General features: G+C 46.9%; 58 protein-coding genes and 1 other annotated feature (1 of these 59 running past the window's edge). Of the genes, 50 read left to right on the top strand and 8 right to left on the bottom strand.

Annotated elements, in window-relative coordinates; all coding sequences use genetic code 11:
- From M3079_RS07810 to M3079_RS07660, 32 genes are all read left to right on the top strand, one after another.
- Positions 1 to 248 carry the 3' portion of a PHP domain-containing protein gene (locus M3079_RS07810; protein ID WP_249078498.1) on the top strand. The gene continues 523 nt to the left of window position 1, outside the view, so only the last 248 of its 771 coding nucleotides appear in the window; its start codon lies beyond the left edge, outside the window; the stop codon is at positions 246 to 248.
- A 117-nt stretch (positions 249 to 365) separates the two neighbouring features.
- Positions 366 to 863, top strand: a complete 498-nt coding sequence (gene nuoE / locus M3079_RS07805) for an NADH-quinone oxidoreductase subunit NuoE (protein ID WP_021715436.1) — start codon at positions 366 to 368, stop codon at positions 861 to 863.
- A 2-nt stretch (positions 864 to 865) separates the two neighbouring features.
- The gene (locus tag M3079_RS07800; protein WP_021715437.1) at positions 866 to 1,420 is read left to right on the top strand and encodes an ATP-binding protein; all 555 of its coding nucleotides are present in this window, start codon (positions 866 to 868) and stop codon (positions 1,418 to 1,420) included.
- A 1-nt stretch (position 1,421) separates the two neighbouring features.
- Positions 1,422 to 1,790 carry a (2Fe-2S) ferredoxin domain-containing protein gene (locus tag M3079_RS07795; protein WP_021715438.1) on the top strand — a complete coding sequence of 123 codons (369 nt, stop codon included), beginning with the start codon at positions 1,422 to 1,424 and terminating at the stop codon, positions 1,788 to 1,790.
- Between the two features lie 18 nt (positions 1,791 to 1,808).
- Entirely contained in the window at positions 1,809 to 3,599 is a 1,791-nt protein-coding gene (gene nuoF, locus M3079_RS07790) for an NADH-quinone oxidoreductase subunit NuoF (RefSeq protein WP_249078496.1), read from the top strand.
- A 12-nt stretch (positions 3,600 to 3,611) separates the two neighbouring features.
- Complete coding sequence (locus M3079_RS07785; protein ID WP_249078494.1) at positions 3,612 to 5,336, top strand: NADH-dependent [FeFe] hydrogenase, group A6; 1,725 nt, start codon at positions 3,612 to 3,614, stop codon at positions 5,334 to 5,336.
- A gap of 324 nt (positions 5,337 to 5,660) precedes the next feature.
- The gene (locus tag M3079_RS07780; RefSeq protein ID WP_044896651.1) at positions 5,661 to 5,948 is read left to right on the top strand and encodes a hypothetical protein; all 288 of its coding nucleotides are present in this window, start codon (positions 5,661 to 5,663) and stop codon (positions 5,946 to 5,948) included.
- A complete protein-coding gene (locus M3079_RS07775; protein WP_249078492.1) occupies positions 5,945 to 7,465 on the top strand; it encodes a succinate CoA transferase in 1,521 nt (506 codons plus the stop codon). The genes M3079_RS07780 and M3079_RS07775 overlap by 4 nt, the downstream gene beginning before the upstream one ends.
- Before the next feature lie 179 nt (positions 7,466 to 7,644).
- Positions 7,645 to 9,291, top strand: coding sequence for a methylmalonyl-CoA mutase family protein (locus M3079_RS07770; protein WP_249078491.1), 1,647 nt, complete (start codon positions 7,645 to 7,647; stop codon positions 9,289 to 9,291).
- A gap of 37 nt (positions 9,292 to 9,328) precedes the next feature.
- Positions 9,329 to 9,718: a cobalamin B12-binding domain-containing protein gene (locus M3079_RS07765; protein WP_021715443.1), complete on the top strand. Its 390-nt coding sequence runs from the start codon at positions 9,329 to 9,331 to the stop codon at positions 9,716 to 9,718.
- 82 nt (positions 9,719 to 9,800) lie between these two features.
- Positions 9,801 to 10,739 carry a methylmalonyl Co-A mutase-associated GTPase MeaB gene (gene meaB, locus M3079_RS07760; RefSeq protein ID WP_021715444.1) on the top strand — a complete coding sequence of 313 codons (939 nt, stop codon included), beginning with the start codon at positions 9,801 to 9,803 and terminating at the stop codon, positions 10,737 to 10,739.
- Between the two features lie 35 nt (positions 10,740 to 10,774).
- Positions 10,775 to 11,191 (top strand): methylmalonyl-CoA epimerase, encoded by a 417-nt coding sequence (gene mce / locus M3079_RS07755; RefSeq protein ID WP_021715445.1) that lies wholly within the window; start codon positions 10,775 to 10,777, stop codon positions 11,189 to 11,191.
- Positions 11,192 to 11,348: 157 nt separating this feature from the next.
- Entirely contained in the window at positions 11,349 to 12,848 is a 1,500-nt protein-coding gene (locus M3079_RS07750; protein ID WP_249078549.1) for a carboxyl transferase domain-containing protein, read from the top strand.
- A 22-nt stretch (positions 12,849 to 12,870) separates the two neighbouring features.
- Positions 12,871 to 13,176, top strand: a complete 306-nt coding sequence (locus M3079_RS07745; RefSeq protein WP_021715447.1) for a hypothetical protein — start codon at positions 12,871 to 12,873, stop codon at positions 13,174 to 13,176.
- Positions 13,177 to 13,259: 83 nt separating this feature from the next.
- Positions 13,260 to 13,676, top strand: a complete 417-nt coding sequence (locus tag M3079_RS07740) for a biotin/lipoyl-containing protein (protein WP_249078489.1) — start codon at positions 13,260 to 13,262, stop codon at positions 13,674 to 13,676.
- A gap of 102 nt (positions 13,677 to 13,778) precedes the next feature.
- Positions 13,779 to 14,939: a sodium ion-translocating decarboxylase subunit beta gene (locus tag M3079_RS07735; RefSeq protein WP_249078487.1), complete on the top strand. Its 1,161-nt coding sequence runs from the start codon at positions 13,779 to 13,781 to the stop codon at positions 14,937 to 14,939.
- 62 nt (positions 14,940 to 15,001) lie between these two features.
- Positions 15,002 to 15,127, top strand: coding sequence for a hypothetical protein (locus M3079_RS09425; protein ID WP_283162465.1), 126 nt, complete (start codon positions 15,002 to 15,004; stop codon positions 15,125 to 15,127).
- 160 nt (positions 15,128 to 15,287) lie between these two features.
- Positions 15,288 to 16,634 carry an SLC13 family permease gene (locus M3079_RS07730; protein ID WP_249078485.1) on the top strand — a complete coding sequence of 449 codons (1,347 nt, stop codon included), beginning with the start codon at positions 15,288 to 15,290 and terminating at the stop codon, positions 16,632 to 16,634.
- Between the two features lie 137 nt (positions 16,635 to 16,771).
- On the top strand, positions 16,772 to 18,118 hold the full coding sequence (locus M3079_RS07725) for an SLC13 family permease (RefSeq protein WP_249078483.1): 1,347 nt from the start codon (positions 16,772 to 16,774) through the stop codon (positions 18,116 to 18,118).
- 131 nt (positions 18,119 to 18,249) lie between these two features.
- Positions 18,250 to 19,596, top strand: a complete 1,347-nt coding sequence (locus M3079_RS07720; RefSeq protein ID WP_249078481.1) for an SLC13 family permease — start codon at positions 18,250 to 18,252, stop codon at positions 19,594 to 19,596.
- A 252-nt stretch (positions 19,597 to 19,848) separates the two neighbouring features.
- Positions 19,849 to 21,030, top strand: coding sequence for a CaiB/BaiF CoA-transferase family protein (locus M3079_RS07715; RefSeq protein ID WP_021715611.1), 1,182 nt, complete (start codon positions 19,849 to 19,851; stop codon positions 21,028 to 21,030).
- Between the two features lie 176 nt (positions 21,031 to 21,206).
- On the top strand, positions 21,207 to 21,911 hold the full coding sequence (locus M3079_RS07710) for a hypothetical protein (RefSeq protein ID WP_021715610.1): 705 nt from the start codon (positions 21,207 to 21,209) through the stop codon (positions 21,909 to 21,911).
- 14 nt (positions 21,912 to 21,925) lie between these two features.
- Positions 21,926 to 22,345 (top strand): zinc ribbon domain-containing protein, encoded by a 420-nt coding sequence (locus tag M3079_RS07705; protein WP_021715609.1) that lies wholly within the window; start codon positions 21,926 to 21,928, stop codon positions 22,343 to 22,345.
- Positions 22,346 to 22,558: 213 nt separating this feature from the next.
- Positions 22,559 to 23,236, top strand: coding sequence for a DNA repair protein RadC (gene radC / locus M3079_RS07700; protein WP_249078479.1), 678 nt, complete (start codon positions 22,559 to 22,561; stop codon positions 23,234 to 23,236).
- Positions 23,237 to 23,246: 10 nt separating this feature from the next.
- On the top strand, positions 23,247 to 24,281 hold the full coding sequence (locus M3079_RS07695; protein ID WP_249078477.1) for a rod shape-determining protein: 1,035 nt from the start codon (positions 23,247 to 23,249) through the stop codon (positions 24,279 to 24,281).
- Positions 24,282 to 24,292: 11 nt separating this feature from the next.
- Positions 24,293 to 25,126 (top strand): rod shape-determining protein MreC, encoded by an 834-nt coding sequence (gene mreC / locus M3079_RS07690; RefSeq protein WP_249078476.1) that lies wholly within the window; start codon positions 24,293 to 24,295, stop codon positions 25,124 to 25,126.
- A complete protein-coding gene (gene mreD, locus M3079_RS07685; RefSeq protein ID WP_249078474.1) occupies positions 25,123 to 25,608 on the top strand; it encodes a rod shape-determining protein MreD in 486 nt (161 codons plus the stop codon). The genes mreC and mreD overlap by 4 nt, the downstream gene beginning before the upstream one ends.
- 24 nt (positions 25,609 to 25,632) lie before the next feature.
- Positions 25,633 to 27,447: a penicillin-binding protein 2 gene (gene mrdA / locus M3079_RS07680; RefSeq protein ID WP_249078471.1), complete on the top strand. Its 1,815-nt coding sequence runs from the start codon at positions 25,633 to 25,635 to the stop codon at positions 27,445 to 27,447.
- 12 nt (positions 27,448 to 27,459) lie between these two features.
- Complete coding sequence (gene rodA, locus M3079_RS07675) at positions 27,460 to 28,560, top strand: rod shape-determining protein RodA (protein WP_249078469.1); 1,101 nt, start codon at positions 27,460 to 27,462, stop codon at positions 28,558 to 28,560.
- An 11-nt stretch (positions 28,561 to 28,571) separates the two neighbouring features.
- Complete coding sequence (locus M3079_RS07670; protein WP_249078467.1) at positions 28,572 to 30,419, top strand: TIGR03960 family B12-binding radical SAM protein; 1,848 nt, start codon at positions 28,572 to 28,574, stop codon at positions 30,417 to 30,419.
- Positions 30,420 to 30,423: 4 nt separating this feature from the next.
- Positions 30,424 to 31,131, top strand: coding sequence for a TIGR03936 family radical SAM-associated protein (locus M3079_RS07665; protein WP_249078466.1), 708 nt, complete (start codon positions 30,424 to 30,426; stop codon positions 31,129 to 31,131).
- Positions 31,132 to 31,307: 176 nt separating this feature from the next.
- Positions 31,308 to 31,952 (top strand): flavin reductase, encoded by a 645-nt coding sequence (locus M3079_RS07660; protein WP_249078464.1) that lies wholly within the window; start codon positions 31,308 to 31,310, stop codon positions 31,950 to 31,952.
- Between the two features lie 83 nt (positions 31,953 to 32,035).
- On the opposite strand, the gene M3079_RS07655 is transcribed toward M3079_RS07660, so the two are convergent.
- A complete protein-coding gene (locus M3079_RS07655) occupies positions 32,036 to 32,293 on the bottom strand; it encodes a hypothetical protein (RefSeq protein WP_249078462.1) in 258 nt (85 codons plus the stop codon).
- A gap of 93 nt (positions 32,294 to 32,386) precedes the next feature.
- On the opposite strand from M3079_RS07655, the gene M3079_RS07650 reads away from it, so the two are divergent.
- The 8 genes from M3079_RS07650 (at position 32,387) to M3079_RS07615 (ending at position 40,624) form a co-directional block, all read left to right on the top strand.
- Entirely contained in the window at positions 32,387 to 33,235 is an 849-nt protein-coding gene (locus M3079_RS07650) for a competence protein CoiA family protein (RefSeq protein WP_249078460.1), read from the top strand.
- A 210-nt stretch (positions 33,236 to 33,445) separates the two neighbouring features.
- The gene (gene cas10, locus M3079_RS07645; RefSeq protein WP_249078458.1) at positions 33,446 to 35,941 is read left to right on the top strand and encodes a type III-A CRISPR-associated protein Cas10/Csm1; all 2,496 of its coding nucleotides are present in this window, start codon (positions 33,446 to 33,448) and stop codon (positions 35,939 to 35,941) included.
- Positions 35,941 to 36,333, top strand: coding sequence for a type III-A CRISPR-associated protein Csm2 (gene csm2 / locus M3079_RS07640; protein WP_249078456.1), 393 nt, complete (start codon positions 35,941 to 35,943; stop codon positions 36,331 to 36,333). The genes cas10 and csm2 overlap by 1 nt, the downstream gene beginning before the upstream one ends.
- Positions 36,333 to 37,031 (top strand): type III-A CRISPR-associated RAMP protein Csm3, encoded by a 699-nt coding sequence (gene csm3 / locus M3079_RS07635; protein WP_249078454.1) that lies wholly within the window; start codon positions 36,333 to 36,335, stop codon positions 37,029 to 37,031. Before csm2 ends, csm3 begins: the two co-directional genes overlap by 1 nt.
- Positions 37,028 to 38,026, top strand: a complete 999-nt coding sequence (csm4, locus tag M3079_RS07630) for a type III-A CRISPR-associated RAMP protein Csm4 (RefSeq protein ID WP_249078452.1) — start codon at positions 37,028 to 37,030, stop codon at positions 38,024 to 38,026. Before csm3 ends, csm4 begins: the two co-directional genes overlap by 4 nt.
- Complete coding sequence (gene csm5, locus M3079_RS07625; RefSeq protein ID WP_249078451.1) at positions 38,023 to 39,213, top strand: type III-A CRISPR-associated RAMP protein Csm5; 1,191 nt, start codon at positions 38,023 to 38,025, stop codon at positions 39,211 to 39,213. The genes csm4 and csm5 overlap by 4 nt, the downstream gene beginning before the upstream one ends.
- 2 nt (positions 39,214 to 39,215) lie before the next feature.
- Positions 39,216 to 39,971, top strand: a complete 756-nt coding sequence (gene cas6 / locus M3079_RS07620) for a CRISPR system precrRNA processing endoribonuclease RAMP protein Cas6 (protein WP_249078450.1) — start codon at positions 39,216 to 39,218, stop codon at positions 39,969 to 39,971.
- Positions 39,972 to 40,141: 170 nt separating this feature from the next.
- Positions 40,142 to 40,624: an N-acetyltransferase gene (locus M3079_RS07615; protein ID WP_349293363.1), complete on the top strand. Its 483-nt coding sequence runs from the start codon at positions 40,142 to 40,144 to the stop codon at positions 40,622 to 40,624.
- A 73-nt stretch (positions 40,625 to 40,697) separates the two neighbouring features.
- On the opposite strand, the gene rbsB is transcribed toward M3079_RS07615, so the two are convergent.
- The 5 genes from rbsB to rbsK are packed head-to-tail and all read right to left on the bottom strand — an operon-like array spanning position 40,698 to position 45,352.
- Positions 40,698 to 41,618, bottom strand: coding sequence for a ribose ABC transporter substrate-binding protein RbsB (rbsB, locus tag M3079_RS07610; protein WP_249078445.1), 921 nt, complete (start codon positions 41,616 to 41,618; stop codon positions 40,698 to 40,700).
- Between the two features lie 15 nt (positions 41,619 to 41,633).
- Complete coding sequence (gene rbsC, locus M3079_RS07605) at positions 41,634 to 42,563, bottom strand: ribose ABC transporter permease (RefSeq protein WP_021715424.1); 930 nt, start codon at positions 42,561 to 42,563, stop codon at positions 41,634 to 41,636.
- A gap of 3 nt (positions 42,564 to 42,566) precedes the next feature.
- Positions 42,567 to 44,048 (bottom strand): sugar ABC transporter ATP-binding protein, encoded by a 1,482-nt coding sequence (locus tag M3079_RS07600; protein WP_021715423.1) that lies wholly within the window; start codon positions 44,046 to 44,048, stop codon positions 42,567 to 42,569.
- Between the two features lie 21 nt (positions 44,049 to 44,069).
- Entirely contained in the window at positions 44,070 to 44,465 is a 396-nt protein-coding gene (rbsD, locus tag M3079_RS07595; RefSeq protein ID WP_249078443.1) for a D-ribose pyranase, read from the bottom strand.
- Positions 44,453 to 45,352 carry a ribokinase gene (rbsK, locus tag M3079_RS07590; protein ID WP_249078441.1) on the bottom strand — a complete coding sequence of 300 codons (900 nt, stop codon included), beginning with the start codon at positions 45,350 to 45,352 and terminating at the stop codon, positions 44,453 to 44,455. Before rbsK ends, rbsD begins: the two co-directional genes overlap by 13 nt.
- A 365-nt stretch (positions 45,353 to 45,717) precedes the next feature.
- Between rbsK and lepB the strand changes: the two genes are divergently transcribed.
- From lepB to nth, 8 genes are all read left to right on the top strand, one after another.
- On the top strand, positions 45,718 to 46,266 hold the full coding sequence (gene lepB / locus M3079_RS07585; protein WP_021715420.1) for a signal peptidase I: 549 nt from the start codon (positions 45,718 to 45,720) through the stop codon (positions 46,264 to 46,266).
- 17 nt (positions 46,267 to 46,283) lie between these two features.
- The gene (ylqF, locus tag M3079_RS07580) at positions 46,284 to 47,141 is read left to right on the top strand and encodes a ribosome biogenesis GTPase YlqF (protein WP_249078440.1); all 858 of its coding nucleotides are present in this window, start codon (positions 46,284 to 46,286) and stop codon (positions 47,139 to 47,141) included.
- Positions 47,142 to 47,193: 52 nt separating this feature from the next.
- Positions 47,194 to 48,009 (top strand): ribonuclease HII, encoded by an 816-nt coding sequence (locus M3079_RS07575; protein WP_249078438.1) that lies wholly within the window; start codon positions 47,194 to 47,196, stop codon positions 48,007 to 48,009.
- The gene (locus tag M3079_RS07570) at positions 48,002 to 48,358 is read left to right on the top strand and encodes a YraN family protein (protein WP_249078436.1); all 357 of its coding nucleotides are present in this window, start codon (positions 48,002 to 48,004) and stop codon (positions 48,356 to 48,358) included. Before M3079_RS07575 ends, M3079_RS07570 begins: the two co-directional genes overlap by 8 nt.
- A gap of 10 nt (positions 48,359 to 48,368) precedes the next feature.
- A complete protein-coding gene (locus M3079_RS07565; RefSeq protein ID WP_249078435.1) occupies positions 48,369 to 49,889 on the top strand; it encodes a YifB family Mg chelatase-like AAA ATPase in 1,521 nt (506 codons plus the stop codon).
- A 94-nt stretch (positions 49,890 to 49,983) separates the two neighbouring features.
- On the top strand, positions 49,984 to 50,253 hold the full coding sequence (locus tag M3079_RS07560) for an ACT domain-containing protein (RefSeq protein ID WP_249078433.1): 270 nt from the start codon (positions 49,984 to 49,986) through the stop codon (positions 50,251 to 50,253).
- A 10-nt stretch (positions 50,254 to 50,263) separates the two neighbouring features.
- Positions 50,264 to 51,622, top strand: a complete 1,359-nt coding sequence (locus tag M3079_RS07555) for a PFL family protein (protein WP_249078431.1) — start codon at positions 50,264 to 50,266, stop codon at positions 51,620 to 51,622.
- Positions 51,622 to 52,260, top strand: a complete 639-nt coding sequence (nth, locus tag M3079_RS07550) for an endonuclease III (RefSeq protein ID WP_249078429.1) — start codon at positions 51,622 to 51,624, stop codon at positions 52,258 to 52,260. The genes M3079_RS07555 and nth overlap by 1 nt, the downstream gene beginning before the upstream one ends.
- Positions 52,261 to 52,314: 54 nt before the next feature.
- Here nth and M3079_RS07545 read toward each other — a convergent pair whose 3' ends face one another.
- Positions 52,315 to 53,907 carry a DUF4127 family protein gene (locus tag M3079_RS07545; RefSeq protein ID WP_249078428.1) on the bottom strand — a complete coding sequence of 531 codons (1,593 nt, stop codon included), beginning with the start codon at positions 53,905 to 53,907 and terminating at the stop codon, positions 52,315 to 52,317.
- A gap of 142 nt (positions 53,908 to 54,049) precedes the next feature.
- Positions 54,050 to 54,261, top strand: a binding site (T-box leader).
- Between the two features lie 41 nt (positions 54,262 to 54,302).
- On the opposite strand from M3079_RS07545, the gene thrS reads away from it, so the two are divergent.
- On the top strand, positions 54,303 to 56,207 hold the full coding sequence (gene thrS, locus M3079_RS07540) for a threonine--tRNA ligase (protein ID WP_021715411.1): 1,905 nt from the start codon (positions 54,303 to 54,305) through the stop codon (positions 56,205 to 56,207).
- Between the two features lie 86 nt (positions 56,208 to 56,293).
- Here thrS and M3079_RS07535 read toward each other — a convergent pair whose 3' ends face one another.
- Positions 56,294 to 56,965 carry a sigma-70 family RNA polymerase sigma factor gene (locus M3079_RS07535; RefSeq protein WP_249078425.1) on the bottom strand — a complete coding sequence of 224 codons (672 nt, stop codon included), beginning with the start codon at positions 56,963 to 56,965 and terminating at the stop codon, positions 56,294 to 56,296.
- A gap of 382 nt (positions 56,966 to 57,347) precedes the next feature.
- Here M3079_RS07535 and M3079_RS07530 point away from each other — a divergent pair.
- Positions 57,348 to 57,671, top strand: a 324-nt coding sequence (locus M3079_RS07530) for a hypothetical protein (RefSeq protein ID WP_249078424.1), incomplete at its 3' end; no start/stop codon positions are given.

Genomic DNA, 57,671 nt, shown 5'->3' with positions numbered 1-57,671 from the left:
GGCTGGCAGCGGCTGAAATAAGCCCTGCCGGCATTAGAGAATTAAAAGAACAGAAGCTGAAACTGGCGCTTGGCGGCTTAAACTATGTTACCGACAGCGACGCACACATGATGGACAGCTTTATTAACGGCCCTAAAAATTTAATTACGGTTAAAAGTTTAACGGTGGCAGAGCTGAAACTTGCGCTTGCGGCAGAGGACGGACGCAGCTGGCAGCCGGGCTGTTTTTTGGAGAACCGTGATTATTAAAAATGATATAGTGTACACTAATTAAAGTATACATGTTAATTAGTGTTGCATATAAGCCGGTGTTTTGTTATAGTAATATATGTACATTTAAATTTAACAGTAAGGAGAGAATGTACTATGAGCTTTGTGGAGAGAACATGCAGCTGCTGCGGCGGCGAAAATCCGGAAAAGACCCGCATTGACGCAATCCTTGCCAAATATGAAGGCGTTAAGGGCGCACTGATTCCGATTTTACAGGAAGTACAATCCTTGTATAATTATCTGCCTAAAGACGCGCTGGAATATGTTGCCGCACAAACCGGCACCCCCATTGCGCAGATTTACGGCGTTGTAACTTTTTATTCGCAGTTCCATCTTAATCCGCGCGGGCGCAATATTATCCGCGTATGCCAGGGCACTGCCTGCCACGTACGCGGCGGTAAAACTATTCTGCAGGCGCTGGAAAAAGAACTTGACATTAAAGCTGGCCATACAACTGACGACCTGCGCTTTACGCTGGAAACGGTTGCCTGCATCGGCGCATGCGGCCTGGCCCCTGTTATGCAGGTTAACGAAGATACCCACGGCAGGCTGACGCCGGATAAATTAAAGGCTATTTTGGCAAAATACCAGTAATTATGAGAGAACTTTCACTGCATATACTTGATTTGGCGCAAAACTCGGTTGAGGCCGGTGCCCGTAATCTGCAAATTGACATTGATGAAAACGAAAACGGATATTTTACTTTTTCCATCAGTGACGACGGGCGCGGCATGACGGAAGAAATGGTTAAAAAAGTGCGCGACCCGTTTGTTACTACACGCCTTACACGCAAAGTAGGCATGGGCATACCTTTTATGGATATGGTAACAAGCCAGTGCGGCGGTTATTTTGATATTAAATCGCAGCCGGGAGAGGGCACAGTTGTTAAAGCCGCTTTTAAGGCAGATAACATTGACCGTCCGCCCTTGGGCGATATTGCAGGCAGCATTGCCGTTTTGCTGGCAGGCGCGCCTGAGCTTAACCTTGTTTTTAACTATAAAGCGGCAAACGGCGCTTTTTGCTTTGACACTCGCCAAGTGCGTGAGGTTTTGGGGCAAGACACCGATTTTGCGCATCCGGAAATTTACCGCTGGACTGAAGAATATCTGAGGCAGCAGCTTGGCGCGCTGCATGCCGGGCAGGAGGAATAAAATGAAAACTTTGGAGGATTTGAAGGCTTTAAGGGAAAAGCTGAAAAACGATATTAAAGTCCGTCAGAACAGCACTACCAAAATTATTATCGGCATGGGCACCTGCGGCATTGCTGCCGGTGCGCGCGAAGTAATGAAAGCCGTGCTTGACGAACTGGCTGTACGCCATCTGACGGATGTGCAGGTGCAGCAGACCGGCTGCATCGGCATGTGCGAAAAAGAAGTGCTGGTGGATGTTGTGCGGCCCGGAGAACCGCGCATTACCTACGGCAAAGTAAAACCGGCAGATGTAAAAAAAATTATTGCCGAACACGTAGTTAACGGCAGAGTAGTGCAGGAGCTTGTTGTAGGCAAGATAGAACAGGAATAAAATCGGGGAGGGTTTTTTATGCAGCATATAAGAGCACATGTCCTTGTCTGCGGCGGTACCGGCTGTAAATCTGCGGGCAGCAAAGAAGTGCAGCTGGAGTTTGCCAAACAGCTTGAACAAAAAGGGCTGAGCGACGAGGTTATGATTGTAGAAACCGGCTGCCACGGCTTTTGCGAGCATGGCCCGCTGGTAATTATTTACCCGGAAGGTACTTTTTACTGCCGCGTAAAACCGGAAGATGTGGAAGAAATTGTAGAAAGCCATTTGTTTAAAGGGCGCATTGTTGAGCGTCTTTTATACCACGAACCGCTTACGCATGAACAGATTCCTTTCTATTCGGAAATTAATTTTTATAAAAAGCAAAAACGCCTGGTGCTTGAACACTGCGGCGCCATTAACCCGGAACAGATAGAAGAATATATTGCGGTAGGCGGCTATGAGGCGCTTGCCAAAGCCGTTACCACCATGACTCCGCAGGAGGTTATTGACGAAGTTAAAAAATCCGGCCTGCGCGGACGCGGCGGCGGCGGTTTCCCCACCGGTATGAAATGGCAGTTTGCCGCTAATTCCGTAAACGATAAAAAATATGTTATCTGTAACGCCGACGAGGGCGACCCCGGTGCTTTTATGGACCGCAGCGTGCTTGAAGGCGACCCGCATAAAGTGCTTGAAGGTATGGCAATCTGCGGTTATGCCATCGGTGCCGACGAAGGCTATATTTATGTGCGTGCGGAATATCCGCTGGCTATCAAGCGCCTGCGCATAGCTATTGACCAGGCCGAACAAATGGGCCTTTTGGGCAAGAGTATTTTCGGCAGCAAATTCAGTTTTAAAATTCATATAAAAGAAGGCGCCGGTGCCTTTGTATGCGGCGAAGAAACCGCGCTTATGGCATCTATCGAAGGACGCCGCGGCATGCCGCGCCCGCGCCCGCCGTTCCCGGCAGTATCGGGCCTGTGGGGCAAGCCTACCAATATTAACAACGTAGAAACTTTCGCAAACGTAGCTTCCATTATTACCAACGGCGCAGATTGGTACTGCGGCTTCGGCACGGAAAAATCCAAAGGCACCAAAGTATTTGCCCTTACCGGCAAAATCAACAACACAGGCCTTGCCGAAGTGCCGATGGGCATTACCATGCGCGAGATTATTTTTGATATCGGCGGCGGCATTACCAATGGCAAAAAATTCAAAGCCGTACAGATTGGCGGCCCGTCCGGCGGCTGCCTGCCGGAATCCATGCTCGACCTTTCCGTTGATTACGATTCGCTGATTTCCGTCGGCGCAATGATGGGCAGCGGCGGCCTTGTAGTTATGGACGAAGATACCTGCATGGTTGATGTTGCCAAATTCTTCCTTAACTTTACGCAGTCCGAATCCTGCGGCAAATGCACACCCTGCCGCGAAGGCACCAAACGTATGCTGGAAATTTTAACCCGCATTACGGAAGGGCAGGGGCGCGAAGGCGATATTGAACTTTTGGAGGAACTGGCCGGCAATATTAAAGAAACTGCACTCTGCGGCCTTGGGCAGACAGCGCCTAACCCCGTACTCAGTACGCTTAAATATTTCCGCGACGAATACGAAGCACATATTAAAGAAAAACGCTGTCCGGCAGGAGTATGTGAAAAACTTGCCAACTATCAGATTACGGATAAATGCAAAGGCTGCGGCCTCTGCGCGCGCCAATGCCCGGTTCAGGCCATCAGCGGCCAGCCGCGCAGCCAGCACGTTATTGATACCACTAAATGCATTAAATGCGGCGCCTGCATGGCAGCCTGCCCGTTTAAGGCAATAGTTAAGGGATAAGGGGGCAGAACAATGGAAATGGTTACCTTAACAATTAATGGGCAAACTGTACAGGCCCCTAAAAATGCAACAATTTTGGAAGCGGCACGCAGTGCCGGAATTTATATACCAACTCTGTGCTACCATCCGGAGCTTGCGCCGGAAGGCGCCTGCCGCCTGTGCGTGGTGGAAGCAAGCGGGGCAAGAAGCCTTGTCGCTTCCTGCGTATATCCGGTAGCGGAAGGCATGGTAGTTAAAACCAACACGCCTAAAGTAAGGGCAGCGCGCAAAATGGTTGTTGAACTGCTTTTGGCGAACCACCCCAAAGACTGCCTGTCCTGCCAGAAAAGCGGGGACTGCGAACTGCAAAAAATTGCCGCAGACCTTGGCCTGCGCAAAATCCGCTTTGAAGGCGGCGCACGCAAAGCCCATACCATTGACGGCAGCAACCCCTGCCTTGTGCGCGACCAGGAAAAATGTATTCTCTGCGGGCGCTGTATACGCGTTTGCCGCGATGTGCAGGGCATGAATGTTTACAGCTTTGCCAACCGCGGGTTTGATACCATCGTTTCAACTGCGTTTGAACAGGACCTCGGCAATGTGGCGTGCAGCTACTGCGGCCAGTGCGCCAGCGTTTGCCCGACCGGCGCCATTGTTGAACGCGACGACACCGAGAAAGTTTGGGACGCCATTAACGACCCCGATAAAATCGTTATTGTGCAGACTGCTCCTTCCGTGCGCGTTGCCATTGGCGAAGAACTGGGCATGGAACCCGGCAGCATTGTAACAGGCAAAATGGTTGCAGCACTGCGCCATCTGGGTTTTGATAAAGTTTTTGATACTGATTTTTCTGCCGACCTTACCATTATGGAAGAAGGTTATGAATTTTTAGACCGCCTGCAAAACGGCGGGCTGCTGCCAATGATTACTTCGTGCAGCCCGGGCTGGGTTAATATGATTGAACTGAAATATCCTGAGCTCTTGGACCATCTTTCCACGGCCAAATCGCCGCAGCAGATGTTCGGTGCAATCGCCAAAACCTATTATCCGGAAAAAGCCGGCATTGACCCTGCCAAAATAGTCAGTGTATCTGTTATGCCGTGCACGGCCAAAAAGGCGGAAGCCGCAAGGCCTGAAATGTGCGATTCCGGTTACCGCGACGTTGATATAGTAATTACCACGCGCGAACTTGGGCGCATGATACGCGAAGCAGGCATTGATTTTAAAAACCTGCCGGAAGAAAACTTTGATTCTCCGCTTGGCACGGGCAGCGGCGCGGGCGTAATTTTCGGCACAACCGGCGGCGTTATGGAAGCGGCGCTGAGAACAGTTGCCGATGTGCTTGCCGGTGAAAACCTGCCGCACGTTGATTATGAAGAAGTGCGCGGCATGGAACATACCCGCGAGGCGGAGCTTGAAATTGCCGGCAAAAAAATAAAAATTGCCGTTGTACATACTCTTAAATCGGCAATGGAAATGCTGGAAAGAGTTAAAAACGGCACTGCCGATTATCAGTTCATTGAAGTAATGGCATGCCCGGGCGGATGTATCGGCGGCGGCGGGCAGCCTGTTCCGGTTAATGCCGAAATCAGGAAACTGCGCAGAAAGGGACTCTTTGATTGTGACAGAGCCAATGAGTTACGAAAATCGCACGAAAATCCTGAAATAATTGAACTTTATGATACTTGGCTGGGCAAACCGCTTGGAGAAAAAGCACACAATCTCCTGCACACGCACTATCACCGGCAAATACGTTAAATATACTAATAAAATGCTATAAAATACCCTTCGGACTTTTGAGTCTGAAGGGTATTTCTTTAAAAAATGTAAACAAAAGGCTTGCCATGTTACAATTTTACTGCTATTATATTGTAAGGGTCAGAAAAGGGCCTGAGCTTGTTAAAAATTCAGAAAATATCCTGACAAGTTATGTGCTATAATATCGTTAGATGAAAATCTGAATATTTAACGGCAATTTCATAAAAAATTTCAAAAAAATATCACAAATAGAGCTTCGGCAGAAGGAATTTTGCAGGTGGTGTCGAAGTATATAAAGAAACCAAAAGAAGGTATGTTCAGGCGTTGGCAGACAACAGGGTAGCGGAACCCTTACGGAAGCCTTACGCCGGCGGCTTGCAGTCCGGGCGTGCCCGCTCCGGAAAATGCGTGAGCTGGCACTTGGCGTTATTGAGTTTAATTATTAAATTTCGGGATAACACTAAAGTGCTCCTTTTTTATGTTATGGGTTTGCCTTATTTGGCGGACGGTATAGACAAACGCCTGGCGTTTGCAGAGTATTTTTCGCCGGATAAGTTAAGTGCCGAAAGGCAGAAACCATATATATTTAATTTCAAGGAGGAAGGAACATGATCGATATTAAAGATCGTATTTGCGATGCGGTTGCTGGCAAAGTAATGAGCGCAGAAGCCGCAACCGACTTTATTCACAATGGTGACAACTTGGGTGTCAGCGGCTTTACTCCGTCTGGCTATCCGAAAGCTGTACCTCTTGCCCTGTCTGAAAGATACAAAGGCACCGATTTCAAAGTTAACGTTTGGACCGGCGCTTCTGTAGGCCCTGAAATTGACCAGGCAATGGTAGAAGCTGGCATTATGGACCGCCGCCTGCCTTATCAGACCAACGGCACCCTCCGCAAAGCTATCAACGAAGGTAAAGTAAAATATGCTGACATTCACCTCAGCCACATGGCACAGATGGTTCGCTATGGCTTCATGGCTAACCGCAAAGGCGTAGACGTAGCAATCGTTGAAGTATGCAAAATCAACGACCTCGGCGACGGCAAAGTAGGCCTTATCCCGACCACTTCCATGGGCAACAGCTCCTCTTATGTAGCAGGCGCTAAAAAAGTTATCGTAGAAGTTAACACCAGCCAACCGGTAGGTTTGGAAGGCATGCATGACTCCTATGTACCTCTTGATCCTCCGTACCGTAAACCGATTCCTATCGAAAGACCGGAAGACCGCATTGGTACTCCGTACATTCCTTGCGAACTCGACAAAATCGTTGCTGTTGTTCCTTGCGACATCACCGATAAAGTTCGTCCGCTCGGCGAAATCGACGAAGACGCTAAACACATGGGCGAAAACCTCGTAGCATTCTTCAAAAAAGAAGTTGCTGAAGGCCGCCTGCCGAAAAACCTGCTTCCGCTGCAGTCCGGCGTAGGCTCCGTTGCTAACGCTGTTATCAACGGCCTTGTTAACTCCGACTTCGAAGACCTCACCGTTTACACCGAAGTTATCCAAGACGGTATGTTCGACCTCATCGATGCCGGCAAACTCCGTGTTGCTTCCGGTACCGCTCTGACTCCGTCTCCGGAATGCCAGAAAAAATTCTATGAAAACCTTGACCATTACAAACCTTACCTGATTCTCCGTCCGCAGGAAATCTCCAACAGCCCTGAAGTTGCACGCCGCATTGGCGTTATCGCAATGAACACCGCTATTGAAGTTGATATTTACGGCAACGTAAACTCCACTCATATCTGCGGCACCAAATTGATGAACGGCGTTGGCGGTTCCGGCGACTTTGCCCGTAACGGTTACCTCACCGTATTCTTCGCCAACTCCCTGGCAAAAGGCGGCAAAATCAGCTCCGTTGTTCCGTTCTGCAGCCATATCGACCATGCAACCCTCGACGTTGACGTTATCGTTTCCGAACGCGGCGTTGCTGACCTCCGTGGCCTGACTCCGAAAGAAAAAGCTCCGATCATCATTGATCAGATTGCTAACCCGAAATATCAGCCGATGCTGCTGGATTACTTCCACAGAGCTTGCGAAGCTTGCGGCAACAGCCAGACTCCGCATCTGCTTGAAGAAGCTTTCGATTTCCATAACCGCTTCAACAAAACCGGCACCATGGAAAAATAATCCCAGTTTAATTGGGGCTTAAGCCTGTGCCGGCGGTAGCGAGTCCTCCGGCACAGCTTAAATAAATATGTTGACGAAGCCGAAAGGCTTTGCCATAGACCGTCTTTGACGGACACTCTCACCGTACCCGGGAAGTCCAACCCGAGTATGAAAACAAAAATTTTAAGGAGGATTTGAGAATGTCAAATGAAACTCTGAAAGCTGGCTTAGCTAAATACCATGAAGAAGTAGAAGCTAAACTGGTTAAATTCCCTGAACGCGCAAACCTGGAGCCTAACAGACTCTACACCCCGCTTGACATCGAAGGTTTCGATTATGAAAGAGACCTCGGTTTCCCTGGTGAATATCCTTTCACCCGTGGTGTACAACCTACCATGTACCGCGGCCGTTTCTGGACCATGCGTATGTATGCTGGTTTCTCCACTGCTGAAGAATCCAACAAACGTTATAAATACCTGCTGGCTAACGGCGGCAGCGGCCTGTCTTGCGCATTCGACCTCCCGACCCAGATCGGTTATGATTCCACCGACCCGATGTCCGAAGGCGAAGTTGGTAAAGTAGGCGTAGCTATCGACTCCCTGGCAGATATGGAAATCCTGTTCGACGGTATTCCTCTGGACAAAGTTTCCACTTCTATGACCATCAACGCTCCTGCATCCGTACTGCTCTGCATGTACATCGCAGTTGCTGAAAAACAAGGCGTTTCCGCTGATAAACTCCGCGGCACCATTCAGAACGATATCCTGAAAGAATATGCTGCTCGCGGCACTTATATCTTCCCGCCTAAACCCTCCATGCGTTTGATCACCAACATTTTTGAATATTGCTCCAAAAATGTTCCGCTGTGGAACACCATCTCCATTTCCGGTTACCATATCCGTGAAGCTGGTTCCACCGCTGCTCAGGAAATCGCATTCACCATCGCTGACGGCATTGCTTATGTAGAAGCTGCTATCAAAGCTGGCATGGACGTTGATGCTTTCGCTGGCCGTCTGTCCTTCTTCTGGAATGCTCACAACAACGTACTCGAAGAAGTTGCTAAATTCCGCGCTTCCCGTCGTGTATGGGCTAAAGTTATGAAAGAAAGATTCGGCGCTAAGAAAGCTAAATCCATGATGCTCCGCGTACATACCCAAACCGCTGGTTCCATGCTGACCGCTCAGCAGCCGAACAACAACATCGTTCGTGTTGCTCTGCAAACCGCAGCTGCAGTAATGGGTGGTACCCAGTCCCTGCACACCAACTCCAAAGACGAAGCTTTGGCTCTGCCGACCACTGAATCCGTAACCATCGCTCTGCGTACTCAGCAAATCGTTGCTTACGAATCCGGCCTGGCTGACACCATTGACCCGTTGGGCGGTTCCTACTATGTAGAAGCTTTGACCAATAAGATCGAAGCTGAATGCTGGGATTACATTAAGAAAATTGATGAACTCGGCGGCGCTCCGGAAGCTATCGCTAAAGGCTACATCCAGAAAGAAATTCAGGATTCCGCTTACAAATGGCAGATGGACGTTGAAAAAGGCAACCGTATTATCGTTGGCGTTAACAAATTCCAGCAGGAAGAAGAACCCCCGAAAAACCTGCTGCGCGTAGACGGCTCTGTTGGCAAACTGCAGGCTGAAAAAATTGCTGCATTGAAAGCTCGCCGTGACAACGCTAAAGTTGAAGAAACCCTTGCTGCTCTTAAAGCAGGCTGCGCTGATGAAAGCGTTAACCTGATGCCTTTGATCCTCGAAGCTGTTAAAGCTTATGCAACCGAAGGCGAAATCTGCGGCGTAATGAGAGAAGTATTCGGCGAATACCAGGCTCATACCCAGCTGTAATTAACTTAGCCAACAATAATAGGGAGGTAAGTAGATAATGTCTAATATCAGAGTTTTAGTAGCAAAACCGGGTCTTGATGGACACGACCGCGGTGCTAAAGTTGTAGCTCGTGCATTGCGCGACGCTGGTTTTGAAGTAATTTATACCGGTATCCGTCTGACCCCGGAACAAATCGCTGAAGCTGCTCTGCAGGACGACGTTAAAGTTGTTGCTCTGAGCCTGCTCTCCGGCGCTCATAACACCCTTTTCCCGAAAGTTGTAGAACTTTTGAAAGAAAAAGGTCTGAACGATGTTCTGGTTATCGGCGGCGGCGTTATTCCTGACGCTGACATCCCGGGCCTGAAAGCTGCTGGCATTGCCGAAGTATTCACTCCTGGCACCCCGACCAGCGCTATCGTTGACTTCATCAACGCAAACGTAAAATAATTAGGTCTTAAAAATTTGCAAGGCGGTTTGTCCGCCTTGCAACCTAAAATTTTTATCAGACCTCAACAAGGCGGTGTGAAATTTGAACATTGTTGAAGGCGTATTAAACCACAACCGTTTGGCACTGGCCAAAGCAATTACGGCCGTTGAAAACGAGTATGACAATGCTGTTGAAATTATGACAGCTTTATATCCCCACACCGGCAATGCTTATGTCATTGGTATAACCGGACCTCCGGGTGCTGGCAAAAGTACTTTGACCGATAAACTTGCCAAAGAATTCCGTAAACGCGGTAAAACTGTTGGCATTATTGCAGTAGACCCCACCAGTCCGTTCTCCGGCGGCGCTATCTTGGGCGACCGTATCAGAATGTTGGATTTGTCTTCGGATGAAGGCATTTTTGTCCGTTCTATGGCTACCAGAGGCAGCTTGGGCGGCTTATCGCAAAAAGCAGGCGATGCAGTCAAATTGATGGATGCTTTTGGCTTTGACATCATTATCATTGAAACCGTAGGCGTAGGGCAATCTGAAGTTGATATCGTAAAAACTGCCGATACCACCATGGTTGTTGTAATCCCGGGCATGGGTGATGATATTCAGGCTATTAAAGCAGGTATACTTGAGATCGGTGATTTGTTCACGATTAACAAAGCTGATCGTGAAGGCACAGACAAGCTCAACATAGAGATTGAAATGATGTTGGAATTAAATCCCGAACATGTTGGCTGGCGTCCGCCGATCAACCGGACCATTGCCAGCAAGGGTGAAGGCATAGAAGCAGTTGTAGACTCCATTGAGGAGCACCAGAAATATCTGAATGATAGCGGTGAAATCGTTAAAATCCGCAAAGCCCGCATTAAAAACGAGGTTACTGCGATGCTTAACGATAAAGTAAACCGTTACATTGATAAAAATGTAGTAGCTACCGATGAATTTGATTCCTTGGTAGAAAAACTGCAGGGCCGCGAAATTGAACCGTACTCTGTAGTTGATGACATTGTTGGTAAAGTTTTGAAATAAAACCACCAAATTAATTCTTTAAGGAGGAATTAAAAATGTTCAAAGTAATTTGTGTTGACCATGTAGGTATTGCCTGCAAAGATTTGGATGTATCCAAAAAATTCTACACCGAAGTTCTCGGTCTGGAATGCACTGGTGAAGAACCGGTTCCCGAACAGGGCGTAAAAACCGTATTCATTCCTTGCGGCGAAACTCTGCTTGAGCTTCTTGTTGATATTACCGAAAACAATGATGGCCCGATCGGCAAATACATTGCTAAAAACGGCCAGGGCATCCAGCACATTGCTCTCCGTGTTGACGACATCGAAGCTGCTATCGCCGGCGTACAGGAAAAAGGCGGCATCATGATTGACAAAGCACCTCGCGGTGGTGCAGGCGGAATGGACATTGCTTTCGTTCATCCGAAATCTGTTGGCATTTTGCTCGAACTCTGCGCTCCTGCAAAAAAATAATTTCTGCCTGAACAGAAATTAAGCTGCTTGTGCAGCAATCAAAAATCAGATACATAACAGACGGGCGCCTGATACTACGCCCGCCTGCATGTATAAATAAGTTCTCCCCAATTATATGGAGGTGTAAGATTTGTCTACTCAAGAAAGAATTGAGAAAATGCTCAAACTCTCCGAACACATTATCGCAGCTGGCGGCGAAAAGAAAGTTGCTAAACAACATGCTAGCGGTAAACTGACTGCTCGTGAGAGAATCGCATTATTACTTGACGAAGGTAGCTTCGTTGAATTGGATCGTTTCGTAAGCCATCGTTGCACCAACTTCGGCCAGGACAAAAAAGAACTCCCGGGCGAAGGTGTAACCACCGGTTACGGCACTGTTGACGGCCGTCTGGTTTATGTATTCGCTCAGGACTTCACCGTTGAAGGCGGCTCCCTCGGCGAAATGCATGCTAACAAAATCGTTAAAGTACAGCGCCTTGCTCTCAAAATGGGTGCTCCGTGCGTTGGCCTGAACGATTCCGGCGGTGCTCGTATCCAAGAAGCTGTTGACGCTCTGGGCGGCTATGGCAAGATCTTCTTCGAAAACACCAGCGCATCCGGTGTTATTCCTCAGATCTCTGCTATCATGGGTCCTTCCGCAGGCGGCGCTGTATACAGCCCGGCTCTGACCGACTTCATCTACATGGTAAAGAACACTTCCAAAATGTTCATTACCGGCCCTGCAGTTGTTAAATCCGTTACCGGCGAAGAAGTTACCCAAGAAGAACTGGGCGGCGCTATGACCCACAACCAGACTTCCGGTGTAGCTCACTTTGCAGCTGAAAATGACGAAGACTGCATTAAACAAATCCGTTATCTGCTCAGCTTCCTTCCGTCCAACAACATGGAAGGCGCACCGATTATCGAAACCGGTGACTCCCCGACCAGAACCGACGAAGCACTGAACAGCATTATTCCTGATAATTCCAATCATCCTTATGATATGAAAGACATTATCAAGAGCATTGTTGATAACGGTGAATTCTATGAATCTCAGCAATACTACGCTCAGAACATCATTACCTGCTTCGCACGTATGGATGGCCAGACCGTAGGTATTATTGCTAACCAGCCGAAAGTTATGGCAGGTTGCCTTGATATCAATGCATCTGACAAATCTTCCCGCTTCATTCGCTTCTGCGACGCTTTCAACATTCCTCTGTTGAACCTGGTAGACGTTCCGGGCTTCCTGCCTGGCACCAACCAAGAATATGGCGGCATTATCCGTCATGGCGCTAAGATGCTCTATGCATACTCTGAAGCAACCGTACCTAAAATTACTTTGATTACCCGTAAAGCATACGGCGGTTCTTACCTCGCAATGTGCTCTCAGGAACTTGGTGCTGACCAGGTTATCGCTTGGCCGACTGCTGAAATCGCAGTTATGGGCCCTGCTGGTGCAGCTAACATCATCTTCCGTAAAGATCCTGATGTTGAAGCTAAAACTGCTGAATACATTGACAACTTTGCAACCCCGTATCAGGCTGCAAAACGTGGCATGGTTGATATCGTAATTCAACCGAAAGATTCCCGCCCGACCATTATCAATGCATTGCAAATGCTGGATTCCAAACGTGAAAGCCGTCCGGCTAAGAAACACGGTAACATTCCGCTTTAATGCATAGAAAGGGGAAATCGTAATGGGATTTTTTGGATTATTTGGCGGCAGCAAAAAGAAAAAAGAAGCTCCTAAAGCTGCAGCCCCGGCTCCGGTAGCAGCAGCTCCGGCTCCTGCGGTTCCCGCCGGCACTCCCCCCGAAGTAATTGCAGCTATCAGCGGTGCAATCAGCATGGTTATGAATGACGATGAAATGATTGCAGCAATGGCAGCAGCTATCCAGCATGCTGGCGGCGGCGTAGCTGTAGTACGTATTAAAAAACCGAGTACGCTTTGGGCTCAGACTGGCCGCTTGTCTTTGATGAACAAAAGACAAGAGTGCTACTAATTTTTAGTTTTGACTGCAGCAGATACCAGTTATCTGCTGCACGAAAATAAAATTTTTTAAAAAGTGAAATGGAGGAATTTCAAATGAGAAAATTCAAAGTTAACGTTAATGGTGTAGCTTACACCGTTGAAGTTGCAGAAGAAGGCGTTGTAGCAGCAGCTCCGGTAGCAGCAGCTCCGGTTGCAGCTCCCGCTCCGGCTCCGGTAGCAGCTCCTGCTCCGGCAGCAGCTCCGGCTCCCGCTCCGGCTCCGGCAGCAGCTCCGGCTCCGGCAGCAGTAGCAGCTGGCGACACCCCGCTTACCGCTCCGATGCCTGGTAAAGTAAGCAAAATCGTAGCTAAAGCTGGCGACGCTGTTAAAAAAGGCGACGTAGTTCTTATGCTCGAAGCTATGAAAATGCAGAACGAAATTGCTGCACCTGTTGACGGCACCGTTAAATCCATCAACGTAGACGTTAACGAAAACGTAAAACCTGGCCAGATCATGGCAGTTATCGGCTAATTTCCTTCAATTCTTCAAACATAATAGCGTGCCGGCAGTTAGCTACCGGCACTGCTATCAGATGAATTTATAGGAAAGCAATTGAATATTGGAGGTTTAAGAATGGATTCTTTACTCGTACAATACCCTTACCTTGAAGAACTCCTGAAGGGTATTATTGGTCTTAGCTATACTCATATTATTATGTGGATTATCGGCGGCATCCTGATTTGGCTCGCTGTTAAATATGACTACGAACCTGCTCTGCTGCTTCCGATTGGCTTCGGTGCTATCCTGGCTAACATTCCTCATTCTTCTGCAGTATCCACCGAACCTGGTGCTGAAGGCTTCTTGATTACCCTGTACAATGCAGGTATCGCAAACGAACTGTTCCCTGTACTTATCTTCGTTGCTATCGGCGCAATGTGCGACTTCGCTCCGTTGATTCGCCGTCCGTCCGTAATGCTGTTCGCAGCAGCTGCTCAGTTCGGTATCTTCGCTACCGCTATCGGCGCTACTTTCCTGGGCTTCTCCTTCCCGCATGCTTCTTCTATCGGTATCATCGGTGCAGCTGACGGCCCGACCACCATTTATGTAGCAAGCCGTTATGCAGTAGAACTGCTTGGACCTCTGTCCGTAGCTGCTTACTGCTACATGTCTTTGGTTCCGGTTATCCAACCGCCTGTTATCAAAGCTGTTACCACTCAGAACGAACGCAAAATCCGTATGGGCTTTGAAAACGAAGAACCTGTATCTGACACCACTAAATTCTTGTTCCCGATCATGATCGTTATCGTAGCAGGCGTTGTATCTCCTCTGTCTGTTGCTCTTATCGGTGCTCTTATGTTCGGTAACGTTCTTAAAGAATCCGGTGTTGTTGATAACCTGTCCAACTGCGCTCAGAACGAACTGTCCAACCTGGTAACCCTCGTACTTGGTATTACCATCGGCGGTACCATGACTGCTGAACGTTTCCTGAATGTTCAGGTACTTCTCATCATGTGCCTCGGCGCTGTTGCATTCGTATTCGATACCGTTGGCGGCGTTATCTTCGCTAAACTTCTCAACATGTTCAGCGCTAAGAAAATCAACCCGATGATCGGTGCTTGCGGCATTTCCGCATTCCCGATGTCCGGCCGTGTAATCGCTAAAATGGCTTTGAAAGAAGACCCGACTAACTTCATCATCCAACATGCTATCGGCGTAAACGTTGCTGGTCAGGTTGCATCCGTAGTAGCAGGTGGTCTGGTTCTTGCTATGATTCCTGCTCTGGAAAAAATGTAATCTGTAATTTGTAACTTTCCTTATAGCGTGCTTTCCACTGGAATATTTTTGGAGGTGTAAAAATGGGAGCAACTGAAAAAGCTGTTATTATGATGGCTGTAGCTCTGCCGACCATGTTTATCGTTATTGGACTTTTCGTTGGTTTAACGAAATTGCTCCATAAATCTTTCCCGGCAGAAGAAGATTAATTTTAAACTTAGCTGAATAAATAGCTAACAAAATGTTTACTTGCGGTTTAAACGGGCGGTTATGCCGCCCGCGTACCGCATAAGCCGTCAAGCCAGAAACTTAACGGCATTATTATGTTTAGCTCATCTGAGCTAATTTATGAAGATTGGAGTGACGAAATTGGATATTTCACTTCCTGCTTTAATGTCCATCCTCGCGTTGGTTATTCTTGTAGGTATTTCCTGCGTTAATGAGGATTTAAACGTAGGCTTCCTCGGTATTGCGTTCGGTATTATCGTAGGCGGCGTCTTTGGCGGCACCCCTGCAAGTAAGATTATGAATGCTTTCCCGCTTAGCCTGTTTATGATTCTGGTTGGTGTTACATTCCTTTTCGGTATGGCACAAACCAACGGCACCATGGAAAAACTCACTGCTTATTCCATTCGTGTCTGCAAAGGCAACACTGCTTTAATTCCTATCATTATTTTCTTACTTTCCGACTTCTTGACCACTATCGGCCCTGGCAACATCGCAGGCTGCGCACTTATGGCTCCGGTAGCTATGGCTATCGCCGGCCGTGTTAAAATGCCTGCATTCCTGATGACCCTGCTCGTAGTAGGTGCCTGCAACGCCGCTGCATTCTCTCCGTTTGCACCGACCGGCATCATCTCCAACGGCATCATCGCTAAAGTTGCTCCTGATCTCGGAATCCCTGCTGATCAACTCGATGCTATTGCATGGATGGTATACTTCAAATCCACTCTTGCACAAGGCTTCGTAACTGTAGTAGGCTTTATGGTAATGGGCGGCGCTAAATGGCTGAAAGAACAGCGCGGTGCTTCTCTGGATATCGATGAACTGGCTCCGAAACCGGAACCGTTCAACGCTGCACAGACCACCACTTTGCTGATGGTTGCACTCCTCGTTCTTTTGGTAGTAGTTCCTGGGCTGCCTGGTATTAAAGGCACTCTGCCGAAAATGCTCACCAATATGCTTTCTAACGTAGGTTCTATTTCCTTCGTACTTTCTATTGTACTCATGCTCACTGGTTACGGCGATTCCAAAGCTGCTGTTAAAGTAATGCCTTGGTCCGTAATCATGATGGTTTGCGGCGTATCCGTATTGATCGACGTTATGGATAAATCCGGTGGCCTGAACTTCCTTGTTCAGATTATGTCCTCCGTAGCTGGCCCGACCACTATCTGCTTCTGGGCATCCTTCGTACCGGCTGTTCTGTCTGCATACTCCAGCTCCTCTGGTGTAATTATGCCGATGTTCCTGCCGATGACTCCTGGTTTGGTAGAATTAACTGGTGGCGATGCTATTTCCATCATTTCCGCTATCAACGTAGGTTCCCACCTTGTAGATACTTCTCCGCTTTCCACTCTGGGCGCACTCTGCATTGCAGCTGCTCCTGAGTACGAAGATAAAGGCGTACTGTTCCGTAAACTTTTGATTTGGGGCCTCTCCATGTCCATTGTTTCCGGTATTGTTTGCTTCGTATTCTTCGGTGTACTTGGTCTGTAAGAAGAACAAGAGTAATCAAGCGAACGTTTGCTAACGCAATCTAAAATTAGTTCGCTATTTTTAGAATGGTATTTTGCAAAGTGCGAATATCTGATTTCCAGTTCCATCTTAATCTAACAAATAGGAGGAACTAAATTATGGATATTTCGCTTCCTGCATTAGTGTCCATTCTCGCACTGGTAATCCTCGTAGGCATCAGCTGCGTTAATGAAGATTTGAACGTAGGCTTCCTCGGTATCGCATTCGGTATTATCGTAGGCGGCGTTTTCGCAGGTACTCCTGCATCTAAAGTTATGAACGCTTTCCCGTTAAGCCTGTTCATGATTCTGGTCGGCGTAACCTTCCTCTTTGGTATGGCTCAGACCAACGGCACTATGGAAAAACTTACTGCTTATTCTATTCGTGCTTGCAAAGGCAACACTGCCCTTGTACCTATCATTATTTACATCCTTGCTACTTTTATCACCACCATCGGACCTGGCAACATCGCTGGCTGCGCATTGATGGCTCCGGTTGCAATGGCTATTGCTTCCAAAGTTAAAATGCCTGCTTTCCTGATGACCCTGCTCGTAGTTGGTGCCTGCAACGGTGCAGCATTCTCTCCGTTTGCTCCTACCGGTATTATTTCTAACGGCATCATCGCTAAATGTGCTCCGGAACTCGGCATTCCTGCTGATTACCTCAACACTTTGGCTTGGAAAATTCACTTCAACTCCACCATTGCACAAGGCTTCGTTAACATCGGCGGCTTCTTTGTAATGGGCGGTTTGAAATGGATCCGCGAACAGAAAGGCGCTGCTCTTGATATTGATGAACTGGCTCCGAAACCGGAACCGTTCAACGCTGCACAGACAACCACTCTGCTGCTCGTTGCTATCCTCATTATCCTGGTAGTTGTTCCTGGTCTGCCTGGCGTTAAAGGTACCCTTCCGAAAACTATCACCAATATGCTTTCCAACGTAGGCTCTATCTCCTTCGTACTTTCAATCGTACTCATGCTTACCGGTTATGGCGATTCTAAAGCTGCTGTTAAAGTAATGCCTTGGTCCGTTATCATGATGGTTTGCGGCGTATCCGTATTGATCGACGTTATGGATAAAGCTGGCGGCTTGAACTTCCTCGTTGAAGTAATGGCTTCCGTAGCTGGTCCGACCACTATCTGCTTCTGGACAGCATTTGTACCGGCTGTAATTTCTGCTTACTCCTCCAGCTCTGGTGTAGTAATGCCGATGTTCCTGCCGATGACTCCTGGTCTGGTAGAATTGACTGGCGGCGACCCGATTGCTATTATTTCCGCAATCGACGTTGGCTCTCACCTTGTAGATACTTCTCCGCTCTCCACTTTGGGCGCACTGTGCATTGCTTCTGCCGGTGAAGAAGAAGACAAAGGCGTACTGTTCCGTAAACTTTTGATTTGGGGCCTCTCCATGTCCATCGTTTCCGGTATCGTTTGCTACGTATTCTTTGGTCTGCTTGGTTTCTAAGCAAAGAATAGTTAGGCTAAGTTACTAACGCAATCTAAAATAGTTTACTATTTTTAGAATGGTATTTTGCGTTGTGCTAATATCCGGTTTCTGCATTCCGTCTTACTTTGCGTAAATAGGAGGAAACAATTATGGATATTTCACTTCCTGCATTAGTGTCCATTCTCGCACTGGTAATCCTCGTAGGCATCAGCTGCGTAAACGAAGATTTAAACGTAGGCTTCCTGGGTATTGCGTTCGGTATTATCGTAGGCGGTATATTCTCCAATATCACTGCAGCGAAAATCATGAACGCATTCCCGCTTAGCCTTTTCATGATTCTGGTTGGTGTAACCTTCCTCTTTGGTATGGCTCAGACCAACGGCACTATGGAAAAACTTACGGCTTATTCCGTACGTGCCTGCAAAGGCAACACTGCCCTTGTACCGTTAATCATTTATATTCTCTGTACTTTCGTAACCACTATCGGCCCTGGCAATATCGCAGGCTGCGCACTTATGGCTCCTGTATCCATGGCTATTGCTTCTAAAGTTAAAATGCCTGCATTTTTGATGACATTGCTTGTTGTTGGTGCCTGCAACGGTGCAGCATTCTCTCCGTTTGCTCCTACCGGCATCATTTCCAACGGCCTTATCGCAAAAATGGCTGGTGAACTCGGACTTTCTCCGGACTATCTGAATACTTTAGCATGGAAAATTCATTTCAACTCCGAACTTGCACAAGGCTTCGTTAATATCGGCGGCTTCTTTGTAATGGGCGGTTTGAAATGGTTAAGAGAACAGAAAGGCGCTGCTCTTGATATTGATGAACTGGCTCCGAAACCGGAACCGTTCAACGCTGCACAGAAAACCACTTTGCTCATGGTAGCAATCCTGATTATCTTAGTAGTTGTTCCTGGCCTGCCTGGTATGAAAGGCGTATTCCCGAAAGCTATTACCAACATGCTCTCCAACGTAGGTTCTATTTCCTTCGTACTTTCAATCGTACTCATGCTTACCGGTTATGGCGATTCCAAAGCTGCTGTTAAAGTAATGCCTTGGTCCGTAATCATGATGGTTTGCGGCGTATCCGTATTGATTGACGTTATGGATAAGGCTGGCGGCCTGAACTTCCTCGTAGAAGTAATGGCGTCCGTTGCCGGCCCGACCACTATCTGCTTCTGGACAGCATTTGTACCGGCTGTAATCTCTGCATACTCCAGCTCCTCTGGTGTAGTAATGCCGATGTTCCTGCCGATGACTCCTGGTCTGGTAGAATTGACTGGCGGCGATCCTGTTTCCATCATTTCCGCTATCGACGTAGGTTCCCATCTGGTAGATACCTCTCCGCTTTCCACTTTGGGCGCACTGTGCATTGCATCTGCCGGTGAAGAAGAAGACAAAGGCGTACTGTTCCGTAAACTTTTGATTTGGGGTCTTTCCATGTCCATCGTTTCCGGTATCGTTTGCTACGTATTCTTTGGTATCCTTGGCTTCTAATTAATTAGAGTTAAGATTCGGACTTATGCAGGTACGGTTCATCCGTACCTGCATAATATTTTATTCTTATCAGTAAATTTAACTAAAAAGATTTGCAATTTTAACAATAATTTGTTAAGATAAGGTTGTTAATATTTGATCTGTGCGGCTCTCACAGAATAAATATTGTTTGGCTGATGGGCAATAAATAAGGAGAAATCCGGATGTATTGCTTGAATCAGAGAGTTTTTTACAAACAGGAGGAAAATGATAATGAAACCGTTGGAAAATGTAGTTGTACTGGACCTCACTCGTGTATTGTCCGGCCCTTATGCTGCTATGATGCTTGCTGATATGGGTGCAAATGTAATCCACATCGAGCAGCCGAAAATTGGCGACGACAGCCGTGCTTACGGACCTTTTATCGGGAAAGAAAGCGCGTATTTCATGAGCTTGAACCGCAACAAACGTTCCATGACTATGAACTTCAAGTCTGAAGAAGCTAAAGCCGTTTTCAAAGAAATGGTTAAAAAAGCTGACGTTGTTGTTGAGAACTTTAAACCGGGCACCATGAAAAAATTCGGCCTGGACTATTCCGTATTGAAAGAAATCAACCCGAAAATTATTTACGCATCCTGCTCCGGCTTCGGCCAGACCGGACCTTACACCATGAAACCTGCCTATGACGTTGTTGTACAGGCAATGGGCGGCATCATGAGCATCACCGGCCCGGATAAAGATACTTTCTGCCGTGTTGGCGCTTCCGTAGGCGATATTATTGCAGGTATCTTCCTTGCAACCGGTATCACCACTGCTCTTTATAAACGCGAAGTAAGCGGCATTGGCCAGGAAATTGACGTATCTATGCTTGACTGCCAGGTTGCAATTCTGGAAAACGCAGTAAGCCGTTACTTTGTAAATGGCGTAAACCCGACTCCGCTTGGAAACCGCCATCCTTCCATCACTCCGTTCGAATCCTTTACGGCAAGCGACGGCCTGTTGATTGTTGGCGCAGGCAACGACAGACTTTGGAAGAAGCTCTGTGATTTGATCAATAAACCGGAACTCATTGAAGATCCGCGCTTTATTACCAATGCTGACAGAACTAACAACGAACCTGCACTGAAAGAAATTCTGGATGCAGTATTTGTAACCGATACCATTGAACATTGGCTGGAAAAACTGGAAGCAGCAGCTATTCCGTGCGCACCTATCAATACCATTGATAAGGTTGTAAACGACCCGCAGGTTAACTTCCGTGAGATGATTGTAGAAGTTGAACATCCGACTGCCGGCAAGATGAAAATCCCCGGTGTACCTATTAAATTCTCCGAAACTCCTTGCGGCGTAGAAAAAGCAGCTCCGGTACTTGGCCAGCATACTGACGAAGTTCTGAAAGAATTTGGCTTTGACGATGCTGAAATTGCAAAACTGCATGAAGTAGCAGCAGTTTAATTCTTATATTTCTCAATCTAATCCAACTTAAAATTTTAATTGATATCAGGATGGGTACTTGTGCCCATCCTTTTTTACTGCGAATTTTAATATGCTGTCTATCTTTTCCTTTACCGTTATGCTTTTTTGTTATATAATAATAACGTTAATTATAATTAAATTTAGGAGGCTGTTTAATGAGTTTAGCTGTTGATACAACCAAACGCAGTAAAAAATATGTTATTACTTACACTGTAGTAGGCATAGCATGCTTTGTTATGTTTATTGTATCTATTTTACGTTATGTATACCTTAATGTGCTGGAACCAGTGCCAATTTTCTTTTATGCAATGCTGGTATGGATTTTGCTCCTGCGCTGCAAACCTACTTACGATATCAGCGTGGAACGCAAATATTTAAGAATCGTTAAGCACACTATCTGGGGTAAAACCAAGGTTTACGAAATCCCGTACCGTGAAATTGCTGCTATTTTCAGCTATCAGCCCAAGCTGATGCGCACCGTAAAATTCCGTTATTCTTACAGATTAAATTCCGCACTGGATGCGCGTACTTTATGGACTTTGGCATGGCGCAGAAGATTTGATGACGGCAGCGAAGCCAACGTACGTATTTATTTTAAAGCGTCCAAGCAGGTTATGGATGCACTGGCTGAGAAAATGCCGAACCGTGTTAACGTACCTGAAGAACTGGCAGATTTTAACATGCTTGTTAAAGAGGGCGTAATTGTAAATAACGAAAGAAAACTGAGAGAAGCTGAAGCTGAAATTTTGGATAAAAGCGTAGAACAGCTTGATGCCGAAGAAAAAATTGCCAAGGAAATGGTTGCCGAACAGGAAGCTAAAGAAGACGCAGCTAAATCTAAAAAGCAGGATAAGAAATAAAGAGGTGTAGGATTATGTATTGCAGATATTGTGGACAGCAGCTGCCGGACGATTCTGCATTTTGCAGCAAGTGCGGCAAAAAAGTGCAGCATGATGGCAACATAGCTGCCGAACCTGTAAAACAGGCTGCACCGCCGGCTGAAAAGGTTGAACATTGCCGCCTCGAACTTGTTGAAATAGACAGCCCCTGGTCGCTTTTCGGCAACACCCGCAACAAATTTCAGGCTGTTACCGATGACGGACAGGTAATTTATCAGTCCGAAAAGTTTAAAGTAAGCGGCTTTAGCTATGACGGGCCGGAAGAAGTAAGCAAAAAATACCGTGACCTTGTTGAAAAAGCTGTTTTAACCCTTGCCGTAGATGGCTGGAAAAAATTGCCCGGCTGCCGCCGCAGATGGTTTGAGCTTGATTTTGAAAGAAAAATAAAAGATTAAAATTAAATATGCTTTAATGAATTATACTGCCTGTTTAATCAGCAGGCAGTTTTTTATTTTATTTGTGAATTTTTTTACAGATATTTTTTTGTCTATACACATATACGGAAAAATTTGATATAATTAATTGGAATGTTTATAAGTACGGGCCTGTTGGCGTTTACTGTTACTTGTAAGATGTTTTGAAAGGGTGATTAATTTTTGAGCCAGCAGATGAAGCTTTTACCGGCGGATGACAGGCCCAGAGAAAAGCTGATAGAACATGGCCCGGATATATTGAGTAATTCGGAATTATTGGCAATTTTAATCAGAACAGGCACGCCGCAGCGTTCGGCACTGGATATAGCAAGGGAACTGACTGACGATGACGGTTTTTACAGCAATATCGCCAAAGCGCGCAGTGTGGCTGATTTATCAAAAATAAAAGGGCTTGGCCCGGCAAAAGCCGCCACGATACTGGCCGCAGTAGAGTTAGGCAGGCGCGTGGCCGGGGCACAGCCGCAGAAGAAAATAAGGTTTTCTTCGCCTGAGGCGTGCGTTAATTTTTTAATGCCGCGCCTGCGCTATGAAGGAAATGAAAAATTTGTGGTAATGCTGCTGGACAGCAAAAACCAGCTGATAAAAATGCAGCAGGTTTCCGAAGGTTCGCTTAATGCTTCGGTGGTGCATCCGCGCGAGGTATTTGCCCCGGCTGTTCTGCACAGGGCTGCGTGCGTTCTGGCGGCACATAACCATCCTTCCGGCGACCCGGCGCCAAGCCGTGAGGACAGGCGTTTGACTTCTGCATTGAAGGAAACAGGTATTGTGATGGGCATACCGCTTTTAGACCATATTATTATTGGCGACGGCAGGTATTTCAGTTTTAGAGAAAATGGTTATCTTGATGAATGAGGTGTAAGTAATGTTTGGTTTTTTTAATAAATTTTCGCATGATATGGGCATTGACCTTGGCACAGCCAATACGCTGGTGCATGTAAAGGGCAAGGGCATTATTATCCGTGAGCCTTCGGTAGTTGCGGTTGACAAAGCCAACAACGAAGTACTGGCCATAGGCGCTGAAGCAAAGCAGATGATTGGCCGTACCCCGGGGCATATTATTGCCATCCGTCCGATGAAAGACGGCGTTATTGCTGATTTTGACATTACACAGTCGATGCTGAAATTTTTTATCAAAAAGGCAATCGGCAAAAATTCGCTTGTGCGCCCGCGTATCGTTGTAGGCGTGCCTTCCGGCGTTACCGAAGTTGAAAAACGTGCGGTAATTGACGCTACGGTGCAGGCCGGTGCGCGCGAAGCATATCTGATTGAAGAACCTATGGCTGCGGCTATCGGTGCAGGGCTGCCCGTGCAGGAAGCTACCGGCAGCATGGTTGTCGATATCGGCGGCGGTACTTGCGAAGTTGCCGTTATTTCCCTCGGCGGCATTGTTGTAAGTAAATCCATCCGCACTGGCGGCGATGCTATGGATGACGCTATTGTGCGTTATATCCGCAAAACTTTCAGCCTGCTTATTGGCGAGCGTACGGCTGAAGAAGTAAAAATTAATATCGGCACGGCTATGCCGCTGGAAAATCCTGAAGAAATGGATATCCGCGGACGCGACCTTGTAAGCGGCCTACCGAAAAACATTACCATTAATTCCAATCAGGTTTGTGAAGCACTTAACGAACCTGTTACCAATATTCTTGATGCTGTAAGAAACACTCTGGAACGTACTCCGCCTGAACTTGCGGCAGATATTATGGACAGAGGCGTTGTTATGACGGGCGGTTCTTCGCTTTTGCGCAACCTTGACCGCATTATGAGCAGGGATACCGGCATGCCGGTATATGTTTCGGATGACGCTCTGAGCTGTGTTGCTTTGGGTACCGGCCTTGCAGTAGAAAATGTTGACGTTTACAAGAAAGGCTTTATGGCCTCCAATAGTACGAACTGAAGGAATGAAGCGTGAATAAGAAGTATTTAAGCCTTGGGCTGGCAGCAGCGGTGCTTGTGGCTTTGTTTGCCATGGCGCTGCACGACCCGCTGAGGTTTCCTGTAATAAACAGGGTGGTAACTGCCGTTATTACGCCTTTTGCGGCGGCAAGTTCTGCCGTTGGCGGCTGGGTTGATGATACCGGCGAGGCTATGACGACTGTTAAAACCTTGCAGCAGCAGAACGAAAGTTTACAAAGCGAAATTAACGAACTGCGTTACGCCAACCTTGCCATGGCAGAAATTTATGCAGAAAATCAGCGCCTGCGTGAAATGCTGAATTATAAAAATGCGCATCCGGAACAAAGGCTTGTAGTTTCTAAGGTTTTGGGGCGTACGCCCGGCGAGTTAAGCGACAGCCTGTATATTGACAAAGGCACGGATGACGGCGTGCAGCAGGACATGGCGGTAGCAACCGTTAACGGTCTGGTAGGGCTGGTGGATGAAGCATATCCTTCGTCGGCACGTGTAACCCTGGTTACAAGCACTCGCTGTAATGTAGGTGCGCGCATTCTGCGTGCCAATTCGCGTGCGGTAGGTATTGTTACAGGCCGCGGCGGCAATAATGTGCCGCTTTTAATGGAGCATTTGCAGCGTGAGGCTGATGTATTGCCCGGCGACGTTGTTGTAACAAGCGGTTACAGCCAGAACCATCCTGCCGGTATTGTAATAGGCACGGTAAAAGAAAGCAGCCTTGATGCGGCAGGCCTTTTGCGCAACGCAACCGTTGAGCCTGCGGCAGTAAGAGAAGGGCTGGAAGAAGTTTTTGTAGTAGTATGGCATCAGCAGGACGGTAATGTAAAATGAGAAAACTGCTGTTCTTTGTTGTTTATTTGATATTTTTTGGCATTCAGGTAACAGTGCCGCAGCCTGCATGGCTGAAATTTGACCTGGTGCTGCTGTTTGTTTACGCAATGGCAATGCTGTATGGCCCGCAAACAGGGGCGCTTACAGGTGCCGCAGCCGGGTTAATGTATGATTTTCTGAGCGGAGCGGTGTTTGGCTTTCATACAATAACGCGCTGTATGGTAGGCTTTGTTGCCGGGTTTATTAAAGGGCAGGTGTTTAAGGAACATTTTGCTTACCATATTGTGGCAGCATTGGTAATAACAGCAGGCATACGCATGCTGTTTTTCTTTGTGGCGCTGTTTTTAACGCCTGCGGCAGATTTAACCTTTGTGGGCGGGTATTTGCAGCAGTCGCTTGCATATTGCCTGGGAAATATTTTATTTATAGTTCCCGTTTATAAATTATGTTATTTTATCAGCCATTGGCATAAAGATGAGTAGGTTTGTTTTAAAGGAGTTTAGGCAATGCTGAACAAAAGATATGCTAACAGATTACAGGCGATGCTTGTTGCCGCTATCTGCATATTGCTGGTATTGCTGGGGCGTATGGCGTATATGCAGCTGTGGCGCGGCGATTTTTACGGCGACCAGGCTGACGGCAACCGTTTGCGCAGAACAAAAGTTGTGGCTCCGCGCGGAATTTTTTATGACCGTGACGGCGAAGAACTGGTTAATAACCTGCCTGGCTATGTAGTTGCCCTGCGCAGGCAGAACAGCCCTTATGATGCGGAAATTCTGAACCTGCTTTCAGAAATAATTGAAATGCCTGTGGCAGAAATGCAGAAGAAAATAGAAGCCAACAGCGACAGTTATGAACCGACGCGTTTAAAAACAAATATTACTCCGGAAATGCTTACCAAACTGGAAGAAAAAAAGAACGAGCTGCCGGGTGTAATGATTGAAATTCAGCCGGTGCGCAACTATTTATATAAAGAGCTTGCGGTACATGCCATTGGCTATGTTGGCGAAGTAAGCAATTACGATATTACAGAAGGCTCTTACAAAAATATGCCGGTTGGCAGCGTGGTTGGCAAGTTTGGGCTGGAAAAAACTTACGACCGTTATGTGCGCGGCCAGGACGGCAGTTATGACGAAGAAGTTGACGTTGGAGGCAATGTAGTTAAGCAGCTTGGGCAGATAGACCCTGTGCCCGGCAAAAGCCTTAAACTTACAATAGATAAAGATTTGCAGCTGTGCATGGAAAAAGCCGTGGATGAGCATCTGGCTTATCTGCGTTCTTCCGGGGTGGCACCGGGGGCAAGGGCGGCGGCAATTATTGCTATCGACCCTAAAACAGGCGCTGTGCGTGCCATGGTAAGCCGCCCTGCTTTCAACCCGAACCTTTTTGTGCACGGTATCAGTGAAAAAGACTGGAATATCATTAATAATGACCCTAACTATCCTATGGGCAATAAAGTTATCGGCGGTGAATATCCGCCGGGTTCGCCGTTTAAAATTGTTACCGGCTCTGCAGCGCTGGAGCTTGGCAAGGTAACGCCCGAAGAAAAGATTTTTGACAGCGGCAAGCACTGGCTTGTGCCGATGGGCAACGCCGGCGGCGAGGCACTGGGGTGGATTGACTTTCATGAAGCTCTGCGTAAATCTGATAACGTTTACTTTTATGAAATGGGCAACCGCCTTGGCATAAACAATATTGTGGAATTTGCCAAAAAGTTCGGGCTCGGTTCTCCGACAGGCATAGAGCTTGAAGGAGAACTTTCCGGGCTTTTGCCGACACCGGAAAACAAGAAGAAAATCTTCCCCGGCGAAAGCTGGATGCTTGGCGATACCTTTAATGCTTCTATCGGGCAGGGCATAGATTTGGCAACGCCGATACAGCTGGCTATGCTGATGAGCTGCGTGGCGGCAGACGGCGTTTACCATCCGCCGTATCTGGTAGAAAGCCTGCTGAATAATGACGGCAGCGTATACCAGATGGCAGAACACGCTCCGGCAAGAAATATCGGCATATCCATGCATACGCTGAGGCTTATCCAGAACGCATTGGAGGGCGTAGCTGAAGAAGGCGGTACGGCATCGTATTTTGCCAGCCTGCCAAAGCAAATTGCAGCTAAAACAGGCACGGCAGAAAACCCGCACGGGCGCGACCACGGCCTTTTTGTTGCCTACGGACCGGCAGAAAACCCGGAACTTGTTGTAGCCTGCATTGTAGAGCAGGGCGGTTTCGGTACTTCGGCCGCAGGCCCTATTGTATATAAAGTTTTTGAAGAATGGTTCAGGCAGGAGGGTTTTATAACCGATACCCCTGCCGCTAAATAACGGAGGCAGTAAATGCAGAGATATTTGCGTAACATAGACTGGTGGCTGGTAGGTGCGGTGTGCGCGCTTGTTGGCATTGGGCTGATGCTGATTGCCAGCGCTACGCATTCGTATGCCGTTGCCAGGGGGGAAGCGTGGTTTGTAGAACGCCAGGGCATATTTTTTGGCATTAACGTGCTGCTGGTGATTTTTTGCCTGCGCTTTGATTACCGTCTTTTGCAGCAGATAGCAAAGCCTTTGTATATTTTTAACCTGGTGCTGCTTTTGGCGGTAATGTTTGTGGGGCATTCGGCGTTGGGCGCACAAAGGTGGATTCAGATAGGACCGGTTACAATACAGCCTTCGGAATTTGCCAAGGCGATAATTATCATCTGCCTGGCGGCGTTTTTGGCAAAAAGGGCAGAGCTTTATACTGATTTTACAGATTATCTGCCTGCCGTTGCCTATGTGTTTGTGCCGTTTGTGCTGGTAATGCGCCAGCCGGATTTAGGTACTTCACTTGTTTTTGCCGTTATAACACTGGGCATGCTAATTATAAGCGGGTTTAAAATGCGCTGGCTGGCAATGTTAAGCGGCGCTTTCGTGGTGCTTTTGCCTGCCTTCTGGATGATTTTAAAGGAATATCAGAAAAACCGTATCCGCGTGTTTTTAGACCCGGAGCTTGACCCTTTCGGTGCAGGCTACCATGTAATACAATCGAAAATCGCCATTGGCAGCGGGCTGTTAACCGGCAAAGGCTGGTTTTCGGGCACGCAGAGCCAGCTGAACTTTTTGCCGGAAAACCATACGGACTTTGTATTTGCCGTTGCCGGCGAAGAATTCGGGTTTATCGGCGTGTGCGTAATATTATTTTTATACGGCATTATTATCTGGCGCGGGCTTACCATTGCCCTTAATGCCGAAGATGACTTCGGAACATTGCTGGCAGTGGGCATAACTTTTATGTTTACTTTCCATATGTTTGTAAACATTGGCATGACGGCCGGCATAATGCCTGTAACCGGCATACCGCTGCCGTTTTTAAGCTACGGCGTAAGCTCGCTTACCACCAATATGTTTTTGGTGGGGCTTTTGCTTAACATACGCCTGCGCAAGCAGCAGCTGCAATTTTGAGGAGGAAGAACGTGAACAAAGAACTGACGATAGATATTTTAAGCAGTGTTGCCAAACCTGCACGCTATACCGGCGATGAGTTCGGCAGCATTGTAAAAACGCCGGAAGAAACCGAAGTAAGCATTGCCCTGGCGTTTCCGGATGTGTACGAAATTGGCATGAGCTATTTGGGCTTTAAAATTTTGTACCATATTGTAAATAAAGAAAGCGGGCTGGCGGCAGAACGCGTATGCGCGCCGTGGACCGATATGGAAGCAAAAATGCGTGAACACGGCATACCTTTGCGCAGCCTGGAAACCAATAAAGTGCTGAAGGATTTTGACTTTGTTGGTTTTACCCTGCAGTATGAACTTTCGTACAGCAATATTTTAAACATGCTCGATTTGGGGCAGGTGCCTGTTTTAGCGGCAGAACGCAGCGAAGCCGACCCGTTTGTTGTTGTTGGCGGGCCGTGCGTATATAACCCGGAGCCTTTGGCGGATGTGTTTGACATGGCCGTTATCGGCGAAGGTGAAGAAGTTTTGGTAGAGCTTTTAAACGCTTACCGCGAATGGAAGAAACAAGGCCGCTCTGGCGGACGCAGAGGCTTTTTAGAGCGTGCCGTAAAAATTAAAGGCATTTATGTACCAGGTTTTTATAAAACCGAATACAACGAAGATAACACCGTAAAAGCAGTGGTGCCTATTTATGAAGGTGCGCCTGCCGTTATTGAAAAACGCGTTATAAAAGATTTGAACGATGTTGATTTCCCGACAGCGCCGGTAGTGCCTTTTGGCGAAATTGTACACGACCGCATTATGCTTGAAGTATTCCGCGGCTGTACACGCGGCTGCCGTTTTTGCCATGCCGGTATGGTATACCGCCCCGTGCGTGAACGCCATCCGGAAGTTTTAAAGGCTTTGGCGCGCAAACTGGTAGATAACACAGGTTATAACGAAATTTCGCTGGTATCGTTAAGCACGGCTGATTATACCTGCCTTGCGCCGATGATTCACGACATGATTGCCGAATTTAAAGATGAACGCGTAAGTGTTTCGCTGCCGTCGCTGCGTATTGACAGCTTTTCGGTAGACCTGGCCAAAGAAGTGCAGGCAGTGCGCAAAAGCGGCCTTACCTTTGCGCCGGAAGCAGGCAGCCAGCGTATGCGCGACGTTATTAATAAAGGCGTAACCGAAGAAGATTTGATGAACGCCGTCAGCGCGGCATTTAAATCGGGCTGGAGCAGCGTAAAACTGTATTTTATGATTGGCCTGCCCGGTGAAACCGATGAGGACGTACTTGCTATTGCCGATTTGGCGAAGAAGGTGCAGTATAAATACCGCGAAATTACAGGCAAAGGCGGCTGCAAGGTTACCGTAAGCGCCAGCAGCTTCGTGCCAAAACCGTATACGCCGTTTCAGTGGAGCGCGCAGAACAGCATGGACGAACTGCGCCGCAAACAGTATTTGTTAAAAGACGCCTTAAAGGTAAAAAATATTACTTTCCAGTATCACGACCCGGAAACCAGCATTATGGAAGCCGTTTTTGCGCGTGGCGACAGACGCCTTGGCAAAGCGTTATATCTTGCATGGCAGCGCGGAGCCAAATTTGACGGCTGGAGCGAACAGTTTGATTATGAACGCTGGCTGCAGGCCTTGCAGGACTGCGGGCTTGATAAAGAATTTTACATTGCCCGCGAGCGCGGCGAAAACGAAGTGTTTCCGTGGGAACATATTCAGCCTGCGGTATCGCGCGCCTTTTTACGCAATGAATATAAAAAAGCACAGCGCGGCGAACTGACGCACGACTGCCGCCGCGGCAGCTGCACCGGCTGCGGTGTTTGCCAAAAACTTGGCGTACAAGTTAAAGTGGAAGGTTAATAAAATGAAACTGAGATTAAAAATAACCAAAGATAAAAGCATAAGGTTTATATCCCATCTTGAATACGTGCGTACTATCGAACGCGCTATCCGCAGGGCAAAATTGCCTGCCGCATACAGCGAAGGATTTAACCCGCATTTAAAATTTTCGTTGGCATCGGCACTGGGCGTTGGCGTGGTTAGTTATGCCGAATTTTGCGAAATTGAACTGGCCGAACCGATGACGGCAGAAGAAGCCGCAGAAAAAATGCAAAAAGCACTGCCGCGCGGAATCCGCATTTTGGCGGCAGATGTAACGGCAACCAATGCTCCCGCGCTTATGGCGGAAGCAGGCGGCGCGGATTACCGCGTAACCCTGCCGTATGACAAGCCGGTTGACGAAGCTGTGGCGGCGTTTAACGAAGCTGAAAGCATAATTTATGCCAAAGCAGCGCCAAAAGCCAAAACAAAAGTAAAAGAAATTGACGTTAAGTTTTTTATACCGCATATTACGGCTCAAAACAGCGGCGGAGAACTGGTGCTTACTTTCAGCTGCCGCATAACGCCAAACGGCAGCATGAAAGCGGTTGATTTAATAAACACCTTAAACCAGCAGTATAATTTAAACCTGCCTGCCGAAAAAGCAGATATAGAACGCCTTGATTTATATAAGTACGATGCTTTTGGCAACAAACTGCCAATGCTCGGCAAAGACATGGTTGTGCTTGGATAGGCATAACGGCAATATAAAACAGCCCGGCTGCAAGCCGGGTTATTTTTTTGCAGATTTTTAAATATTTATTGCTTATTACAATATGTAAAAGTTATAATAATTATAGCAGTAATAATTGTGTTGTTAACAAAAAGTGCAAAGCATAAAACTTTTTAACAAGAAACGGAGGCAGTGAAATGGATAAATCAGTTTTGTGGAAAATTTCGTATGGCATGTATGCGCTTACGGTAATGGACGGCGAAAGGCCAACAGGCTGCATTATAAACACCGCAGTGCAGGTAACAAGCGATAACCCGACCATTGCTATCAGCGTTAATAAAAATAACTATACCTTTACCGCGCTCGAAAAATCCGGAAAATTTGCCTTAACAATTCTTTCGGAAGCCACACCGCAGAATGTTATTGCAAGATTAGGCTTCTGCTCCGGCTGCGATACGGATAAATTTGAGGCTTGCGGCTTTAGCTGGGAAATGAAAAACGGCCTGCCTGTTATAACGGATAAAACCAGCGGTTATATTACAGCAGAAGTGCTAGGCAAGTATGAAATGGAAACCCATTTTGTAATTTTGGCGCGTGTTATTGATGCGGAAGTGCTTGGCGATTATACGCCCATGACCTATAAATATTACCATGATGTAATTAAAGGCAAAGCACCTAAAAACGCGCCCACCTATCAGGAAGAAACTGTGGAAACCGCAGGCGAAAAATGGGTATGTACTATTTGCGGCTACGTGTACGAAGGAGATTTAACCAAAGAGCCGGACGACTTTACCTGCCCCATCTGCCGGCAGCCCAAAAGCAGGTTTAAAAAGGTAGAGTAGGGAAGAATAAAACTAATTTAACAACATCTTAAAATATATAACCCCTGCAAAGTGGATTAACCATAATGCAGGGGTTATAATTTTTATTTTGTATAGCGTTGGTTATTAAATACTTCTGTTGGAATTTGAATTACCATAGTTGTAAAAGTTCCGTCATCGCCTCTGCGAAGGCATTTAAAGTCTTTTACAATGCCACCTTTTTCAAGATAATAATTTACTTCTTCAATAGTCCCAGTATCTCTGTTAGAGAAGGCGTAAAATCTTTCTATAAAAGAATTTGCAGCTAGAGCTGTGCTTGCGATTGATAAAAGCAAAAGAGATGTTACAAGAATTTTTTTCATAATAATACAACTCCTTAAAATTATGATACAATTTTAATATAACATTTATTTTTTAGAAGATCAATAAAGTTAAAACTTTTTGTGGAGGGTTTTATGAAAAAACAGCATTTGTTATATGGAATTAGAAATAATAAATTAGTTCATATTTCAGAAGTGGAAAAAGGTATAAAATGCGATTGCACATGTCCTGCTTGCAAAGGTAGACTCATAGCAAAAAAAGGGAATAAAGTTATACATCATTTTGCACATTATAATGCTGATGAGTGTGAGTATGGATATCAAACATCTCTGCACTTAGCGGCTAAGGAAATTCTTTTAAATGCTAAAGAAATATTTATACCAGCTTTGTTTTTAAAAATTCCTTTTAGTAATCGTTATCCTATAAAAATTGTTGATGCTCAAATGGTAAAAATTGATAACGTTGAAGTTGAAAAAACACAGGATAATATTATTCCTGATGTAATTGTGTATAGTCTTGGTAGAAAATTTTATGTTGAGATATTTGTAACACATGCAATTGATGAAGATAAGTTAAAGAAAATTAAAAAATCTAAAATTTCAACAATAGAAATTGACCTGAGTAAAATTGATAGAGAAATTACAGATGAAGAGTTAAAACATTTTATATTAGATGATTGTGAAGAAAAATCATGGAAATATAATGTAAATACAGAATTGTGGTTAGAAAAATTTAAAATGATAGCAGATAAAAAAGCTATTAGTGTACGAAGAATGGCACAGCATATAGATTATTGCCCTATAAAAATGAGGACTTATAGAGGAAAACCCTATGCTAATTTTAGAGATGATTGTATTTATTGTGAATATTATTTTGGGGATTATGATAATGGAATTTTATGTACTGGCTCTAAAATGATAGCCACAAAAGAAGATTATTTAAATTATATAAAAAATAACAACAAAAACATTATAATGGATTAATGTTTTTTAGTATTATAATGTAAATATTAGTAATAAAAATACCAATCTTTGGCCGATGAATTTGCTTAATTAGTTGTAATTTATCGGCTTTTATTTATTATTATGGGTAATTAATAGATGTTTAATATCAGATATTTAAAATATAAAGGATTTCTTATATTTTTGTCGAATTAATTATTATATATTTTAGTGTGTTTTATGGAGTCTGTTATGGTGGATTATACTTTACTTGCAAAAGCTGCTTTGCTGCACGATATTGGCAAATTATGCTATCGTGCAGGGCTTACAAATGAGCCGGAAACATATCCCGAATATGGTGCCCGGTGGCTGGCGCGTTTATTGCCCGAAGATGATGAAGCCATGCAGCAGCTTCTGCGCTGCATAAGCTATCACCGCAGGCGCGATTTTGAAGCAGTAAAACTTAAAGACGATGATTTGGCATATTTAGTTTATTTTGCCGATACGATTGCGTTCGGCGCAGAAAAGACCGAACGCCGCCAGGATGATAAGTTTGATGCTTCGCTGTGCCTGGAATCGGTATTTAATTATTTTTCGGACCACGATACTTATAAGCGCTATTTTTTGCCTAAAGAGATAAATACCGGCAAAGAAATTAATTACGCAGTGCGTGATAACATTAAGGCAAGCCCGGAAGATTATTTAAAACTTTTAAAAATAATTGAAAACAAATTAAAGCAAAAGCCTTTGGCGCAGATGTACCCCTATGAGCTTTTGCAGGTTCTTGAAGATGCTCTGTATTATGTGCCGCTTACGGTGCGCGAGGATTTGCCGCGCGATATTTCGATGTTTGAGCATGTAAAAATAACGGCGGCGCTTGCGGTAAGTATAGCCCATTATTTTGAAGCTAACGGAATTACTTCGTATGCTTCGCTTTGTGAAAAGCAAAAAATTGCCCAAATACAAAACGAGCCGCTGTTTTTAATTGTTTCTGCCGATATTGCCGGCATTTACGGCTTTTTAACAACTCCGGCAGAGCAGTCACCGCTTGCTACCATGCGCGGGCGCTCGCTGTATCTGGAATATTTTTCGCAGCTTATAGCAGACGAACTTGTAAATTATTTAAAACTTTCACGTGCAAACATTATTTATACCGGCGGCGGGCGTTTGTATTTGCTGGCGCCTAATACGCCGCAGTTTAAAGAGGGTGTAAAAACTTTTGCGGAGTACATTAACGGGTGGCTGCTGCAAAATTTTGGCACTCAGCTTTATGTATCTGTCGGCGCGGCGGAATTTACGCCGGTAGAGCTGGTTGGCAGGCAGCTTGGCAGCGATGTTATGGCGCGTGCCGATTTGCAGGTGGAAAACAATAAAAAGAACCGCTATTCGGAAACGGTTCTTGCAGGGCTGTTTGACCCGGAAAGCAGCTTTAACCATAATGAAGCGGCATCGGAATGCTGCGTATGCCACAGAAACGTTGCTGCTGCCGATGAAGGGCGCAAAGACGGCCTGTGCAGCAACTGCCGTGCGCTGCTTGAACTCGGCAAAGCCTCTTTTATGGATGACAAGGTGCTGGCAGTATGTTCAAACCGCATCAGCGGATGTATTGCGGTGCCGGGCTATAAAAGGGTGCTGTATTTAAAAATAATAGCTGCCAAAGATTTGGAAAAATTTAAGCAGCATAATAAACTGGCATATCTTTACAGTATTAAAGGCGGAGCTTCCGATAACTGCCCGTATTTCCGCATACGCCGCTGCGATTACTGCGTGCGCGACGCTAAAAGCGGCAGGCTGCCCGATATGAAGATGCTGGCGGCCAAAAGTATGGGCGAAACTTACACCGGTGTTAAGCGCCTGGGCGTTTTAATGGCGGACGTCGATGCTATTGGCATAGCTTTAAAAGCAGGTTTTTACCGCAACGATTTGCCCGATCCGCTGAGGTATCTTACATTATCGAGGCAGGCGGCGTTTTCCGGCAGGCTGTCATTCTTTTTTAAAGTAATTTTAAATAAAATTTTTAAAGGCGATATGCAGAACGCTTCCGGCAAAGTAACGCCTGTGTTCAGGCTGTTTAACAAGCCCAAGCAGCTTTGGCGCAACATACACGTAATTTACAGCGGCGGCGATAACATTTTTCTGCTTGGCGCATGGGATGACGTTGTGGAAGTGGCGGTTGATATTCACCGCGCGTTTGAAAGCTACACCAACGGCAAGCTGGCATTTTCGGCGGGAATAGGCATGTTTACGCCCGATTTCCCCGTAAGCCAGATGTTTATTCAGGCGCAGCTGCTGAAAAAAACCGCTAAAAATGTTCCGGGTACCGGCAAAATTGCTTTGTTCGGGCAGAATGCGGATTATGTAAGCGGCCCGGAAGGCGGGCTGGCCCATGTTTATGACTGGAACGTTTTTGAAAAACAGGTTTGCGGCGAAAAACTTAACTTTTTAACAAACAATTTAAGTTTCGGCATTGCCGCAATACCCGGCAAAATAAAAGCCGACAGGAACACTTTGTATAAGCTGCACGGCGTGCTTGCCGCAGCGGCAGGCAGGTTTAATCTGGCTCAGTTTGCTTATGCGGTTGCTCTGCTTGAACCGAAATCGGAAAATGCCGCACAGGCGGAAATATATAATAATCTGCGCAGCAGGCTGTATGCCTGGGCGCTTGATGCGGAAGGGCGCAGGCAGCTTTTAACGGCGCTGGAACTTTTAATTTACAGTTTGCCCAATGCGCCTAAGGAGGACTTTTAATGGATATTATAGCCAGGGCCGAAAATGCCATTAAAGGCATTATGGTTAAAGACAAATTTAATAATAATATACTGCTGTTAAAAACCGGCCATATCCGTAAGTTTTTAACTTCGGTCAACCTTGTGCGCGACCGCGTGGAGGTTTATAAAATGCGCGGGCAGGAGCCGGACAGGCTGCCACCGGAGCTGGTTGCGGAGGTAAAATTTTTAAAGGTTAAATTAATGTATCTGGCCGGGCGCGAAAAAAATATTGTTGGCGCGTTTGTAGAAAAATCCGGGTTGATAGAAATGATTGACAGCATTGGCGACAGTACGGAAAGGTTTGACACTTTTGCCAAATACGTACAGGCGCTGGGGGCATTTCATAAATTTTACGGAGGCAAGGATAAATAATGAAGCAGACGGTTTTAAAAGGAAAGTTTTTAATAGAGGCTGTTATTACTCTGGTAACGGGGCTGCACATTGGCACCTCCAGCGATTTTACTCCTATCGGCGCGGTAGAAAGCCCCTTTGTGCGTGACCATTTTACCAAAGTTCCCATTATTCCGGGCAGTTCGCTTAAAGGCAAGCTGCGCACTTTGCTGGCTAAAATGCGCTCGCCGGGTTATGTTTTAAATAAAATTGAAGATGATGACGAAGTTATCTGCCGTTTGTTCGGTTCTACTTCCAAAAACGGTGTTATAGGCGCACGCCTGCAATTTTATGATGTATTTGTAACGCCGGAAAGCATTGAAAAAATAAGCCGTATGGACACCGATACCTACATGGGCGAAGTAAAATTTGAAAACTCCATTACAAGGCTTACGGCAACGGCAATACCGCGCCAGATTGAAAGGGTGCCGGCAGGTACCGATTTTGCGTTTAAACTTGTGTACAACATCGAAAACGAAAAGGAAATTGAAGAAGATTTTGCAACCTTATCGGCAGCACTTATGATGCTGCAGATGGACTACCTTGGCGGCCATGGTTCGCGCGGTTACGGCAGGGTGGCTTTCAGTAATTTTTCGGTGCGGTACGCCGGTTTAAACAAAAATCTTGAGGAGTATGCCGGAAGGCTTAAAACTGCTCTTGAAGGAAGCTGCTTAAAATGAAGTATTATATTTTGCAGTTTAAGTTTTTAACTCCGGTGCATTTTGGCACAGCCGAAAATAAAAAAAGCGGCAATTTGCAGTCTTTTAACTGCTGCGCCGATACTTTTTTCAGCGCGCTTGTAACGGAAACTGCTGCGCTTGACGGAGAGCTTTGCAGCCGGTTTATTGAAGCCGTGCAAAAGGGCGGGCTGCTTTTCAGCGATTTTCTGCCTTATTACAGCGGCGCGGAAGAAGAACTGTATGTGCCGGTGCCGTATAACTGTAAGGAAAAAGTAAATCCGCTTGATTTGCAGCTGTCTTTTAAAGAACTGTGCTTGCAGTATGAAGCGCTGCGTGACCACGAAAATATGGCTTATATCCGCGTAAGCGGCATTTATGATTACCTGCACCCGTATGAAAGCACGGCTAAAGAGCAGGAAAAGCACGATTTTGGCTGGAGTGGCGTACAGCGCAGGCTTGATTTCAGAAACGGCGGGCGGGCATATTATGTAAGCAATTATACTTTTGCAGAAGGCGCCGGGTTATACTGCATAGTTGGGTTGGATGACGAAGCTTTGCTTAAAGGACTGGTTAAAGCGGTTGAACTGCTGGGGCTGGGCGGCATTGGCGGCAGGCGCAGCAGCGGCTTTGGTAAGTTTGTGTTAAAAGGCGCTCCGCAGCTTTTAAGCGAAGACTGCGGCGGTGATGCCGGTATGCTTAAGGTTTTGCTCGAAAACAAAACAAGCAGCCTGCAAATGTCGCTTTCCGTATTGTGCCCGGTGCAGGAACAGATTGCCACCGTAAAAAAAGGCGCGTTCAGTTTATTAAAACGCAGCGGTTTTGTTTATAACCAAAACTCGCAGAATTTTGAAAAACGCAGCAGTGTATACATGTTAAAGGCGGGTTCATGCTTCCCCGAAAGGGTGGAAGGGCGCCTGCTTGAATTTACGGCTTTGGGGGCGCAGCACGCCGTGTACCGCTATGGCAAGGCCGTATATATGGGGTTGCCTGTATGAGTATCAGTAATTTTGAATATAAAAAAATGTCTGTAACCTGCATGGGGCCGGTGCATATAACCGACGAAGTGGGAACGGTATACAGCTATCAGTATTTGTATGATGCCGGCAGCAGGCGGGTATATTTTTTGAATGAACGCCTGTGGGTAAAATTTTTGTATAAACATAATTTGCTGGCAGAGTTTGAAGAACTGATAAAAACCAGGCTGCGCGCCGGAACTTTATGCGAATGGGTTCAGGAAAAAGGCTTTAAAATAGAAGATTTGGGAGACGCTGTAACAGATTATGCCAATGTTGAAGTAGCGCCGGAAATACTGGCTGCCAATAAAATGCGCCTTACGGAAATTGTGCGCACCGTGCACAATGTTGAAGGCCAGCCGTACATACCGGGCAGCAGCATTAAGGGCGCGCTGCGCACAGGGCTGCTGTTCAGCCTGCTGCTGCAGGAAGACAAGCTGCGTAATGCTGCCTGGGACGAAGTCAGCCGCATTATTAATGATAACCGCCTGCGCGATAAAAATTCTGCCTTTGCCAGGCTTGCGCAGAAGTTGGAAATTGTGCTGCTGCACCGTTTAAAAATACCTAAAAACGAGTACAGTGCGGAATTAATGGCGCAGGCCAGCATGAACTGCAGTATTATGAAGGGCTTGTCGGTAAGCGATTCATACAGCAGCGGCAAAACAATACCTGTAATTGTGCAGAAGCGCGAGGCTGTATATATTGTTAAAACAGGGCAGGTAAAAACCAAAAACCTTACTTTATTCCGTGAATGCCTGCCGCCGGGCGCGCATCAGCATTTCAGCATAACGCTTGATAAAGCGGTGTTTGGCGGTATCGGCATTACCTCGGCGGCAGAACTTGTTAAACGACAGCGTGATTTTACCGATTTTGTGCTGCAGCGTGAAAAAATTATTTTCGGGCAGGCCTTAAAGCAGGAATTTACCCGTGCAGAAAATGCCAATTTGTTTTTGGGCAGCGGCAGTGGCTTTTTAAGCAAAAGCCTGCTGCTGGCACTTGCGCCGGACCAAAAATCGTTTACAGATGCGGCAGCGGTAATTTTGCATAATAATTTTTATAAGCACGCGCACCTGCGGCTTGATAAGTTTGCTGCGCCGCGCGGCCTGCAAACGGCCAAAACGCATAAGGGCATAACTTTAATGGGCGTCTGCGCAGTTACGGAGGAATAATTATGCTGCAAATTTGGGAAGTTTTATTGCATCTGCCGGAAGGGCAGCGCCTGCATCAATCGTTTGGCAGCGTGCTTCATGGCGCGCTGATGCAGTACGCCCATACGGATTTTGCGGAAGCCATGCATCGTTCTGCGCTGCGCCCGTTCAGCCAGTTTGTGTATTACGATAAGGCACGCAGCAGCGCGGTATGGCAGCTTGCGGCGCTTAACAAAGAAGCTGCGGAAGAAATTTTATATGCGTTAGGCAGGCTGCCGCAAAATTTATATTTAAAGCAAAAAGAATATGTGGTACAATTAAGTAAACCGCAGCCTGTAAAGCAAAGAAGCTATAAAGACATGGCAGAGCAGTTTTTTACCATGCCGCAGCCTCCGCGCCAGGCAGAATTTAATTTTATAACTTCCGCATCGTTTAAGGCATTTGGCAGTTATAAAATTTACCCGGATAATGTTTATATTTTCCGCAGCCTTTTAAAACGCTGGAATGCTTTTTGCGGCGGGCTTGTGCTTGAAGAAAATAATCTTGAAGAACATTTGGCGCAGGCAGTGAAGGTTACCGGCTATAATTTATCTTTGCAGCAGTATTCTGTCGGCGGTGCGCCGATAGACGCGTTTAAAGGACGTTACAGGCTGCTTTTCCGCGGCATGCAAAGCCAGAACAGGATTGCGGCGCTTTTAGCCGCATACGCCGAATATGCCGGTATAGGCGTTAAAACAGCGCTGGGCATGGGCGGCGTAAAAATAAGTTTTTTACCCTGATACAGGGACGGACGCCGTTAAAATTAACGAACCCAATCATCATTTCTTAAAACAACTGGCCTCTTTAGGGGACGGAAAAATTTTTGTAAAATGCGCGCTCAGATATTGCATTTTTATTAAATGAGTGTTAGGATATGGCTTAACAGTTATTTGAGGGGGCATGGTGCATGATTACGTATCGTCGTGCTACGTTTGATGATGTAGAAAATATTCATAAACTGCTGAATGATTATGCGCACGAAGGCTTGATGCTGCCGCGCGCACGCAACGCAATTTACGAAAACCTGCGCGATTATATTGTGGCGATTGAAAATAACCGCCTGATTGGCTGCGGCGCGCTGCATTTTGTGTGGGACAGGCTTGCGGAAATACGTTCGCTTGCCGTTGACCCGGAACGCAAAACAAGCGGCATAGGGCGCAATATTGTGCATTTGCTGGAAAAAGAGGGCATAGAGCGCGGCGTAAAAATGTTTTTTACGCTTACTTACCAGCCCGGCTTTTTTGCCAAGTGCGATTACATTGAAACCGCCAAAGAAAAATTGCCGCAGAAGGTATGGAAAGAATGTGTTTATTGCCCGCAGTATCCGTACTGCAACGAAATTGCTTTTGTAAAAACCACGGTTGATTACGAACCCGGCGACATTATGTTTTAAAAGTAAATAAAATAAAAAATCCCGCTCGGTGAGCGGGATTTTTTTGTACGCAATTTGTCAAAGGAAAGTTAAATTATTTTTTCTCTACAAGTTTAAGAGGAACGGAAATTTTGGCATCAATTTTTTCGCCTTTAGCCAGTTTAACGGCAGCTTCAAGGCCCTGCTGGCCCATCAGTTCCGGCTGCTGGGCAATAGTAGCGGCCATGGTGCCTGCGTCAACAGCTTTCAGGCCGTCGTCAGTACCGTCAAAACCAACGATAAAGATTTGTTTGCCTGCGCTCTTGGAGGCTTCGATAGCACCGAGAGCCATTTCGTCATTCTGGGCAAAAATTGCCTGAATGTCGGGGTTAGCCTGCAGCATGTTTTCGGAAACGGTCAGGCCTTTGGTACGGTCAAAATCAGCAGACTGTTTAGCTACAACGCTTAATTTCTGGTCGGCAACTTTATGGAAGCCTTCGCCGCGTTCACGGGTTGCGGAAGCACCGGGGATACCTTCGAGTTCAGCAACTTTTACGCCTTCGCCAAGTTTTTTAATAATGTATTCAGCAGCCATTTCGCCGCCTTTTACGTTATCGGAAGCAACAAGGGAAGCAATGGTGCCTTTGTCGGCGCTGCGGTCCAGAGCAATTACAGGAATCTTTGCTTTATTGGCAGCTTCAACAGAAGTGGAAATGGCAGCAGAGTCAACCGGGTTTACCAAAAGTACGCTTACGCCCTGCTGGAGCAGGTCTGCAACGTCGTTTGCCTGTTTTGCCGGGTCGTTTTGGGCATCAACAATTTTTACGTTAACGCCAAGCTCTTTGGCTTTTGCTTCAACGCCGTCTTTAACGGAAACAAAGAACGGGTTGTTTAAAGTAGAGATGGAAAAACCGATAGTGGTAGTGCCGCTTTTTTTATCGGTAGCCGGGGCAGCTTCTTCTCCAGAGCTGCAGCCAGCAATAAGCATTACCGACATCATAAGTACTGCCATAACAGCTAATAAAGTTTTTTTCATTTAAAACATAACCTCCTACGATTTTTTGCGGTCCATAAGAACTGCAAGTAAGATAACTATACCTTTGACAACTTGCTGGTAAAAGCTGGATACGTTAAGAATATTAAGGCCGTTGTTAAGGGTACCGATAATAAGTACGCCGATAAGCGTGCCCACAATGCGGCCTTTGCCGCCGGAAAGGCTTGTGCCGCCGAGAACTACTGCCGCAATGGCGTCAAGTTCATAACCGGTGCCTGCGGTAGGCTGTGCGGAGTTAAGGCGCGAGGTTAAAATAGCGCCTGCCAGTGCGCAGAACAGGCCTGTAATTGCATAAGCAAAAATTTTAATGCGTTCAATTTTAATGCCGGCAATAAAGGAAACCTTTTCGTTGCCGCCGACAGCGTAGGTTTTGCGGCCCAGCGGTGTTTTGTTAAGAATAAACCAGCAGAGGGCAAACATTAAAAGCATAACAACTGCCGGTACAGGAATGCCTGCAAAATAGCCCTGGCCGAACATATGGAACAGCTGGTTATCTGTTAAGCTGCTGATAGGGTTGCCGTCGGTGTAAACCAAAGTCAAGCCGCGGAAAATAGTCATGGTTGCCAGAGTGGCAATAAAGGGAGCAACCTTGCCGTAAGAAATTACAACGCCGTTAATAGTGCCGAGAATAAGGCCGATAATGGCAGCAACAACAATGCCCATAATCGGGTCCATGCCGCCTTTAATTAAACTTGCCATAATTGCACTGGAAAGAGCCAGCGTACTGCCGACGGAAAGGTCGATACCGCCTGTAAGGATGACAAAGGTCATGCCGAAGGAAATCAGTGCATTAATGGAAACCTGGCGCAGCAGGTTTTTTAAGTTGGACGGGTCGATAAAGCTGCTGTTTAAAGCAGATATAACAACAAAAAGTACAATTAACCCGATTAACGGGCCCATTTTTCTAACTAAGGCAGAAACGTTCATCTGTTATATTCCTCCTGTTGCAAGGGTGATGATATTTTCCTGGGTTGCTTGGTCATGCGGTATTTCCCCGGCAATTTTGCCTTCGTGCACAACAAGGATGCGGTCGCTCATGCCGATAACTTCCGGCAGGTCGGAAGAAACCATGATAATGGCAACACCCTGTGCGGTAAGTTCGTTCATCAAATCGTAAATATCGCGCTTGGCGCCTACGTCAATGCCGCGCGTAGGTTCGTCCATAATGATAATGGACGGGTGCATGCCAATCCATTTTGCTATAACAACCTTCTGCTGGTTGCCGCCGGAAAGCGCACCGGCCGGAAGCTGGATGGAATTGGCTTTAACGCCGAGCTTGTGCGATAATTCGTTGGAGAAATTAAATTCCTTTTTATCGTTGATGACGCTTTTTGAAGCGAAGGTATCAACGCTTGGCAGGGCAATATTTTTTAAAATGGAAAAGTCCAGAATCAGGCCTTCGGTTTTGCGGTTTTCGGTAATAAAACCAATGCCTGCCTTAATGGCGTCTTCCGGTTTTTTAATGTTTATTTTCTGTCCGTGCAGGTAAACTTCGCCCTGGCGGCAGTCATCAATGCCAAACAGCGCGCGCATAATTTCTGTGCGTCCGGCGCCCATCAGCCCGGCAACGCCCAAAATTTCGCCTTTGCGCAAATTAAAGGAAACGTGGTCGAACACGCCCGGCTGGCACAGGTTTTTAACTTCCAGAACCACTTCACCGGGTTCGGTGGTACGTCCTGGATAATATTCCGTAATAGCACGGCCAACCATATCCTGTACTACGGCTTCCATGGTAGTGCTGCGTGTCGGGCGGCAGCTTATGGAGTGGCCGTCGCGCATAACGGTAATAGTGTCGCAGTGGGTAAATACTTCTTCCATACGGTGCGAAATATAAACAATGGCTACGCCTTTGTCCTTTAATGCGTGCATAACTTCAAACAGTTTGGCGGTTTCACGTTCGGTAAGCGCCGCGGTAGGTTCGTCCATAATTACAACTTTGGCGTCCAGCATTAAATTGCGGATGATTTCCGTCATCTGCTGCTGGCCTACGCTGCATTCGCCGGCTTCGGCGTCAAGCGGAAGCTCAATGCCAATCTGCGCGCATTTTTCTTCGGCCAGCTTACGCATTTTTTTAGTATCGAGTATGCCGAAGGAGTTGGTAATCTGCTTCATTAAAAACAGGTTTTCAAGTATTGAAAGGTTGGGCCAGATGTTAAGCTCCTGGTGAATGAAGGCAATGCCGTGGTTTTCGGCATCACGTGCGTTTTTAAAATGTACTTCCTGGCCGTCAACGAAAATTTTGCCCGCATCGGCTTTGTGTATGCCGGTGAGGATATTCATCAAAGTTGACTTGCCGGCCCCGTTTTCGCCCATCAGCGCGTGGATTTCCCCGGAATGCAGTGTGAAATCAACCCCGCGCAGAACTTCGTTGGAACCGAAGGCCTTTGAAATACCTTGCATGGTAATTTCCATAGCTGACAGTACTCCTTTAAATCAGAATATAACGCCGGAATGTAAAATTACATTGGCAAACGGTGTTGTTTCACCGGTACGTATAACTGCTTTAGCGGTTTTGGTGGCCTGCTTAAAATGTTCGTGGTCGGTAACAATCCATTCTTTGCCGTCAAACAGTTTGTGCATCTGCTGCCAGCATTCTTCGTTTTTGCTCTGCATTTCGGCAGCAACATGGATTTTTTCAATTTCCATATATTTGGCAAGTTCTTCAACAACTTCCAAAAAACGCGGCGTGCCGAGCTTCAAGGCAAGGTCAATCTTTTTTACGCCGTCCGGTACAGGCAGCCCGCAGTCGCCGATAACGATAGTATCGGTGTGCCCCATATCTGCCAGTACTTTGGCAATTTCGCTGTTTAAAATTCCTATTTTCTGCATTCGGACAACATCCCTTCCACTTCATCTAAATAAGGCATTCCGCCCTGTGCGCCGATTTTTTGTACGGATAAGGCGGCTGCCGCATTGGCAAAAGTAATGCTTTCGGACATGGTTTTGCCGCAAGCGCGTGCAACGGCGAAAGCACTGTTGAAAGTGTCGCCTGCACCGGTAGTATCAACTGCCTGCACTTTAAAGGCGGGCACGGTATTAATTGCACCGTTTTCGGCATAAGCAACGCCTTTGCTGCCGAGCGTCATTAAAAGGCGGCCTTCGTTTTCCAAAAGTATTTCTTCGGTGCTTTTGCCGGGAAAAAGAGCCTGCGCTTCATGTTCGTTAGGTGTTATAAAGGCGGCGTCTTTGGCCCAGTCCTGTGCGCCTTCAAGAACAGGTGCCGGGTTCAGCAATGCTTTTACTCCGGCTTCCGCACATTTTTTTAAGGTGTGGGCAATGGCTGCGGCAGGAATTTCGTGCTGCAGCATTACCATATCGCAGCCTGCAATCTGCGGCCAGGCTTCATCTATAAGTTCAGGCGTTACAAGGTCGTTGGCGCCTTTAATAACAATAATGCTGTTATCGCCTTCGGCAAGCGTAATGTGTGCGGTGCCGGTAGTTACGCCGGGCACAACCTTTACGTTTCCTGTATCAATGCCGTTCGCTTCAAAATTTTTAATTACGGAACGGCCGTAATCGTCGTCGCCGACGCAGCCAACCATATAAACTTTGGCGCCGAGCCTTGCTGCGGCAACTGCCTGGTTTGCCCCCTTGCCGCCCTGGGCAATAATAAGGCGGCTGCCCAAAATGGTTTCGCCTGCCAGCGGACGTTTCGGCGCTTCGACAACAACGTCGATATTGCAGCTGCCGATAACGGCGATACTGATTTGTGTCATATGCTTCATGCTCCTTTAACCTTTAAAATGTTAAATTTACATACAAGAAATAGTGTACAATATTATTATATTGGCTATTCAATTTAAAAATCCTGCCGCAAGCAGGGCTGAATGTAAAATTTACTACAAAAAATGTACAGCACAACAAAAGAATTTTACAACAAACGCGGGCTATAATGCAAGTAAAATCGTTAATAGTATAATATTTTTTTATGTGTCAAAAGCGTGAACAGTATGGACAAATAGGCTAATGTTTGTTAGTATAAGAAAGCATACTGTATAAGTTGTAGAAACACGCACATTGTGTTGGAATATTAACGTTGGCAGGCCGCGTTGCTGCGGCAGAAAAAGGAGCGGAAAATAAAATGAGCAAACAAAAAACTTCCTGGCAGGATACAGTCAGCGACTGGCTGGTTTCCATTATTGTTGCGGTGGCGCTTGCCTTCTGCATCAGAACCTTTATTGTAGAGCCTTATATGGTAGAAGGTTCTTCCATGTACCCCACGCTGGTAAACCATGAAAGGCTTTTGGTAAATAAGTTTACCTATTTTGTAAGCGACCCGCAGAAGGGTGAAATTATTGTTTTCCGTTACCCTAAAGACGAAAGCCGCGATTTTATTAAGCGCGTTATTGCCACGGCAGGCGATACCGTTGAAATGCGCAGCGGCAAAGTGCTTGTAAACGGCACGGAAATTGACGAGCCTTACACATGGAAGGAAGACCCCAAAGGGCCTAACCTTTCTGATTACAGAAAATCCGTTGTGCCGGAAGGGCATATTTTTGTACTGGGCGATAACAGAAACAACTCTGAGGACAGCCGTTTTGCCGATGTAGGCTTTGTGCCGCTGGATTTGGTTAAAGGCAAAGCCAGCCTGGCGTTCTGGCCGGTTGACAGATGGCGCATGCTGCCCTGACAGGGAGAGTGTTATAAATGGACTTTAAAATACAGTGGTTTCCCGGCCATATGACCAAAGCCAAACGCATGATGGAGCAGCAGCTTAAACTGGTGGACGTGGTTGTGGAAATGCTTGACGCACGTGTGCCGCGCAGCAGCACCAACCCCATGCTGAATCAGCTTTTGGGGCAGAAGCCTAAAATTATAGCTTTAAATAAGGTTGATATGGCAGACCCTGCCAAAACCGAAGCGTGGAAAGACATTTTTAAAAATAACGGTCTGCCGGTATGCGTTATCGACTGCAATACAGGCAAAGGCGTAAAACAGCTTGTAGCCGCAGTGCAGAAAGCGGCGCAGCCTGTAATAGACAAATGGCTGAAGCGCGGCGTTAAAAACCGTTCCATACGCGTTATGATTGTCGGCATACCTAATGTAGGCAAATCGACGCTTATCAACAGGCTTGTTGGCAAAAACAAAGTGCTGGCGGCCGATAAACCGGGCGTTACGCGCGGGCAGCAGTGGGTTACCATTGCCAAAGGGCTGGAACTGTTAGACACACCGGGCGTGCTGTGGCCAAAGTTTGATGATCTGCAGATTGGGCTTAACCTTGCCCTTACCGGCGCCATTAAAGAAGACGTGTATGACCGTGAACAGGCGGCTTGGCTTTTAACGGAAAAATTAATTGCCTCTTATCCGCAATTGTTAAAAGACAAATATGCCGTTGATTTTGAAGCGGGAGCACCGGTGCAGGACGTTTTTGAAAAAATTGCCGTAAGCCGCGGCTGCCTGAAAAGCGGCGGGCTGCTTGACCTTGATAAAGTGGTGCAGCTTGTTCTTCGTGATTTCCGCAGCGGCAAAACCGGCCGTGTAACACTGGATGAACCAGATAAATAATAACTGAAATTAAAGCCGCTGTAAGCGGCTTTTTGTTTAAGGGGCTGTAAAGATGAAAATTGCAGAAATAAAAGAACTGCTTGCCAATAACCCGAATGAAGAACTTTTGGCAGAACTTGCCAAAGACGGCCGCAGCGGCGTGCAGAAACTTGTGGCGGCTTATTATAAAAAACAGCAGGCAGAACAGGCAGAGCGCGAACGTTTTGCCAAAATGCTGATGTACGAAAATAACTGCTATAATGACGGGGCGCAGTTTGTGGCAGGCGTTGATGAAGCGGGGCGCGGGCCGCTGGCCGGGCCTATGGTTATAGGCGCGGTTATTTTGCCGCAGAATGTTTTTATTAAAGGGCTGAACGATTCCAAAAAACTTACGGCAGCCAAACGTGAGCAGCTTTATGGGGAAATTTTGGAAAAAGTGCTGGCGGTTTCGGTTAATATAGTAAGCGTTTATAATATCGACAGGCTTAATATTTACCGTGCCACGCAGGAAGGTATGGCGCAAGTGCTTGAAAGCTTAAAAATCCGCCCGCAGGCGGCGCTTATAGATGCCATGCCCGTGCAGGCAGGGGATATTAAAACCTATTCACTTATTCACGGCGATGCTCTCAGCGCTTCGATAGCGGCGGCTTCTGTAATAGCAAAAGTTACCCGTGACAGAATGATGGAACAGCTTGCGGCAGAGTATCCGCAGTACGGCTGGGCGCATAACAAAGGCTACGGCAGTGCGGAGCATATGCAGGCAGTGCTGGAATACGGCGCAACAAGCTGGCACCGCCGCAGCTATGAACCGGTAAAAAGTATGCACCTGCCTCCGGCCGAACCTGTTCCGAATAAAATAATCCGCCTGCCGGAGGAAGCTGATGGCTGACAGGCGCGGTGATTTTGGCAGGCGCGGCGAAGATGCGGCCTGCGCTTATTTGCTGCGGCACGGTTACAGCATTGTAGAGCGTAATTACCGCTGCCGCCGCGGAGAGATTGATATAATTGCGGCTAAAGACGGCGGAGCGGTGTTTGTTGAGGTTAAAACGCGCCGCAGCTTAAAGTTTGGCACGCCGGGCATGGCGGTAACTTATGCCAAGCAGCAGAAAATCCGCACCGCGGCGCTGCACTATTTGCAGCAGTGCGGCGGAGGGTACAATAAAATAGCTTTTGATGTAATAGAAATTGTGGCAGATGACGGCAAGGCAAAATTGCGCCATCTGCAAAATTGTTTTTAGGGGAGATATAATGTACGCAAAAACCTTCGGGGAAACTGTTTGTGGTATTAATGGTGAAGAAATAATTGTTGAAGTTGATATATCCAACGGGCTGCCGGGATTTGACATTGTAGGGCTGCCTGATACGGCGGTAAAGGAATCGCGCGAGCGCGTAAGGGCGTCGCTGAAAAATTCCGGGCTGATGTTTCCCATGACGCGCATTACCGTAAACCTTGCTCCGGCCGATTTGCGCAAAGACGGCAGCAGCCTTGATTTGCCGATTGCCGTTGGCATATTAACGGCAGCCGGAAGTTTATTGCAGGAAGAAGCAGAAGGAAAAATTTTTGTGGGCGAACTTGCTCTTGACGGCAGTATACGCCAGGTTGCAGGCGTTTTGCCGATGATTTTATATGCCCGCGAACATGGCTGGCGTGAAATTTACATACCGCAGGGCAACGCGGCGGAAGGCGAACTGGTGGACGGCATAGATGTATATACGCCTGCCAGTTTAAGCGAGCTTGTAAGCCATTTGAAAAAGCGGGAGCGTTTAACGCCGCTGCCAAAAATACAGTTCGGCACGGGAACGGCAGGCTGCGGCGATGTTGACTTTGCCGAAGTACGCGGTCAGCAGGTTGTTAAGCGCGCACTGGAAATTGCCGCGGCAGGCGGGCATAACGTATTGATGGTTGGCGCGCCGGGCAGCGGCAAAACTATGCTGGCACGCCGTTTGCCAACTATATTGCCGCCGATGACGGAAGATGAAATTTTGGAAATAACCAAAATTTACAGCATAGCCGGGCTTTTAAACGGCAAAAAACAGCTTGTGCTGGAACGACCCTTCCGCAGCCCGCACCATACGGTATCGGCAAGCGCGTTAATTGGCGGCGGCAGCGTGCCGAAGCCGGGCGAAGTTACGCTCAGCCATAACGGCGTACTGTTTTTGGATGAACTGCCGGAGTTTTCACGCCAGGCGCTGGAGGTTCTGCGCCAGCCGTTGGAAGACGGCGTGGTAACAATCAGCCGCGTGCAGGCAAGCTTGTCTTTCCCCGCACGGCTGATTTTAATAACCGCTCAAAACCCGTGCCCCTGCGGATTTTTGGGCGATAAGGTTCACAGCTGTACCTGCCGCCCGCACGAAATTGAGCGTTACCGGCGCAAAATTTCCGGTCCGCTTTTAGACCGCATTGACATACAGGTAACCGTGCCGCGCCTTGAATATGACGACTTAAAAGACAAAACCGAAGGAGAAAGTTCTGCCGTTATACGCAGCCGCGTTGTAAAAGCGCGCGGCGTGCAGCGCAAACGTTTTGAAGGCAGCGGCGTGCACTGCAATGCGCAGATGAACAAAAAGCAGCTTAATAAATACTGCAAACTGGAGCCGCAGGCCGAAGCCATGCTGGGCAAATACTTTGCCGCGCTTGGGCTCAGCGCCCGTACGCATGACCGCATTGTTAAAGTTGCCCGTACCATTGCCGACCTTGAAGGCAGCGCAGCTATAAAAGCGGCACATATTGCCGAAGCTATACAACTGCGCACGAGTGTACAAAGATAATTAATATTTTTGGAAAATTAAACACTTACAACTCATTTTATGGTAAAATATAACATATTTATAATTTTAAGGCCCCTTAAGAGGAGGAACAAAAATGCGCATAGTTGTAACAATTGTAGGTAAAGACAGAGTAGGCATTATTGCACGTGTCAGCAATGTACTGGCAGAGCATAACATTAATATCCTTAATATTAACCAGAATATTATGGACGGCTTTTTTAACATGGTACTTATTGCCAATATGGAAAAAGCCGATTTGCAGCTTGATAAATTAAAAGATGTGTTTACTGCGCTTGGCAATGAAATAGGCGTGGAAATCCGCGTGCAGAGCGAAGAAATTTTTACGGCTATGCACCGTATTTAGGAGGCCGCCTATGTTTGAAATTAAAGACGTTTTAGAAACCACGCGCATGATTACCGAAAATAATCTTGACGTGCGCACCATTACCATGGGCATCAGCCTGCGTGACTGCGCACACCCGGATATTAAGGTAACGGCGCAGAAAATTTACGATAAAGTTACCAAAAAAGCAGAAAACCTTGTTAAAGTAGGGCAGGAACTGGAAACGGAACTTGGCGTGCCCATTATTAACAAGCGTGTATCCGTAACGCCTGTTGCCATTGTTGGCGAAAGCTGCGACGCAGCAAGTTATGTGCCGCTGGCCAAAGCTCTTGACGATGCAGGCCGCACCATCGGCGTTGATTTTGTCGGCGGTTTTTCCGCGCTTGTCGATAAGGGCTACACCAACGGCGACCGCAAACTGATTGCGTCCATTCCGGAAGCGCTTGCCGAAACGCAGATTGTTTGTTCTTCCGTCAGCGTAGGGTCTACCAAATGCGGCATTAATATGGATGCCGTTGCCGAAATGGGCCGCGTTGTTAAAGAAGCAGCTGCTTTAACGGCCGACCGTGACGCTATCGGCTGCGCCAAACTTGTAATTTTCTGCAATGCTGTGCAGGATAACCCCTTCATGGCAGGTGCTTTCCACGGCGTTACCGAACCGGAAAGCGTTATTAATGTAGGCGTCAGCGGCCCGGGCGTTGTAAAACACGCGCTGGAATCCGTGCGCGGCGCCGATGTTGGCACCGTTGCCGAAACCATAAAAAAGACGGCGTTTAAAATTACCCGCGTAGGCCAGCTGGTTGCGCAGGAAGCAGCACGCCGCTTAAATACGCAGTTCGGCATTATCGACCTTTCGCTTGCGCCGACGCCTGCCATTGGCGACAGTGTTGCCCACATTCTTGAAGAAATCGGCCTTGAAAGCACCGGCGGCCCCGGTACAACAGCCGCGCTTGCAATGCTTAACGACGCGGTTAAAAAAGGCGGCTTAATGGCGTCAAGCTATGTCGGCGGCTTAAGCGGCGCTTTTATTCCCGTCAGCGAAGATGCCGGCATGATTGCCGCCGTTGAACGCGGCAGCCTGACGCTGGAAAAACTCGAAGCCATGACCTGCGTATGCTCCGTAGGCCTTGATATGATTGCCGTACCCGGCGATATTACGGCAGAAACCATTTCGGCAATTATTGCCGATGAAGCCGCTATCGGCATGATTAACAATAAAACCACAGCAGTGCGCCTTGTGCCCGTGCCGGGCAAAAAAGTGGGCGACAGGGTAGAATTTGGCGGGCTTTTGGGCTATGCGCCGGTTATTGCCGTAAGTAAATTCAAACCCGATGCCTTTATTGCCCGCGGCGGCAGAATACCCGCACCGGTAAGGAGCCTGACCAACTAATGCGCAAGCAGCAGCGTGATGAAATATTAAAAGTACTTGAAGATACATATAAAGATACCAAAACAGCACTTAATTACAATTCGCCGTTTGAACTTTTGGTTGCGGTAATTATGTCTGCCCAGTGTACCGATGAACGTGTCAACAAAATTACGGCACGCATCTTTCCTAAATATAACACGCCCGAAAAAATGGGCGCGCTTACGCAGGAAGAACTGGAAAATGAAATCCGCGACTGCGGCCTTTTCCGCGCCAAAGCCAAAAACCTTCTGGCAACCTGCCATATGCTGGTGCAGGAATACAACAGCACCGTGCCCGATACCATTGAAAAGCTGATGACGCTGCCTGGTGTCGGCAAAAAAACGGCCAATGTAATAGCAAGCATTATTTACAATGTGCCGGCCATTGCCGTAGATACGCATGTTTTCCGCGTTTCGCACCGGCTGGGGCTTGCAAAGGGAGCAGACCCGCTTGCAACCGAAAAAGAACTGCAAAAGGCAATACCCATGGAAAAATGGAGCGATGCCCATCACTGGCTTATCTGGCACGGCCGCAAAATTTGTAAAGCGCGCAAACCACTGTGCAGCGAATGTATGCTGACAGAGCTGTGCCCCTATAAAGAAAAGAATTTTGCAAAATAACGCCAAAATAAAAACTCCCGAAGTTTACTGCTTCGGGAGTTTTGCTGTATATGCCTATTTCTTTTTGCCTGTGGGCGTAACGCTTATTTCAAAAAGCCTGTCCCACGGAAAACCTACTTTAAATTTAAAATCTTCGGTAAAGGGATATTTGCGAGCAAGTTCATTGCAGACATCCTGCGCCAGCGCAGAAACATGCTTTTTGGAAGCGCCGAGCTTATAGACTTCTTCGCTGCTGCCGCTGCGTTCCAAAAAGTCCGTAGTATCACGCCGCGCGTTTGATTGGTAAAACCAGTCGTCAACAAGGCGCAGCCGCATCAGCAGTGCGTTGTCCTCTGCGCTTATCTGCGGGGCTAAAATGCCCTGGGCAATGGCAAAGCCAATGGTGTTGTCGGCGGTGTTCCAGCCGTTATACGCGGTAAGTTTTTCCAAATTGCCGCGGTTGGCAAATTCGTTCATAAAACCGTTATCGGCGCCGTTGGAATATGTAACGTCTGCCAGTGAAACCCTTGTGCCGCCGTTTAAAAATTTTTCCAGCTCAGCAATATATTTTTTGTCGCGCGGCGAGGCGAAAAACTGGTTGCTTGGCGCGGTGGAATCCATCATTACTCCGTCTTTGGGCGTGTTAACTGCCAGAATAAAATCGGCTTCGGCGGCGTTAACGGTGGGGCGTGCATCGGCAACAAGTATTTGTTCCGGCACAGATTCGCCAAGCGTACTGTCGGAATATTGCGGTATTGTAGTACGCCCGGTGCCTTCGGCATAATAAGTATAAACAAGCGGGTGCTCGCGGTTCTTTTCGTTAACGGCACGCGTTAAAAGCAGCATGCCAAGCTGGTCAACACCCGGTATAATCTGAAAAATCTGGTCGGAAAGCGCAAAAGCATCGCGTTTTATGTAACGCGCTTCCATATGCGTTGCCGAAAGCGGCGCATTGTCATCCTTGCCTATGGCAAGATAATGAAAACGGTATTTTGCGGTAAGCTCCGTAAGCGATTTATTAACATGGTAGTTTTTTAAACGCCTTTGCAGCCAGTCGTTTAAATCAGCCTGCGGCAGGTTGTTTTTTATGGCCTGCTTTGCAAGGCTTTCGCGCAGCGTTAAACCGGTGGTGTCCTCTTTATCCAAAAGCTCTGAATAACGGAAAATGGCAGGCCCGATTTTGCTGTAATACGGCGGCTCAACATTGCCGAAGCTTGCACGCGGCGTGCGCATTAATGTGGAATACACATAAAGCGGCATGGGCAGCCTTTCGCGCAGCATTTCCAAACGCTGAACACGTGCCTGCAAGGTTGTTTCGTCAAAAAAATGCGTGCGGCTGGCAACCAGCCCGCCGTAAATAAGCGCGTCCGAAGATATTACTGCCGCATCGGCGTCAGGCGCGTTTTCCACCAGCCACTGCCAAAGCTTGTCCGGGTCGCCGGTGCGGTCTGCCGAAGCAAGGTATTTTTCCGGCGGCGTCAGTATTTCATAACCGGCAGCCTGTAAATTTTTTACAGGGTAGCTGTAAGTAACAGGCCTGTCATCAAGCGGAATATAAATAAACGTGCCCTTGTATTTTTCTTTTGCTTGTACGCCCGGCACCATTAAAAAGGTACACAGCGCGGCAAATAATATTTTAAGCATGGCTTTATAAAATTTAAAACGCATTTAACCATCTCCACCAAACATTTTTACATTGCCTTGTATTATTATAAATTTATTTACGTTTTTTTTCCAGTTAAAAAATTTATTTGCTAAAGGTTTGACAACTGCGGCACGTATGCTTATAATATAGTAGTAAATCAATATTACATCAGTAATGCGAAGGAAAAGGCATTTAAAGCGGCCTTACAGAAAAAACTGCCTTGGCTGAGAGCAGTTGGGAACGGTAATTGCCAAACCACCTTCAAACTATGCCCCGAAACAGCAGTAGGCGGCATCGTATACCGGCGTTAACGGTTAACTAAGAGGGCTGCCCAGGCAGCCAATTAGGGTGGAACCGCGGATAACTCCGTCCCTTACATAAGGGATGGAGTTTTTTATTTTATTCAGGAGGTAAAATTATGGTTAAAGTTACTTTAAAAGACGGCAGCGTAAGGGAATACGAAGATAACGTAACCTTGCTTGAAGTTGCCAAAAGCCTTTCTCAAAAACTTGGCAAGCAGGCTTTGCTTGCTGTTGTAGATGGACAGAACAAAGACCTGTCCGATAAGCTGACCCATGACGCCAGCGTAGAATTTGTTGTGCCCGAAAGCGAAGAAGGCCTGCACGCTATCCGCCACACTGCGGCGCACGTAATGGCACAGGCAATTCAGCACCTGTTCCCGGATGTAAAATTTGCCATTGGCCCTGCCATTGCCAACGGATTTTATTACGACCTTGACAGCGAGCACGTTTTCACTCCGGAAGATTTGGCCGCTATCGAAAAAGAAATGGCAAAAATCATTAAAGCCAACATTCCTTTGGTAAGGGCAGAAATTCCCCGTGCCGAAGCACTGAAAATGTTTGAGGAGAAAAACGAAAAATATAAGGTAGAACTTATTAACGATTTGCCGGAAGACGCAATCATCAGCACCTATACCCAGGGCGATTTTACCGATTTGTGCGCAGGCCCGCACTGCCCTTCCACCGGCCGTGTTAAAGCCTTTAAGCTGCAAAGCATTGCCGGCGCTTACTGGCGCGGCGATGAGCACAACAAAATGCTCCAGCGCATTTACGGCACTGCTTTCCCCAGCAAAGAAGAACTTGACGCTTACCTGCACATGCTGGAAGAAGCCGCCAAGCGCGACCACCGCAAACTCGGCAAAGAGCTCGATCTGTTCAGCATTCAGGATGAAGGCCCGGGCTTCCCGTTCTTCCATCCCAACGGCATGATTATCAAAAACACCCTTATTGATTACTGGCGCGAAGTACACCGCCGCTACGGTTACTACGAAATTCAGACCCCGATGATTCTTTCCCGCACTTTGTGGGAACGCAGCGGACACTGGGACCATTACCGCGACAATATGTACTTCACCAAAATTGATGAAGCCGATTACGCCGTAAAACCGATGAACTGCCCCGGCGGCATGCTGTTTTACCGCACCCATCCGCACAGCTACCGCGAACTGCCGCTGCGCGTTGGCGAGCTTGGCCTTGTACACCGCCACGAACTGAGCGGCGCTCTGCATGGCCTGTTCCGTGTACGCTGCTTTACGCAGGATGATGCCCATATCTTTATGATGCCCGAACAGATTAAAGATGTTATTCAGGAAACCATCCGCCTGTTTGACGAAGTATATGCAACCTTCGGCCTGAAATATCATGCAGAACTTTCTACCCGCCCGGATGACAGCATGGGTGATGACGAAACCTGGGAAAAAGCAACCAACGGCCTTAAAGCCGCTATGGAAGACTTTGGCCTGCCGTACACTGTTAACGAAGGTGACGGCGCATTCTACGGCCCGAAAATTGACTTTCATCTTACCGACTCCATCGGACGTACCTGGCAGTGCGGCACCATTCAGCTGGATATGCTGCTGCCGGAAAAATTCGATTTAACCTACACCGGCGAAGACGGCTTAAAACACCGCCCGGTAATGATTCACCGCGTTGCCTACGGTTCTATTGAACGCTTTATCGGCATTTTAATTGAACACTATGCCGGTGCTTTCCCCGCATGGCTTGCTCCGTGCCAGGTCCGCATTCTGCCGATTACCGACAAACAGCACGACTACGCACAAAAACTGTACGATAAAATGTTTAAACTTGGTTTGCGCGTACACGTGGATGACCGCAACGAAAAAATCGGTTACAAAATCCGTGAAGCACAAATGCAGAAAACTCCGTACATGCTTGTAATTGGCGAAAAAGAAGTTGAAAACGGCACCGTTGCAGTACGCCGCCGCGGCGAAGGCGACATTGGCGCTATGAATCAGGATGAATTTATCGCCATGCTGCAAAAAGAAATTGCAGAGAAAAAATAATAAGGCATAAAATAAAAATCGCTGTACTTTTTGGTACAGCGATTTTTTATGTAAAAAGCAACTCAGCGGTTAAAATAAAACCTGAATTACGCAATATTGCTGCGTAAGTTTTTTAAGGCCTGCTTATGGTGCTTGGTAACCATGGCAGGTGAACAGTTTAACAGCTCGGCAGCTTCTCTGCCGCTGTAACCATTTATGTAAAGCGCCTCAATAGTCTGCCGCTGTTTGGTGGTTAACTTATTAAGCGCTAAATTCAATAAAATACTTAATTCCTCACGTTCAATAACATCGTCGCTGAACTCGGCGCCTTCTGCCTCACTATCGGGCAGGGGCGCTTTTTTATTTTCATCCGCCCACACTTTTTTTACTTCATCGTACAGCGCAAAGTGAATACGGCACCTTACATAACCTGCAAAATGCTCATAATCAGCTCCGTTATATGTAAGTACCAGCTCAATAAACTTTAACCTTGCAAGGCTTAACCCCTCCTCAAAACCAAGGGCATTGTAAAACATATCACGGCGCATTTCACTGCGGAACAAAGGCTCAAAAGATATGCAAAGCTGTTCCAACGCCTGCTTGTCACCATTTTGGGCAGCAGTAATTAAATTTTTGGTTTCTGTTGCCAATGTGGTAAAAGTTTTGTGGCGCACGGTTTTGGGAATAATATCCATTTCCGGCACGGCAGATTTAGGCTTTGGCGTTTTAGGCACCGCATTAGTAAATAAAAAGTTTTTTCTGTTTTGGTAATTATTCAAAAATAAACCCCCTGTTAAAATAATAAGCCGTTTAGCGGTGCGCACCTAAAAATCGGCGTAAGCAAGATTATAACCGAAGGCTTGGCAGTTTGTAAAGAGTTTGTTGAAAAAATTTGTAAAAAATAAAAAAGAGCGGATTAACATAAACCAAGTTACCAGTTGGCAAGATACGAAAAAGAAAGACATAAAGTTAAAGTAAGGTCTTGCCGGGGGGGAAGAATGTGGTATAATTTCTGTATAAAGGTGGAAGGGTCTGCCTTGTAACTTAAAGCCTGCAAACCGCCCGCGGAATGAAACGCCGCGGTAACATTCCCGGACGGCTTACAGAGAAAAGGTATTTAAAGGCGCGCGCTTTTAAATAACAACGGGAAAGGTGATAAAGATGGCAAGCAAAAAATCTAGAGTATTAGCAATAGCTTTTTGCGCAGCAGTAATGGCTGGGATTCATGTAAACCCGGTTTTGGCTGCTGTAAGACCTGTAAATAATGATGGATCAGTGACGATAGGATATAAACATTTTGAAACAACTACTGGATATGTAGAAGAGTCTGAAGTAACTATAACTAATATTGCAAGCCAGACTGAACTTTGGGAAGAAGCAGATGAAAGAAGAGATGCTGATGATAAGTTGGCAACTGAAATTAGCCAAGAGCATTTAACCAATGTTGAACAGCAAGAACAGCTTGATGACCACAGCCAGCAGCTT

Source organism: Phascolarctobacterium sp. ET69 (assembly GCF_023336935.1).
Taxonomy (GTDB): domain Bacteria; phylum Bacillota; class Negativicutes; order Acidaminococcales; family Acidaminococcaceae; genus Fusicatenibacter_A; species Fusicatenibacter_A intestinipullorum.
The sequence above is the reverse complement of the archived record's forward strand: the minus strand, read 5'-3'. Positions and strand labels throughout refer to the sequence as shown.

Excerpts from the sequence above, each read along its gene's own strand:
- nuoE (WP_021715436.1), top strand. The coding sequence starts at position 366 with ATGAGCTTTGTGGAGAGAACATGCAGCTGCTGCGGCGGCGAAAATCCG.
- M3079_RS07800 (WP_021715437.1), top strand. The coding sequence starts at position 866 with ATGAGAGAACTTTCACTGCATATACTTGATTTGGCGCAAAACTCGGTT.
- M3079_RS07795 (WP_021715438.1), top strand. The coding sequence starts at position 1,422 with ATGAAAACTTTGGAGGATTTGAAGGCTTTAAGGGAAAAGCTGAAAAAC.
- nuoF (WP_249078496.1), top strand. The coding sequence starts at position 1,809 with ATGCAGCATATAAGAGCACATGTCCTTGTCTGCGGCGGTACCGGCTGT.
- M3079_RS07785 (WP_249078494.1), top strand. The coding sequence starts at position 3,612 with ATGGAAATGGTTACCTTAACAATTAATGGGCAAACTGTACAGGCCCCT.
- M3079_RS07775 (WP_249078492.1), top strand. The coding sequence starts at position 5,945 with ATGATCGATATTAAAGATCGTATTTGCGATGCGGTTGCTGGCAAAGTA.
- M3079_RS07770 (WP_249078491.1), top strand. The coding sequence starts at position 7,645 with ATGTCAAATGAAACTCTGAAAGCTGGCTTAGCTAAATACCATGAAGAA.
- M3079_RS07765 (WP_021715443.1), top strand. The coding sequence starts at position 9,329 with ATGTCTAATATCAGAGTTTTAGTAGCAAAACCGGGTCTTGATGGACAC.
- mce (WP_021715445.1), top strand. The coding sequence starts at position 10,775 with ATGTTCAAAGTAATTTGTGTTGACCATGTAGGTATTGCCTGCAAAGAT.
- M3079_RS07750 (WP_249078549.1), top strand. The coding sequence starts at position 11,349 with ATGCTCAAACTCTCCGAACACATTATCGCAGCTGGCGGCGAAAAGAAA.
- M3079_RS07745 (WP_021715447.1), top strand. The coding sequence starts at position 12,871 with ATGGGATTTTTTGGATTATTTGGCGGCAGCAAAAAGAAAAAAGAAGCT.
- M3079_RS07740 (WP_249078489.1), top strand. The coding sequence starts at position 13,260 with ATGAGAAAATTCAAAGTTAACGTTAATGGTGTAGCTTACACCGTTGAA.
- M3079_RS07735 (WP_249078487.1), top strand. The coding sequence starts at position 13,779 with ATGGATTCTTTACTCGTACAATACCCTTACCTTGAAGAACTCCTGAAG.
- M3079_RS09425 (WP_283162465.1), top strand. The coding sequence starts at position 15,002 with ATGGGAGCAACTGAAAAAGCTGTTATTATGATGGCTGTAGCTCTGCCG.
- M3079_RS07725 (WP_249078483.1), top strand. The coding sequence starts at position 16,772 with ATGGATATTTCGCTTCCTGCATTAGTGTCCATTCTCGCACTGGTAATC.
- M3079_RS07720 (WP_249078481.1), top strand. The coding sequence starts at position 18,250 with ATGGATATTTCACTTCCTGCATTAGTGTCCATTCTCGCACTGGTAATC.
- M3079_RS07715 (WP_021715611.1), top strand. The coding sequence starts at position 19,849 with ATGAAACCGTTGGAAAATGTAGTTGTACTGGACCTCACTCGTGTATTG.
- M3079_RS07710 (WP_021715610.1), top strand. The coding sequence starts at position 21,207 with ATGAGTTTAGCTGTTGATACAACCAAACGCAGTAAAAAATATGTTATT.
- M3079_RS07705 (WP_021715609.1), top strand. The coding sequence starts at position 21,926 with ATGTATTGCAGATATTGTGGACAGCAGCTGCCGGACGATTCTGCATTT.
- radC (WP_249078479.1), top strand. The coding sequence starts at position 22,559 with ATGAAGCTTTTACCGGCGGATGACAGGCCCAGAGAAAAGCTGATAGAA.
- M3079_RS07695 (WP_249078477.1), top strand. The coding sequence starts at position 23,247 with ATGTTTGGTTTTTTTAATAAATTTTCGCATGATATGGGCATTGACCTT.
- mreD (WP_249078474.1), top strand. The coding sequence starts at position 25,123 with ATGAGAAAACTGCTGTTCTTTGTTGTTTATTTGATATTTTTTGGCATT.
- mrdA (WP_249078471.1), top strand. The coding sequence starts at position 25,633 with ATGCTGAACAAAAGATATGCTAACAGATTACAGGCGATGCTTGTTGCC.
- rodA (WP_249078469.1), top strand. The coding sequence starts at position 27,460 with ATGCAGAGATATTTGCGTAACATAGACTGGTGGCTGGTAGGTGCGGTG.
- M3079_RS07665 (WP_249078466.1), top strand. The coding sequence starts at position 30,424 with ATGAAACTGAGATTAAAAATAACCAAAGATAAAAGCATAAGGTTTATA.
- M3079_RS07660 (WP_249078464.1), top strand. The coding sequence starts at position 31,308 with ATGGATAAATCAGTTTTGTGGAAAATTTCGTATGGCATGTATGCGCTT.
- M3079_RS07655 (WP_249078462.1), bottom strand. The coding sequence starts at position 32,293 with ATGAAAAAAATTCTTGTAACATCTCTTTTGCTTTTATCAATCGCAAGC.
- M3079_RS07650 (WP_249078460.1), top strand. The coding sequence starts at position 32,387 with ATGAAAAAACAGCATTTGTTATATGGAATTAGAAATAATAAATTAGTT.
- cas10 (WP_249078458.1), top strand. The coding sequence starts at position 33,446 with ATGGTGGATTATACTTTACTTGCAAAAGCTGCTTTGCTGCACGATATT.
- csm2 (WP_249078456.1), top strand. The coding sequence starts at position 35,941 with ATGGATATTATAGCCAGGGCCGAAAATGCCATTAAAGGCATTATGGTT.
- csm3 (WP_249078454.1), top strand. The coding sequence starts at position 36,333 with ATGAAGCAGACGGTTTTAAAAGGAAAGTTTTTAATAGAGGCTGTTATT.
- csm4 (WP_249078452.1), top strand. The coding sequence starts at position 37,028 with ATGAAGTATTATATTTTGCAGTTTAAGTTTTTAACTCCGGTGCATTTT.
- csm5 (WP_249078451.1), top strand. The coding sequence starts at position 38,023 with ATGAGTATCAGTAATTTTGAATATAAAAAAATGTCTGTAACCTGCATG.
- cas6 (WP_249078450.1), top strand. The coding sequence starts at position 39,216 with ATGCTGCAAATTTGGGAAGTTTTATTGCATCTGCCGGAAGGGCAGCGC.
- rbsB (WP_249078445.1), bottom strand. The coding sequence starts at position 41,618 with ATGAAAAAAACTTTATTAGCTGTTATGGCAGTACTTATGATGTCGGTA.
- rbsC (WP_021715424.1), bottom strand. The coding sequence starts at position 42,563 with ATGAACGTTTCTGCCTTAGTTAGAAAAATGGGCCCGTTAATCGGGTTA.
- M3079_RS07600 (WP_021715423.1), bottom strand. The coding sequence starts at position 44,048 with ATGGAAATTACCATGCAAGGTATTTCAAAGGCCTTCGGTTCCAACGAA.
- rbsD (WP_249078443.1), bottom strand. The coding sequence starts at position 44,465 with ATGCAGAAAATAGGAATTTTAAACAGCGAAATTGCCAAAGTACTGGCA.
- rbsK (WP_249078441.1), bottom strand. The coding sequence starts at position 45,352 with ATGACACAAATCAGTATCGCCGTTATCGGCAGCTGCAATATCGACGTT.
- lepB (WP_021715420.1), top strand. The coding sequence starts at position 45,718 with ATGAGCAAACAAAAAACTTCCTGGCAGGATACAGTCAGCGACTGGCTG.
- ylqF (WP_249078440.1), top strand. The coding sequence starts at position 46,284 with ATGGACTTTAAAATACAGTGGTTTCCCGGCCATATGACCAAAGCCAAA.
- M3079_RS07575 (WP_249078438.1), top strand. The coding sequence starts at position 47,194 with ATGAAAATTGCAGAAATAAAAGAACTGCTTGCCAATAACCCGAATGAA.
- M3079_RS07570 (WP_249078436.1), top strand. The coding sequence starts at position 48,002 with ATGGCTGACAGGCGCGGTGATTTTGGCAGGCGCGGCGAAGATGCGGCC.
- M3079_RS07565 (WP_249078435.1), top strand. The coding sequence starts at position 48,369 with ATGTACGCAAAAACCTTCGGGGAAACTGTTTGTGGTATTAATGGTGAA.
- M3079_RS07560 (WP_249078433.1), top strand. The coding sequence starts at position 49,984 with ATGCGCATAGTTGTAACAATTGTAGGTAAAGACAGAGTAGGCATTATT.
- M3079_RS07555 (WP_249078431.1), top strand. The coding sequence starts at position 50,264 with ATGTTTGAAATTAAAGACGTTTTAGAAACCACGCGCATGATTACCGAA.
- nth (WP_249078429.1), top strand. The coding sequence starts at position 51,622 with ATGCGCAAGCAGCAGCGTGATGAAATATTAAAAGTACTTGAAGATACA.
- M3079_RS07545 (WP_249078428.1), bottom strand. The coding sequence starts at position 53,907 with ATGCGTTTTAAATTTTATAAAGCCATGCTTAAAATATTATTTGCCGCG.
- thrS (WP_021715411.1), top strand. The coding sequence starts at position 54,303 with ATGGTTAAAGTTACTTTAAAAGACGGCAGCGTAAGGGAATACGAAGAT.